Below are 57233 nucleotides of genomic sequence, written 5' to 3' on the forward strand. Positions count from 1 at the left end.
GTGCTCTTGAAGGTGATGTTCGGGAACTTGGCGGCGTCGAAGAAATCCGCGCTCTTGAGGTGCTCGTCGAAGTCCGGCACGTGCGAATCCAGGCCGTCGAGCGGAATGGTCACCTGCACCGAGGACGCGGCCGGCTTGGCCTGATCGTAGGTGATGCTGCCGTCGACCTTGCCGAAATGCGCGATCGGGTTGGAGAAGCCGAAGTGGCTCCAGCTGGCGACCACGTCGGTGTGGTTCGGGTCGATCTTGTAGGTCACCGGAGCGGCGACGGCGGCGCCGGCGAAAGCCAGGCCCAGGGCGGCGGCGAGCAGGATGCGCTTCATTGGAAAACTCCTCGAAAGTGTCGTCGGGTGGACGCTGGTCATTGTCGTGGGTCGTACGGTATTGCCTGAAAAACCAACACTAGGGCGCGGCCCGCGCCGGACGCCAACGCGCCGGCGCGGAACCGTGCCGGCGCGCACGCATCACTCGATGCGCGCGGCCTCGTCGAAGGGCAGGCGCGGCGAACGCGGGAACAGCTTGTCGTGATCGCCGTAGCCCAGGTTGATGAGGAAGTTGGACTTGATCCGGGTGCCGGCGAAGAAGGCTTCGTCGACCTTGGCGTTGTCGAAGCCCGACATCGCGCCGGTGTCCAGGCCCAGCGAGCGCGCGGCCAGGATCAGGTACGCGCCCTGCAGGCTGCCGTTGCGGAACGCGGTGGTGTTGATCGCCGCGTCGTTGCCGGCGAACCAACTGCGCGCGTCGTCGTGCGGGAACAGGTAGGGCAGCTTTTCGTAGAACTCCAGATCGTGGGCGACGATGACGGTGACCGGCGCGGCCAGGGTCTTGGCCAGATTGCCGGCCGACAGCGCCGGGCGCAGTTTTTCCTTGGCCTCGGGCGACTTCACGAACACGAAGCGCGCCGGCGAGCCGTTGGCGCTGGTCGGGCCCCACTTGGTCAGGTCGTAGAGCTGGCGCAGGGTCTGATCGCTGATTTCGCCGCCCAGCACGTTGTGGGTGCGGGCGCTGCGGAACAGCTGATCGAGGGCGTCGTCGCTGAGGACCTTGGACATCTTCTTCTCCATGGGGCTGCCAAGCTGGGCAGGTGATCGGGAGACGGAAGTGTAGAGTCTCGACCCGGCCGCTAAATCGACACCCTCGGAACGGATTACCCGCATCTGTGCAACGAAACCGCATTTCGGCGAAGAATGACGCCACCGCTGCAACCTGGCTGCTGACCGACGGCCTCGCCGGCAATCAGCGTCAGGCCTCGGCCCTGGCGCTGGCCCTGGGGCGGACGGCCACGAACTGGACCCTGCGCCCGCAGGCGCCGTGGCGTTGGGCCGCGCCGCGCCTGCTGCCCGGCGCTCAGCGCGCGTTCGGCCCCGAGTTCGAGCGCGCCTTGCAGGCACCGCCGCATCTGGCCATCGGCTGCGGCCGGCAGGCCGCGCTCGCCACCCGCTTGATGCGCGAGGCCGGCAGCCTCGCCGTGCAGATCCTCGACCCGCGCATCGCCACCGACCCCTGGGATCTGGTGATCGCGCCCGAACACGACGGCCTGCGCGGCGACAACGTCATCACCCTGCTCGGCAGCCTCAACCCGGTCGACGACCTGTGGCTGGCCGGCGCGCGCAAGACCTTCGCCGCCTTCGGCCAGTTGCCCGGCCCGCGCACCGCGCTGCTGCTGGGCGGCTCCAGCGCGCACGCGCGCTTCGACCGCGCCGCCTTCGACGCGCTGGCCTCGCGCCTGCAGGCCCAGCTCGAACGCGAGGGCGGCAGCCTGCTGGCGACCACCTCGCGGCGCACGCCCGCGGAAATCCGCGCGCGCCTGCGCGAACGCCTCGCTTCGCTGCCGCAGGTGTCATGGTACGAACCCGGCGAAGGCGCCAACCCCTACCCCGGCCTGCTCGGCTGGGCCGACCGCATCGTCTGCACCGCCGACTCGGTCAACATGCTGTCCGAGGCCGCGGCGACGCGCGCGCCGCTGTTCGTGTTCGGCATCGACCGGGTCGAAGGGCGGCCGCGCCGCTTCGTCGACAGCCTGCTCGGGCTGCGCCGGGCGCATGCCTTCGATCCGCATCTGCGGCCGTATCCGGTGGAGCCGCTGCGCGAGACGGCGCGGGTCGCCGACGAGGTCCGGCGCCGGCTGAACCTGCGCGCCTGACGACGCGCGCCGCGCCTCAGCGCGCGCGGCGCGGCCGGGAATTGTCGAAGTTGCCGATGAAGCGCAACTCGTTGTACAGCCGTCCCGGCTGTTCTTCGATGAAGGCGCAGCGGTCGTAGTAATACAGCGCGTTGCCGTCGGCGATGCCGAACTCATGGCAGCGGGCGACGATCGCGCGATCGGTCTCGACCGAGTACGTACCGACTTCGGTCACCAGTTCCTCGACCGGCGCCACCCGCGCGCCGGCGGTGACGTAGGCGACGAAGAAATCCGAATCGATGAAACCGCAGCCGAAGTCGCGCTGCGCCGGGCAATCCGAATCCAGCGATTCCATGCCCTCGGTATAGCGGCTGAACACCTCCAGGCTCTGGGTGGTGGTGCCCATCCACACCGAAATCATGTCGCGGGCGTCGTGGTCGATCATGGCGCCGCCCTCAACCCGTGCGCCGCCATCGCCGCGCCGATCGCGCGTCGCGCCACCGCGATCGCGTCGGTCTCGGCCACCCGCCGCGGGCGCCGGTCCAGCGTGCATTCCAGCCCCGCCGCCAACAACACCGCATGCGCTTGCAGCAAGCCGTCGGCCTGCTCCGGCGACAAACCGCCGGCCGCGCGCGCGGCCGCGATCAGCCCGGGCGTATCGCGCGGCGTCAGCAACCCCGGCGCGCGCGCGGCATCGCGCAACACCAGGTACTGCAGCAAGAACTCCAGATCGACCAGCCCGCCTTCGCCTTGCTTGAGGTCGAAGAACGCCGCGTCGCTGCGGTCGAGCTCGGCGCGCATGCGCGCGCGCATCGCGGCGACGTCGCCGCGCAGCTTGTCGCCGTCGCGCGCGCGGGTCAGCGTGCGCGCGCGGACCGCGTCGAAATCCCCGTGCAGGCCGGCGTCGCCGGCGACGAAGCGCGCGCGCACCAGCGCCTGGTGTTCCCAGGTCCAGGCGCGTTCGTCCTGGTACTCGGCGAAGCTCGCCAGCGACGACACCAACAGGCCTTTCGCGCCGTCCGGCCGCAAGCGCACATCGACGTCGAACAAGCGCCCCGCCGCGGTCACCGCGCCGAGCAAGGCGACGATCTTCTGCGCCAGCCGCGCGAACCAGCGCGGCGCGTCGAGCGGACGCGCGCCGTCGGAGGCCGCGCCGCCCTCGACGTCCGGCGCCTGATACAAAAACACCAGATCCAGATCCGAGCCGAAGCCCAACTCTTCGCCGCCGAGGCTGCCGTAGCCGAGCACCGCGAAGCGCGCGCCCGGCACCCGGCCGTGCGCGGCGGCGACTTCGGCCTGCGCCATCGCCAGCACCCGCACCACCACCGCGTCGGCCAGCCACGCCAGCTGGCGCGCGCTGTCCTCGGCCGACTGGCGGCCGTCGCGCAACGCCATCGCGATGCGGAAGCTCAGCGCCTGCCGGGTTTCGTTGATCGCCTGCAAGGCGTCCTCGACATCGAGATCGGCGTCGCCGTCCGTGCCTGCGCAGGCGGCGAGCAGTTCCTCGCGATCCGGCAACGGGCCGGCCACGCGCGCGTCGAGCAATTCGTCGAGCAGCAACGGATGCGAGGCCAAGCGCTCGGCCAGCAGCGCGCTGCGCGAGACCACTTCGACCAAGCGCGACAGCGCCGCGGGCTGTTCGTCGAGCAAGGCCAGATACGCGCTGCGGCGCAGGACGTTGTGCAACAGCGCCAGCAGGCGCTTGAGCGCGAGCATCGGCTGGGTCGAAGCGGCCGCAGCTTGCAGCAGCGCCGGCAGCACCCGGTCCAGGCGCGCGCGCGCCGCGTCCGACAGGCCGCGCACGCCGGGGCTGCGGGCGAAATCGCGCAGCGCCGCGTCGGCGTCGCCGGCGCCGTCGAAACCGGCGTCGGCCAGCGTTTGCGCGTCGCCGGCGTCCGGCAGCGCGCGCCAGTACGCGGTCAGCGCGTCGGGCGCGGCGCGGCGGCGGCGCGGCGCCAGCAGCGCGTCGAACTCGGCGGTGATGCGTTCGCGGCGGCGTTCCAGCTCGGCGCGCAGCGCGTCCCAGTCGGCGTAGTCCAAACCTTGCGCGATGCGCTCGCGTTCGGGCTCGCCGGTCGGCAGCGCGTGGGTCTGCGCGTCGCGCAGCATTTGCAGGCGGTTTTCCAGGCGGCGCAGGAAGCGGTAATCGTCGGCCAGCGCGGCGCCGGCGTCCTCGCCGATCTGGCGCTGCGCGACCAAAGCCTCCAGCGCCGGCAGCAGTCGGCGGCCGCGCAACTCGGCCTCGCGTCCGCCGCGGATCAGCTGCAGCGCCTGCACCAGGAATTCGATCTCGCGGATGCCGCCCGGCCCGCGCTTGATGTCGTCGGCCAGTTCCTTGCGCGCGACCTCGGCGCTGATCGCTGCCTTCATCGCGCGCAAGCCGTCGAGCGCGCCGAAGTCGAGATAACGGCGATACACGAACGGCCGCAGCGCTTCGACGAAACGCTCGCCGGCGTCCAGATCGCCGGCCACCGGCCGCGCTTTCTGCCAGGCGTAGCGTTCCCAGTCGCGGCCTTCGCGCTGGAAATACTGCTCCATCGCCGCGAACGACCACGCTACCCGGCCGGCATTGCCGTACGGGCGCAGGCGCAGATCGACGCGATGGCTGAAGCCTTCGGCGGTGAGTTCGTCGAGCAAGCGCGCCAGCTGCTGGCCGAGCTTGGCGAAGTAGGTTTCCGCATCGAGCGCGCGCGCCGGATCGCGGCCGTCGAACTGGGTGCCGCCGTCGTGTTCGTAGGCGTAGACCAGATCGACGTCGGAACTGAAATTGAGTTCGCCGCCGCCGAGCTTGCCCAGGCCGAACACGACCAACCGCACGCGTTCGCCGTCGGCGGTGCGCACAGCGCCGTAGCGGCGCTCGAATTCGTCTTCGAGCGCGTCGTGGGCGAGGCGCAGGCAGACTTCGGCCAGTTCGGTGCTGCCGCGCAAGGTGGCTTCGACCGAATCCAGGCCGAGCGCGTCGCGCCAGATCAGGCGGGTGGAACCGGCCGCGCGGTAGCGGCGCAGGCGCGTGGGCCAATCGGCGCGGCCTTCCGCGTCGAGCAGCGGCGGCGGCAACGGCGCGGCGCCGTCGTCGGCGGCCAGCGCGATCAGCAGCGCGGGCTGACGCACCAAGGTGTCGATGGCGAAGTCGCTGACCGCGGCGACGCGGGCGACGCGCTGCGCGAGCGCGGGCTCCGCGAGCGCGGCGCGCGCGTCGTCGGAGGCGTTGCGCAGGCGGGTCAGCGCGCGCTCGGTCAGCGCGGCGAAGGAAGACGGGGAGACGGCGGGGGAGAAAACGGACATGCGCAGGATGATCGCATGGCGGCCGCGGCGCTCCGGCGTTGCGACCCCGCACCGCGGCGCGCGGCGAACCGGGGGGCGATGCGCGCGGCGCATTCGCGCCGTTGCGCGCGGCGCGGCGCGTGGGCGAAGCTCGGCGCTAAAAACCTTGGGCAATAAAAAAGCCCGCTTCCGGATGAACCGGTTGCGGGCTTGCTCCCTCCCCCACGTCGGGATGCGGGCTGATCGTGAAGGAAGCGTTATCGGCTTTGCACGCTGCACTGCAAAACAGAACTTGCCGGTTCATTTGAAACGCTCTCGCGTGGATCGGCCTCTCAACGCGAAAACCTTGCGGCGCAAGGCTTGTTACCGATGCCAGGGCGGATGCGGCGAATGGCTGGTCCGCGGCGAGGAACGATCGCGGCTCCAACCTGAATAGGCGAAGCCCACCAGATTTGCGCCAAACCGCATTCCGCTCGTGTCGCCGGTCGCAGGCCGGGCGTGCCGTCGCACGGCGCCGATTCCTTATCCGCCGCCGGACCGGACGAGAGCGGCGCGTCATCGCCGCAGCGCGAGGGGCGCGAACGCCGGCCGCCCTCGGCCGTCGTCGGCCGACCGGCGCTCGCGGCCTCTCGAATCGCGGCGTTGTTCGATCCGAACGAACCGATGTCGGTTTCGCCGCGCAGTCCGACGTCATCGACTCCGCCTTCGCTCGCCTCGCCGCAAGCCCGCATCGCACCCGCGCCGCGCCCGACCGCTTAGAACGCGACCGCGGCATCGGCGCTCGTCGCGAACGCGGTCGCTCGCCGCACCCACCGAACCCACGCGCAACCCGCCGCGCTTCGACGCAACGCGCGCGAAGCCCGGACCGCGCACCCGACTCGCTCGACGCCTGCGCGCACTGTCCTGCCGCACCGGCTTTCGCCGTTCATCAAGCGAGCGCGAACGGCCGGGCGACCGCGACGGCCCGCACTCGACGCCGCGGCGGCGCGCGCGGTGCGACACGGTTCGCATTCGACGACGAACCGCGCGCACAGCCGCCCGCTCCGACGCCGAAACGGCCTTCGCCCGCGAGCGAACGGCCGCGCGCTCCGTCCGCGCCGCAAGCAACGCGGCGCGCGACGCCGCAAGGGGACCGCACGCAACCGACTCATCCGCCGCCGACCGGCGCCGCGCGCGTTCGCGCGGCGCGCGCATCGGCACCACCGTGCCGCGACGGCACGCTTCATGCCAACAGGGGTTCCGCATGAACACTTCCGCTTTCCGTCCTTCCGGCCCGCGCCCGACGCGCGCCGCGCTCGCGCTGTGTCTGGCGCTGGCCTTGCCCGGCGCCGCGCTCGCGCAAGACGCCGCGCCCGCGCCCGCCGCCAGCGCGCTGCGCGTGGCCGCGCCGCCGGTGCTCGCGCGCATGCTGCGCTCCACCGACGCACCGGAGACCGCGCAGAAGCTGCTCACCTCCACCGGCGCGCGGCCGCTGGACACGCGCGAGGCCAAACTCGATCTGGTGATCGGCCTGACCACCTCGAAGATCTGGAACCCGGCCACGCAGCGCTTCGACACGGTCGAGCTGCGTTCCTACAAGAGCCCCGGCACCGATCCGGCGATTCCCTTCGTCGCCCCGACCGTGGTCACCGCGCCCGGCGAAACCGTGCGCATCGCGCTGAAGAACGACCTCAAGCCCGAACCCGATTGCGCTCAGCCGAGCATCAACACGCCGCACTGCTTCAACTCCACCAACCTGCATTCGCACGGCCTGTGGGTGAGCCCGACCGGCAACAGCGACAACGTGCTGCTGACCCTGCGCCCGGGCGTGTCGTTCGAGTACGAATACAACCTGCCGGCCGATCATCCCTCCGGTACGTTCTGGTACCACCCGCATCTGCACGGCTCGACCGCGCTGCAAGTCTCCAGCGGCATGGCCGGCGCGCTGCTGGTGCGCGGCGAACGCCTGCCCTCGGCGACGCGCAACGGCGATCTGGACACGCTGCTGCGCGAGAGCGACGGCAAGCCGATGGCCGAACGCCTGCTGATGTTCCAGCAGGTCGCCTACGCCTGCCGCGATGGCAAAAACAACATCAAGACCGCTAGCGACGGGCGCTGGGTCTGCGATCCGGGCGATGTCGGTCGGATCGAAAGCTACGATCAGTTCGGCCGCAACGTGTGGAAGACCTCGGGCCGCTACACCAGCGTCAACGGCGTGGTGCTGCCGACCCTGTCCGGCCTCGTCGCCGGCCGCGTCGAGCGCTGGCGCTTGCTGCACGCCGGCGTGCGCGACACCGTCAACCTGCAACTGCGCGAACTGCGCCCCGGCGTTTCGCTGCCGCAGAACCTGGCGGGCAAAGCGCTCGACAACTGGGTCGGCAAGAACTGCACCGGGCCGGTGCTGAGCCAGTTCGAAGTCGCCTCCGACGGCCTCACCCACGGCCGCGCCATCGAGAAGCGCGAGAACGTGCTGCAGCCGGGCTACCGCAGCGACGTGCTGATGGTGTTCCCCAACGCCGGCCGCTATTGCGTGATCGACATGGCCGCGCCGGCCATCGCCAGCGTCACCCAGGAGCCCGAAGACCGGCAGTTGCTCGGCATCGCCGAAGTCGGCGGCGACGCGCGCGTGGCCGATCCGCGCGCAGCGATCCTCGAACGCCTGACCGCCTCGGCCGAACGCAACATGCCCACCGACGTGCGCGCGCGCGTGCTGGCCGAACTGCACGATGGGTTCGGCCTGAGCGCGTTCGCGCCGCACCGCGATATTCCCGAGAGCGAGGTCAACGGCCACCAGAAGCTGGTCTTCGACATCTCGGGCGATACGTACATGGTCGACGGGAAGCCCTACTCGCCGACCCAATCGCGCGATCTGGTGTTGGGCCGCACCGAGGAGTGGGATTTGTCCTCCGACACCGGCAGCCATCCCTTCCATATTCACGTCAATCCGTTCCAGATCGTCGCGATCTACGACCGCAAAGGCAAGGACGTGAGCGAGAAAGGCGAGCCGGACGATCCTCAGTACGCCAACTTGAAGGGCACCTGGAAGGACACCTTGTTCGTCAAGGAGAAGTACCACCTGATCGTACGCACCCGCTACGAGCGCTACATCGGCGAATACGTCCTGCACTGCCACATCCTCGATCACGAGGACCACGGCATGATGCAGAACGTGCGCATGCTGGTGCCGGACGGCAAGGGCGGCGGGATCGTGCCGGGCCACCATCACTAAGCGGAAACCTCGCGGCGGCCGCGATGCGGACGCATCGGGCCGCCGCAGCCCGCGGCGGGCGCTTCAGCGCTTGCCGCGGCTCTCGTAGGTGTCCATGTCCTCGTGCAGGATCCGCCGCAACTCGGCGATGGCCTGCGGCGTTTCCTGCACGCTGTGGCCCGAGGTCACCACTTTCTCCGACACCGCGCCGTCCATGTGCGCGCTCTGGTACGGCACCACGCCGTCGCTGGACTGCGCCAGCGGAAGCTTCGGATCGCGCTGGCCGACGATCACGTGGTACGGCAGCCCGGGCTCGATGCTCAAATCGCGGGTGGCGTGCATGAAACGCGATTTCGGGCTCAGATCGTCCGGCCCGGTCGGCGGCTTGCCCTTGTTCAAGCCCAGCCGCTCCAGGTCGGATTCGCTGACGTCGTAGCGCTGGATCAGCTCGGCGGTCTGCTGCAGCACGTCCAGCGGCAGCCGGATCAGCTTTCGCACCATGCGCAACGGCCAGCCGTCGGTGACCACCGCGCCGCGCTGCGGCGAGGCCATGAACACCGCGCGGCCGAACTGCGGCATCGGCTTGAACACGCTCATCCGGTGCAGGACCGGGTCGGCGCGCACGCGCGCGATCAGTTTCGGATCGAGCCCGTCGAGAATGTCGTCGATCACCCGGTCGCCGCTGTCGCTGAGCAGCAAGCGCCCGATCACCCCGCCCATGCTGTGGCCGACCAGCACGGCGTCGTGGCTGGCGACATCGTCGCCCTGCGGGTCGTAATGCGAGAACGTCTGCTGCAAGGCGTCGGCGATGGCGGCGCGGTTGGACAGCATGTCGATGTTGGTCGGATAGAACACCTGCCACAGCTGATAACGCCGGCGCAGGCTCTCGTCGCCGAGGATTTCGTTGGCCAGATTCACCCACGCTTCCGGACTGCTGGCCAGACCGTGGATCAGCACGATCACGCGCTTGTTCGGATCGTAAGGCTGGTTGAGGTAGACGCGCGGATTGAACGCGCGCTCCTGCTTGGAGCGCAGCAGGCTGGTCAAGCTCAGCCGCGCCAGTTCCGAGCGCGCCAGCCACACGCCGTACGCCGCGGAGAAGTTCGCCGCCAGCGGCACCTTGCGGCCTTCGATGGTTTCGCTGTCGATGCGGTACGGGTTGTAGACGTCGAGCTGCGCGCGCTGGCTGGCGAGCATGCCGTCGAGGTCTTGGCCGTCGAAACGCAGCGTCGCCGTCACCGGCAAATAGCGGGTATCGCGGTAAGGCACGTCGTCGCGCGCGGCGGTCTTGGCGTAAGCCGGCGCCGGCGCGTTCGGGCGCTTCGCATCGGCGCCTTCGGCCGGCGCGATCTTGCTCGCCATCGCGCCGCCCGGCGCCGGCGCGCCGATGCCGCGGCGCGGAAACACCGCGACCAAGGCCGTGCCGAAGCCGTCGCGCCGGTACACCGCGCGCAGGTTGGCGAAGCCGAGCGTGTCGGAGGCCAGCAACGCGGTCGGATCCTGCTGGATGTCGGACGCGTCGTAACCGTGCAGCACCGCGCTCACCGCGAGTCCGCCGACATCGACCGCGGCCTGATCGGCATGGCCGGAGCTGGCGGTGAACGCGGCCTGCGCGATCGCCTCGACCGCGCGGTTGTAGTACTGCAGCACCTGCTGCTGGCGTGCTTCGAACACGCGCTGCTCGGGCGTGCGCTTAGTCGCGAACAGATAGGCGTAGGCGTAACGCGCGGTGGCGACCGCGGCGCGGGTGCGCGGGTCTTGCGCGGCGGTGTCCGGCGCGAGTTGGGCCAAGTCGGCGGCGGCGCGGCTGGAGCGCTTGAACGCGCCGGATTCGGCGGCCTTGCCCACGGTCGCCGGCAACGCGTTCATGCGCAGCAACTGCAGTTCGGCCGCGGTCGCCAGCCATTCTTCCGCCGAAGTCAGCGGACGCAGTTGGCCGATGCAGGGATCGGGATCGCGCGCGCACGCGGACGGATCGAGCCCGACCGTGGTCAGCGCGGTCGACGCGGCCGCGCTGAGCCGGCCGCCGCTGAGCGCATCGACGTTGCGCTCGGCGGCGAAGTCGCCGAAGCCGCGTTCCTTGACCTTGACCACGGCGCAGCCGCTGCCGCCCAGCAGCGCCAGCCCCGCCAACAATCCGATCCACGCGCGCATGTCCGATCCGCCACAGGAAAACCGTTGGCATTGTCGATGCGCGCCCAGGCCGCCGTAAATAGCGCCGGCCCGGCCCGCCTTCACGCCGCTCCCCGCACGGCGTTCTCCGCATCGACTCCGCATTTTCCTTCCCGCGCGCACGAGGCGTCCGCCATGCAGACCTCCGGCAATCCCGCAGAGTCCGTCGAACCCGAGTTGTTCGTCCAGCACCTGTCGCTCATCAACAACGGCGGTTTCATCGCGCGCTTCGTCGTCCAGCGCCTGGTCGGCGGCCGGCTGATCAGCCAGACCAACGCCTTCGGCAACATCCAGCTGGGCCAGACCCGCACCGTCGATCTGTCCGCGCTGCGCTTCCACAACCAGGCCTTGGACGTGGGCGACCGGGTGCGCTTGCGCGTCGGCGCGGCCGGCGGCACCCGCCGCAACGGGCCCGAGGTGAGCTACGCGCCCAACGGCCAGACCGCCGCGTTCAACGTGCGCGGCACCACCTTGGTGTTTTCGATCAATCCGCTCTGAGGCCGCATCGATGACCGCGTCCCATACGCTCGACGGCGAGGCCGTCGATTGGCTGCACGCCGGCGAGCGCCTGTCCGTGCGCTTCGGCCTCAACCTCGACGACGCCGACGCGCGCGTGCGCAACCAGGGCGCGCAGGTGCGCATGTTCGCCAACGCGAGCTTGCCGCAGGTCGCGCCGGACCGCCTGTTTCCCAACGTGGTCGCCGCGACCCGCCGCGCGGCCTTGTCGGTCCAGATCCGCGCGCGATCGAAGTCCGCGCTCGGATTCGGCTTCCGTCTGCGCACCGAAGCCGAGCCGGTGGTGGAGCGCTTGTACGCGGTCGGCCGCCCCGACGCGGACGGCTTTCGCAGCGTCACCGTGCGCCGGTTCCAGCACGAGGCCAGTCTGATCGTCGTCGATCTGATGCGCGCGCGGCTCGGCCGCACGCACAACCTCGCCGCGCTGCAGCAGCTGTGGGTCTGCGACATCGTCGCCTGGGACGTGCATCAGTTTCTCGATCCGGTCACCGCGCGGGTCTATACCGAAGACAACCCGCGCTTCCCGCGCACGCGGCGCGAAGCGCCGAGCGACGTCTTGCGCGGCACGTTGCGCGCGGCCGGCGGCGACGCGCCGCGGGTCAACGCCGGCGTGATCTGGGCCGACGACGACGCCGAACAAACCTTCGAGCGCGTCCAGGTGCAGCGCGAAGACGACCCGGACGAAAAACCCATCGGCTCGTTGCGCGTGCATTTCTTCGTCGTCGATTCCGACTGAGCGGCGGCGCGCCGCGCCCGCCGCATCGCCTACCCGAGGGTTGCGCATGCTCGTCACCATCGTATTCGCCGGCGAACCCGACCGCGACCTGGTCGTGCCCCTGCAACCGGACTCGTCCCTGAGCCAAATTCGCGAGCAGCTCGCGGCCCTGGACGCGATGACGCCCGGCGATCGCTTTCGTTACAACGATCGCCCGGTGGCCCCGCCGGGCGAGGCCAACATCAGGCTCAAGGATGTGATCGCGCAAGACGGCGTGCTCGGCGTGCAGCCGGCGCCGCGCGCGCCGGAGCCGGAGCCCGAACCGGAGCCCGAGCCCGAACCAGAACCCGAGCCCGAACCGGAGCCGGAGCCGGAGCGCCCGCCGCCGCGCGGCGCCGCGCCGGTGGAAGCGCCGCGAGCGGAACCCGGCGAAGCGATCTGGGGATTGGGCCCGCGTGCCGAAACGCCGGATTTGCTCGCGCAATTCCAAAACCAACTGACCGGCGTCGCCGTGGGCACGATCGACGAGTTCACCGCGTTGCCGCTGGCCACGGTGCGCGCACTGTTCGGCCGGCAACGGCTCGACCGCGGCCTGCGCTTCGGCATCGAGCCGAACGAAACCTTCGGCGCGCGCTCGCCGCGCTCGCCGGTGGTGTACCGGCATCCGCACCGGCCGCCGCATTCGGGCGGGGTGGCCTTCAATCAGCACTGGACGACCAGCGCCACCGCCAGCCGGATGCTGCACGAACTGCAAACGCGCAGCATCCACAACGCGCACGCCACCGGCGGCGTCAACGGCTTCGGCCTGGCCGCCGATTTCCGCCGCGACCTGGAACGCTTGCGGCGCCACGAAATCACCACGATCCATCTGAGCAGCGAGGTCTTGGTGCCCAGGGTCGTGCTGATGCTGGATCCGAACACCGACCTGGACGTCGCGCCCGAGTTGGTCGAAGCGGCCGACCGCGCGTTGGCGGCGCCCCACCGCGCCGTGCAGTACGAAGCGCTGCACGAGCAGGTGTTCGCGGCCTTCGGCTACTTCTTCCCGTGCGAGTCGCTGCTCGGCGGCAGCCGCATCCGCACGTTCAGTTCGATGAGCGAGGACCTGCAGGAGCAAGAGCAGCTCTTGTCGGGCTTCGGTTTCGGCGCCGCCGCCAAGGACGTGCCGACGAGCTTCGGTCCCGCCAGCGGCGACATCGGCTTCGCCAACGCCGAACAGCAGCTTTCCGGGCATCGCCAGATTTCCCAGTTGCAACAGCAGAACATCCGCTCCCGAGGCGGCTATCCCGCGCTGGCCCTGCGGGACGAGGATCTGCCGAAGTGGATCGCCAGCCTGGATGCGGTGGATACGTGGGAGACCGTCGGTCATCGCCGGCTGGTGCCGATCCTGCGCTTCCTGCCCACGCGGCAACGCCATCAGTGCGTCAGCCTGATCGAAGAGTTCGCCGGCTCGCCCGCCACCGCGGAGCACACCGCGCTGGACATGACCGCTTACGTGCGGCCGCTCAATCGCGATTTTCTCGGCAAGATCCTGTAGGCGCCGCGCGACGGCGGCGCGAGTGCCGCGCGCCGAAGCGCGGCGCGGTTGTCGGCGCGAGTCGGCGCAAAAAAAAACCCCGCCTCGCGGCGGGGTTTTTCGTTTCGCGCGAACGCGAACGGCTGGATCAGAAGTCCATGCCGCCCATGCCGCCCATGCCGCCGGCGCCCGGCATCGCCGGCTCGTCCTTCTTCGGCAGCTCGGCGACCATGGCTTCGGTCGTGATCATCAGACCGGCGATGGAGGCCGCGTTCTGCAGCGCGGTGCGGGTGACCTTGGTCGGATCCAGGATGCCGGCTTCGATCATGTCGACGTACTCGCCGGTGGCGGCGTTGTAGCCGTAGGCGCCCTTGCCTTCGATGACCTTGTTGAGGATGACCGACGGCTCTTCGCCGGCATTGGTCACGATCTCGCGCAGCGGCGCTTCCATCGCGCGCAGGGCGATGGCGATGCCGTGGTTCTGGTCTTCGTTGATGCCCTTCAGACCGGCGATCGCGGCCTTGGCGCGGATCAGCGCGACGCCGCCGCCCGGGACGATGCCTTCTTCCACGGCCGCGCGGGTGGCGTGCAGCGCGTCTTCGACGCGAGCCTTCTTTTCCTTCATCTCGACTTCGGTGGCGGCGCCGACCTTGATCACCGCAACGCCGCCGGCCAGCTTGGCCACGCGCTCTTGCAGCTTCTCGCGGTCGTAGTCCGACGAGGTCTCTTCGATCTGCGCCTTGATCTGCTTGATGCGCGCTTCGATGCCCGAGCTGTCGCCGGCGCCGTCGATGATCGTGGTGTTTTCCTTCGAGACCTGGATCTTCTTGGCGCGGCCGAGATCCTTGATCGTGGCCTTTTCGAGCTGCAGGCCGACTTCCTCGGAGATCACGGTGCCGCCGGTGAGGACGGCCATGTCTTCCAGCATCGCCTTGCGACGGTCGCCGAAGCCCGGCGCCTTGACGGCGCAGACCTTGACGATGCCGCGGATGGTGTTGACCACCAGGGTCGCCAGCGCTTCGCCTTCGACTTCCTCGGCGACGATCAGCAGCGGCTTACCGGCCTTGGCGACGCCTTCCAGCACCGGCAGCAGGTCGCGCACGTTGGAGATCTTCTTGTCGTGCAGCAGGATGAACGGGTCGTCCAGTTCGGCCTGCATCGACTGCTGGTTGTTGATGAAGTACGGCGACAGGTAGCCGCGGTCGAACTGCATGCCCTCGACGACGTCGAGTTCGTTTTCCAGGCCCGAGCCGTCTTCGACGGTGATCACGCCTTCCTTGCCGACCTTGTCCATCGCCTGAGCGATCAGGTCGCCGATGTTGTGGTCCGAGTTGGCCGAGATCGCGCCGACCTGGGCGATTTCCTTCGAGGTCGAGGACGGCTTGGACAGCTTCTTCAGCTCGACCACGGCCTCGGTCACGGCCTTGTCGATGCCGCGCTTGAGGTCCATCGGGTTCATGCCGGCGGCGACCGCCTTCATGCCTTCGCGGATCAGCGCCTGGGCCAGCACGGTCGCGGTGGTGGTGCCGTCGCCGGCGTTATCGGAGGTCTTGGACGCGACTTCCTTCACCATCTGCGCGCCCATGTTCTCGAACTTGTCGGCCAGTTCGATTTCCTTGGCGACGGACACGCCGTCCTTGGTGATGGTCGGCGCGCCGAAGCTCTTCTCGAGCACGACGTTGCGGCCCTTCGGACCGAGGGTGGCCTTGACGGCATTGGCGAGCACGTTGACGCCGCGCACCATCTTGGCGCGAGCGTCTTCACCGAAACGAATTTCTTTGGCAGCCATTGTTGCGAACTCCAGGAATAGGGAAAGAGGGGATAGAGGGAGCTAAAAGGAATGGAGAGGACGAAGCGGGCGGGAGGGGATCGGGGCGGTCAGCGCATGCGCTAACGACATTCCCTGTTCCCTTCGTTCCCTGTTCCCGCTTCGGCTCCCACTCAGCCCACGATCGCCAGAACGTCGTCTTCGCGCAGGACCTTGTACTCGACGCCGTCCTGCTTGTAGCTGCTGCCCGCGTACTGGCCGTAGATGACCTTGTCGCCGACCTTCAGCTGCGGCGCGCGCACGCTGCCGTTGTCCAGCGCCTTGCCCGGACCGACGGCGACGATTTCGCCCTTGGTCGACTTTTCCTTGGCGGCGTCGGGGATGATGATCCCGCCGGCGGAGACTTCGTCGGCTTCGATCGGCTTGACGACAACGCGGTCGTAGAGCGGCTTGAGATTCATGGCGACCTCTGTAAGTAGTTGAATTGGTGGAGAAAGGGCGGAAATTTTAGCAGTCGTTCGCGGCGAGTGCCAATGCCGGGGACAAAAGCGCCCGGATCGACCGGGACTCGACGGGAGATAAGGCGCCTCGGACGGGTTTCAAGGGGGGCGCGACGAATCCTGCGCCGGGTCGGTGACAGCCGTCGGACTGCGGGGGCTTCGGCGGGCGGGAAGGCGGTTGCGCCGGAGGCGTTCGACCGGCGTCCGTGGCCGGCGAATCCCCGGGCCGGCGGAGGCTGGCGAGCCCAGGCTCGGCGCGCTCTTATCGGGATCGGCCCGGGTTCCAGACTTCAAAGGCCCGAGCGCCGCGGCCGCAGCCCGACGCATCCGCGCCCCGCGGCGCGGCGCCGGCTCACCCGCCCTGCAGATCGCGCAGGTACTGGCTCGGCGACGCCCCCAAATGGCGCCGGAACATCGCCGCGAACGCGCTGACGCTGTCGTAGCCCAGTTCCAGCGCCACCGCCGTCACCGCCTCGCCCGCCGCCAGCCGCTCCAGCGCCCGCAGCAGCCGCGCGCGCTGGCGCCATTGCAGCAGGCTGTAGCCGGTCTGGGCGGCGAAGCGGCGGGTCAGGCTGCGCTCGGACAGGTGCGCGACCTCGGCCCAGGCGGCCAGGCCGCGCGGGTCGGCCGGCCGGTCGGCCAGGGCGCGGGCGACCCGCAGCAGGCGCGGATCCTCCGGCATCGGCAGGCCGAGCCGGTCGGGGCCGGCGCCGGCCGCGGCCAGGGCGATCTCGTCGAGCAGCACCCGCGCCAGCCGGTCCTGGGCCGGTTCCAGCCTCACCTGGACCGGCCACTGCGCCGCCCGTTCGACCGTCGCGCGCAACAACGGCGACACGGCCAGCGCACAGGGTTCAGCCGGCAACGCGGCGCACGCCGCTTCGGCCACGTACACGCTCCAGCCGTCGAAGGCCGGCCCGTGCGAACGCAGCGAGTGCGGCTGCCGCGGCGGCACCCACACCGCGTCGCTGGCCGGCACCAGCCACACCCCGCGCGCGGTGCCCACGCTGAGCAAGCCGCGATGGGCGCCGAACAACTGGCCGCGCGCGTGCGCGTGCTCGGGCGTCTCGCGCACGCCTTGCGCGCTCAGGCGCAGCGCGAGCAGGAACGGTGCGTCGACGGCGTCGAGACGTTCGCGCGCGAGCAAAGGATCGGACATTGGCCGGAACGCGATGGCGGATGGCCGGGGCAACGTAGCAGAGCCGGCGCGCGCGGCCCAGCATGGGCGTCGCCCCCCCAACGCAGGAACCGCGGCATGCGCGCTCAAGACATTCTTCCCGAACTGCAGAACGAAGTGCGCGTCGGCGGCCTCGTCGCGCGCAAAGGCTCGGTCGCCGCGTTTCTGGCCAACGCGCGCGTGCTGGCCGATCCGGCCGCGCCGGCCGAAGCGCGCGCGCAGGCCGAGCGCGATACGCGGGAGCTGTTGCCCGCGCTGCGCGCGCTGGGTTTGTTCGAGGTGATGGACGTGCGCGATCCGCGGGTGCGCGCGTGGGTGGACGCGCAGCCGTAACCGCATCTCGCGCAGGCGGCCGCCCCCCCTGTAGGAGCGGCGCGAGCCGCGACCGCGACACCGCATACGCCGGCGCCACTCGACCCGCGCGTGCAGGTTTCCGGACTCCATGCCGGTCGCGCCGGAGCGTGCGGTGTCGCAGTCGCGGCTCGCGCCGCTCCTACAAGGGGCAACCGCGGCTACATCGCGCGCATTCATCCGATCACCGCATCGGCATGACGCCTCCGCATGACGACTCCGTGGTATCTACTGCGCTGCATCTCCCAGCCCATCGCCAGGAATCCCCATGTCCGCCACCTCCCCCGCCCGCATCGCCGCCTCGCTCGCCGAACTGTGGTCGCCGCGCGTCGTCGCCGAAGTCGACGACGCCTACGTCAAGGTCGCGCGCGTGCACGGCACGCTCGCCTGGCACGCGCACGCCGACGAGGACGAAATGTTCTACGTGCTCAAGGGCCGGCTGCGCATCGAGATGGAAGAGCGCACGGTCGAACTCGGCGAAGGCGAGTTGTTCGTCGTGCCCAAGGGCGTGCGCCACAACCCGGTCGCCGACGAGGAATGCCATCTGCTGCTGATCGAGCGCAAGAGCACGCTGCACACCGGCGATGTGGCGACCGAGAAGACGCGCTCGATCGACGAGCAGTTGCGGCCGGTGGAGTGAGGCGTCGCTCCGAACCGGAGCGACAACATTCTCGCGGCCGAGCATTCGCGCGGCCGCCAACGATTCGTTGCGAGGCCGGCAGTTCGGCGGCGATGAGCGCGGCTCGCGCGCTGCGTCCCGAACACCGACGGAACGCTGACCCGAACGCGTCCGTGGAACGCTCTCGGGTCCGACGCCTTCCGCTCCGCGGCGGCATCCGCACCAACGAGCGGTGGCCCCCCCCCGCCAACGAAACGAACCCGCAAAAGAAAAGAGCGCGTCCCGTGGAACGCGCTCTTTGGTGCGGAGACGGCAGTCCTACGCATGGCGCTCTCCCGCGCCCTTTCCCCCGAACCGACGTCGTGTCGTGAGCCGACGTCCGTATCAGCGTGCGGCCATCTTCCGAAGTCCTTCCTACACTTGCCACTCACATTTACGCGCCGGAACGCTACTTCCGTTAGCTCGAACGCTTGTTCGAGCCGGCAAGCTCTTGTAATCATTGCCTCGCCACCGCGGCGACGACAGCGAAAGCGCACAGGCTCCGGCGTCTATCGCTCACCCTGCGACTATCGGTAGCAAGCCGCTGAAAACCCCTGAAATTCTGCGCAGGAGGTCACATGACGCCACAGCAGCGCATCCGTCTGGCCCGCCGCCACGCCGGCCTTTCCCAGGCCGCGCTCGGCGCCGCCGTCGGGGTCCAGCGCAGCGCGGTCGGGCATTGGGAATCGGCCCAGGGCAAGTTTCCCAGCGTCACCCACCTGCGCGAAGTCGCGCTCGCCACCAGCGTGCAGTTCGAATGGCTGGCGACCGGGCGCGGGCGCATGAACCTGTCGGCCGACACGGCGATGGATTCGGTCGCCGCCGCCGACGCGCTGTTGATCGACGACGCACTGGAACTGCGCCTGATCGCCGCGTTCCGCGAAGCGCCGGCGCGCGCGCGGGTGCCGCTGGTGGAAATCGCCGAGCAATTGGCGCAATCGCGCACCGGCCGCAGCCGCGCCTTGGGCAAGGCGCGCGGCGGCGCGTGACCGGCGGCAAGCGCGGGCAGTGCCCGCGGTCGCAATCGGATTCGTCATTGCGCGACCCGGGTCGCGCTTTTCCTGTCCGCCGATGGCCGCGCGTCGCGGGCGATGTCACAAAGGCTGGATAGACTCGAACGCGCGTCCTGGGGAGGGCGCGTCGTCACCCCGTCGATCGCCGCCTCCTGCACGCGGCCGCGCGACGCCAATCACAAGGAGCCGTTTGATGCGCAAGTCAGTTTCTGGCTGTTCTCTCGTTTCGCGTGTGCGCCGCGCCAGCGCGCTGTCCCTCGCCGTCGCCGCGCTGCTGCCGTCGATGGCCTCGGCCGCGGTGTTCGTCAACGAATTCCATTACGACGACGCCACGTCTTCCGGCGACGTCGGCGAGCGCATCGAAGTGGTGGCCACGGCCGGCGAAACCCTCAGCGACTACCGCATCGTGCTCTACAACGGCTCCACCCCGTCTGCGGCGACCCAGTACGACAGCGACCTGCTGCCGGCCGGCAATCTGGTGACCTGCGGCGGCACCGTGCGCATTTCCACCCTGAGCTACCCCACCAACGGTTTGCAGAACGGCCCCAACGACGGCTTCGCCCTGGTCGACGGCGCCGGCAACGTGGTCCAGTTTCTCAGCTACGAAGGCCAGATCACCGCCAGCGGCGGCGCGGCCTCGGGCAAGACCAGCGTCAACCTGCCGGTGTCCGAATCCGGCTCCACCGCGGCCGGCACCTCGCTGCAGCTGTCGGGCAACGGCAGCCAGTATTCGAACTTCGCCTGGCAGAACTCGGCCACCCAGACCTTCGGCGCCTGCAACAACGGCCAGACCTTCACCGGCGCGCCGGCCAACACGCCGCCGAGCGTGGTCTCGACCGTGCCCAGCGCCGGCGCGACCAACTTCCCGGCCGCCGGCGACCTGTCGGTCAACTTCAGCGAAGCGGTGAGCCTGGCCGCCGGCGCGCTGACTCTGCAGTGCGCGACCTCCGGCGCGGTGACCCTGACCTACCCGGCCAGCGGCACCGCCATCACCGCGTCCACCGGCACCGCGCTGCACGCCGGCGAGGCCTGCACCTTCACCGTGGTGGCGAGCAAGGTCGCCGACAGCGGCGGCGCCGCGCCGGCCGCCAACACCGTGGTCAACTTCAACGTCGCCAGCGGCGGCGGCACGCCGACCGGCTACTACAGCCACGTCAACACCTCCAGCGCCAGCCAGCTGCGCTGCTCGCTGCACGAGACGATCAAGGGCCACACGGTCTATCCGTACAGCGGCGGCACCACCAACACCTGGAGCATCCTGGAGATCGCCGACGAGGATCCGAACAACTCCGGCCGCATCCTCGACGCCTACCGCAACCGCAGCTACGTCAAGGTCAGCGACCGCGCCGGCAGCGGCAGCGGCCTGAAGTACAACCGCGAGCACAGCTGGCCGAACTCGCTGGGCTTCGGCACCACCACCGGCGACAAGGGCTTGCCGAACGCGCCGTACACCGACACCCACATGCTGTATCTGACCGACTCGGCCTACAACGCCGACCGCGGCAACAAGCCCTACGCCAACTGCTCGCTGAGCAGCGGCTGCGGCGAGCGCGTCACCGAGGTCAACAACGGCAGCGGCGGCGGCAGCGGTTCCTATCCGGGCAACTCGAACTGGTTCAAGACGCCCGACGGCAACGGCGGTTCGTTCGAGGTGTGGGGCAAGCGCAAGGGCGACATGGCGCGCGCGGTGATGTACATGGCGATCCGCTACGAAGGCGGCGCCGACGCCAACACCGGGCAGAGCGAGCCGGACCTGGAGCTGACCGACGACCGCAGCAAGATCGTCATCACCTCGTCCTCGCCGGCCTACATGGGCTTGCTGAGCACGCTGCTGCAGTGGCATCAGGCCGACCCGCCGGACGCCGCGGAAAAGGCCCGCAACGAAGTGGTCTTCAGCTTCCAGGGCAACCGCAATCCGTTCATCGACCACCCGGAATGGGCGACTTCGGCGTTGTTCACTTCGGCGAAGCCGGCGAGCTGCCAGTTGATTCCGTGATCGTTCGCTGATCGACGGTAACGACGAACGCCCGCATTCGCGGGCGTTCGTTTTTTTGTGGTCGCCGCGGCAGTTGCGGCGGCTACCGCGGTTGCGATGGTTGCGATGGTTGCGATGCCGAGTTTGAATCCAGGCGCGAAGCGAGCATCCGCAATCGCGTTGCATCGCATCGCCTCCCGCGCTAGCGCAGCGCGCTCCGCCCCTCAACACCGCCCGGCAAACACCGATTGCCAGCGCCCCACCCGCCGTCATCCCCGCGAACGCGGGGATCCAGGGCTTCATCCAGGCATAAGCCGCGAAACCTCACGCAACGCCAGCGCCCAAAAAGAAACGCCGCCGCGAGCCGCGACGGCGCATCAGGAAACCACGCAACGCCCCGCCTCAGCTCTGCACGCCGTCCTCGATCGCGATGTGGTGCGCGCGCAGCCAATCCTGGATCGCGTTCAGATCGCGCTTGGCCTCGCCCTTGAGCAGGCGTTCGTCGCCCATGTACAGATAGCGCTGGAACGTCGCGCCCGCGCGGTCGCGCGCATGCGGGTCGGCGCCGGCTTTCAGGAACGCCAGCACCGACGCGGTGTCGTTGATCTGCGCCGCCAGCAGCAGCGCGGTGCCGCCCTGGCGGTCGGCCGCGCCGAGGTCGGCGCCGGCGCGCAGCAGCCGTTCGATGTTGTCCTGGCGCCGCGCCTTCAGCGCCGAAAACAGCGGCGGCGCGCGGTTCACCGCGTTCGGCGTGTTGGCGTCGGCGCCGTCGGCGAGCAAGCGTTCGAGGAAGTATTCGCTGGAGGATTCGGCCGCGGTGTGCAGCGCGCTGGCGCCGGCTTCGTCGTGGCGGCGGTAATCCGCGCCGGCCTTCAACAGCGCGTCGAAGCCGGAGCGGCTGCCGCTGCGGATCGCCCATTGCAGCAGCGTGGTGCCGTGTTCGCCCTGGGCGTTGGGATTGCCGCCGGCGGCGATGAGTTCGCGCAGCAGTTGGGTGTCGCCCTCGCGCACCGCCTCGGCCAACTGGGCGTTGCCGCTGGCGGCGAAGATCTTCTGGGTCATCGGATCGGGTCCTTGTCGTGCGCAGGCGGCGCAAGCGGCCAGCATCAACGCGCCGAGCAACGCGGCGCGCGGCGCCGACAGCGGCCGGCGCGCGACGCGGGGTTCGGCGGGAAGTCGGCGGGAAGTCGGCATGGGCTCAGCATAGGTCAGCGTTCGCGACGGCCGCAACGCGGCGGCCGTGCGCGTTCGCGCGATGCGCGCGCCCGGGGCGGCGCGGATGCGCGGCGGGCTCGGGCTCGGGATCTGGATCTGGATCGAGATCGGAACCGGCGCACGCGCCGGTTCAGAACCAGCTCTTGACCCAGTTCACGCCGGACTCGACGCCGTCGCTGATGCCCTGGCCCACGTCGCCGGCCAGATCGACCACGCCCTCGCTGACCGTGCCCAGGCCGTCGGCCACCCACTCCACCGTGTCGCCGCCGAATTCGGCGACCGTGTCGACCACCTCGCCGGTGCCCTCGACCACGCTGGCCAGACCGTTGAACGGCGTCTCCAGTCCGGTGAACTCGCCCAGGTCGCGCAGTACGCCGCCGCCGAAGTTGGTCACGTCGGTGGACAGGTCGCCGATCAGATTGAGCGTGCCCTTGCCCATGTCGCCGACGGCGTTGAAGCCGCCTTCGATCACGTCGCCGGCGATGTCGAAGCTGCCTTCGACGTAATCGCCCTGGGCGAACTTGGTGTCGATGGTGGTGTTGATGTCGTCGACCTTGTTGGAGACGTCGTCGATCACGTCGCTGACCATTCCCGAGCCGTTCTCCAGGATGCTGCCGACGCCGTTGAAGACGAATTCGGCGCCGCGTTCCAGGGTCTTGTCTTCGAGCTTGTCGCCGTTGAAGAACAGGCCGTCGGGGCGGTACGGGGTTTCGCTGCGCAGCGCCTCGACATACGACGCGCCGTCGCCGCCGCCGCCGTGGGTGGCGGCCGGATCGAACGGCGAGATGCCGTCGGGGATGTCGACGCGGAACTCGCGGCCGACCGCATTCGGCGCCATGTTGAGGATCGGCACGTCCTGCTGGACGGTGTTGAGCGGTTCGTAGTTCACCACGTAGCGGCGGATCTGGCCGCTGTCGGAGACCTCGCCGCGCACCGCGTTGGGGTTGAAGCCCATGTCCTCGAGCGTGTCGTTGCTCAGGCCGGAGGAATTGAAGGTGACGCCGGCCGAATCGGTGGCCAAGGTCGCCGCCGAAGCGAGGCCGCCGCCGAGCGACTGCCCGGCGAAGGCGACGTTGCCGTCGCCGAACACCGCCTCGGCGCGGCGGCCCAGCGCCATCGCCTGGCTGTATTCCTGGGTCTGGAAGCCGGCGCCCTGGCCGAGGTTGTCGTCGGAGTCGCCGCCCTCGCCCACGCCCCAGTCGTTGGTGCCGGCGAAGGCGACCACGTACTGGCCCTTGTCGTTCTGGTAGATCGCCGCGCGGAAGCCGCTTTGCGGGTCTTCCAGTTCGGACGGGTCGATCGGAATCTCGCGGCCCTGGTTGTCGACCAGATGATCGCCCTGCGGTTGCAGGCGGTCCCAGCCGGCGGCTTCGAGCTCGGCGCCGGACTTGGTGCCGGTGGCGGCGGCGTTGCCGGTCGCGTCGGCGGGAATCTGGGTGTAGACGTCGTTGGCCATCTGCGCGAACTGCAGATCGGTGCCCTGCTTCGGGTCCTTGCCGGCGATCTGCCCGGCGAAGCTGCCGTCGCCGTGCGGCAACGGATCGGGCTTCGGCGGCGGCGGCGGCGGCGGGGGAGGCGGCGGCGGCGGGTTGTAGCGGACCGCGAAGTCGCCGAACCGATCGTAGATCATGGTCTTGTCCCCTGCTCGATAGCGTATGGCTACCATGCGCCCGCGCATCGGGGGACGGAAAGCTGGGACGGACCCTAGGCAAAACCGCGCCGGACGGGCGTTTCGCCCCTCCGGCACGCGCGGCCTAGGGTTGGCCGCAGGTCGTCGCCTGTTCAGGATTCAGTCGAACAGCACCACCGGCTTGCCCGGCGTGCGCGCGCCGGCCACCGAGGCGATGGCGCGGGCGCCGTCGTCGAAGCCGAAGCGCTCGCCGACCACCGGCGCGATCCGGCGCGCGGCGAGTTCGTCCAGGTACGCGCGCAAGTCGGCGAGGCTGCCGACGCTGACGCCGTGCAGGTTGAGCTGGTGGGCCATGATCGGGCCGATCAGATTGCCGGCCACGTCCATGCTGTCGAGGAAGCCGATCAACGCGATATGCGCGTTGTCGGCGGCGGCGCCGAGCAGCGACAGCAGTTGCTGGCCGCCGACGACATCGACGATGCCGTCGACGCCGCGGCCGCCGGTCAGCGCGCGCACCGCGGCGGGCAGGTCGGGCGTGGCGCGGTAATCGATCGTCGCGCGCGCACCGAGCGAACGCAGCAGCTCGGCCTTGGCCGGATCGCCGGTGGTGGCGATCACGTCGTGCCCGCGCGCCGCCGCCAATTGCAGCGCCATCAGCGAGACGCTGCCGCTGCCCTGCACCAGCACGCTGGCGCCGGGCGCGAGTTCGAGCTTGCGCAGCGCGCTCCAGGCGGTGAGGCCGGAGACCGGCAAGGTCGAGGCGGCCGCGTCGTCCAGATAATCCGGCACCCGCGCGACCGCGTTCGCCGGCAGCACGATCCAGCGCGCCAGCCAGCCGTCGAGCGGGCCGCCGAGCTTGCTGAGGTGGTTTTCGGATTTGAACGGGCCGTCCAACCAGGCCGTGGTGTAGTGGCCGATCACCCGCTCGCCCAGGGCGAAACCGCTCACGCCCGCGCCGAGCGCGTCGATCCGGCCGACGCCGTCGGACAGCGGCACGAACGGGCGCGGCAGCTCGGGCTGGTAGCGGCCGATGGCCAGCGCGTAATCGCGGTAATTGACCGAGGCGGCGGCGACGCGGATGCGCACCTCGCCCGGGCCGGGCTGGGGTTCGGGCAGATCGACGCGGCGCAGGGAATCGAGGGTGATGCCTTGCAGCTGGAAAGCGTCCATGACGGGCTCCGGGACGGGCTGGGGTCGGGACGCACAGACTATTGTTGAGCATCGAACCGATATAGGATCGCGCCAACAACTCATCATTGAGCGACTCTCAATAATGATCGGCGGCCTGTATTCCGAGCTCGAAGCCTTCGAGGCGATCCTGCGCCACGGCAGCTTCACCGCCGCCGCGCGCCAGCTCGAAGTCACCCCCGGCGCGATCACCCGCCGGCTCAGCGCGCTGGAGGCGCGCCTGGGCGCCAAGCTGCTCAACCGCTCGACCCGGCGCCTGAGCCTCACCGAGGAAGGCCGCGACTACTACGCCGAGGTGGCGCCGGCGCTGGCGCAGATCCTCGCCGCCGGCGAACGCGCGCGCGACCGCGCCGCGCAGCCGCGCGGCGAGCTGCGGGTGTCGCTGCCGATGAACTTCGGCCGCATGTACGTGATGCCGCGCCTGGGCGAGTTCCTCGACCGCCATCCCGGCATCGCCCTGGACGTGCAGTTCGACGACCGCTACGTCGACCTGATCGGCGAAGGCTTCGACTGCGCGATCCGGATCGGCGCGCTCGCCGATTCGCGTCTGGTCGCGCGGCGCATCGCCCAGACCCGGCGCATCCTGGTCGCCGCGCCGGCGTATCTGGCCCGGCGCGGCGCGCCGGCCGCGCCGGAGCAGCTCGCCGAGCACGACTGCCTGCACTACACCTTGTTCCGCGATCACCCGACCTGGGAATTCCACGGCCGCGGCGATCCGCTGCGGATTCCGGTGCGCGGCCGGCTGCGCGCCAACTACGGCGTGCCGTTGGTCGATGCCGCGCTGCGCGGCGACGGCATCCTGCAGACCGCCACGTTCGCCGTCGCCGAGGAACTCGCCGCCGGCCGGCTGGTCGAGGTGCTGCCGGATTGGTGCTTGCTGCCGATCGGCATCCACGCGGTGTATCCCGGACGCGAGTACCGGCCGCGCAAGGTCGAGGCGTTCGTGGCCTTCGTCGAGGAAATCATCGGCGCGCCGGCGGTCTGGGACCGCATCCTCGCCGGCTGAGCGCGCGTCGTTCCGACACCGCTCGAAGGCGCCCTCGCCGATAATCCGCCGCCGGCGATTCCTCGACCGGTTACTCACCGATACGAACCATCCGCCCGCCCATCATTCCGTTTTAGCGCGGTTTGCTGAAAGCTTTCTCCACCTTCGCCGCCCCCGCCGCATGAGCTCCCAACCCGCCGCCCCCGCGCCCGCCGCCGCAACCGCCGCCGCTTCCAACTGGCGCCGCGCCCTGTCGATGCTCGCCAGTCTGGCGATCCTGGCCTTGGCGCTGCACGCGCTGGCGGGGGAGTTCACCGAGCACGGGTATCGCTCGATCAAAGAGGCGTTCCGGCAGATCGACTCGCTTCGCATCGCCCTGGCGTTTGCGCTCGGCCTCGCCAGCTACGGCTGTTTGGTTGGATTCGACGCCATCGGCCTGCGCCGCAACTCGGCCAAGGTCAAACCGGTGCGGCTGATCCTCACCGCGTTTCTCGCCAACGCGGTCGGCCACACCCTCGGCTTCGCCGCGCTCACCGGCGGCGCGGTGCGCCTGCGCGGCTACGGCGCAGCCGGGCTGTCGCTGGCCGACATCGGCCAAGTGGTGTTGATGAGCACGCTCGGCTTCGTGTTCGGCGCCTGGGTGCTGCTGGCCTGCGCGCTGGTGTTCGAGCCCGCGCCGGCGGCGCTGTTGCTGCCGCTGAGCGAAGACGCGATCCGCGTCGCCGGCGGCGCGGTCGCCATCGCCTTTCTCGCCTTGTTGATGCTGGTCGGCCGCGACGGCCGCACCCTGCGTTTCCGCGAACACGCGCTGTGGCTGCCCGACCGCCGCACCGTGCTCAGCGTGACCGCGCTGAGCGTGGTGGAACTGGCCTTGGCCGGCGGCGCGCTGTACGTGTTGCTGGCGCCGTCGATTCCGGCCGCGTCGGGGACGAGTTTCGTCGGCTTCGTCGGTTTGTATTTGGTGGCGGTGTTGGCGGGCTTGGTGTCGAGCGTGCCGGCCGGCATCGGCGTGTTCGAGTGGAGCCTGCTCAAGCTGTTGCCGAACGTCGCACCGGCCAGTTTGCTGGCCGCGGCGCTGGCCTACCGCATCACCTACTACGCCGCGCCGCTGGTGCTGGCGACCGTGCTCGGCCTGTTCGCCTCCGCGCGCGGGCCGGTCGCGCAGAGCGCCAGCGCGCTGCGCACCGGCTGGCTGGCGGTGCGGCCGTGGCTGCCGCACGTGATCGCGCTGGCCGCGTTCGTGCTCGGCGCGGCGCTGATCCTCGACGGCACCTTGCCCAAGCCGCAGCATCGTTTGAGCCACGCGCCGCTGCCGCTGATCGAAACCTCGCAGTTGCTCGCCAGCCTCGGCGGCGTCGGCCTGCTGCTGATCGGCCAGGGCTTGCAGCGGCGCAGCCACGCCGCCTGGGCGCTGGCGCTGGGCGTGTGCATCCTGCTGCCGCTGCCGTCGTGGCTGCGCGGCGGCCACTGGCTGCTGGCGCTGGCGCCGCCGCTGGTGGCGCTGGCGCTGTGGGCGGCGCGGCGCGAGTTCTACCGCCAGGGCGCGCTGCTCGACGAGGCGTGGTCGTGGCGCTGGCTGCGCAACCTCGGGCTGGTGCTGATCGCCGCGATCTGGCTGCTGTTCTTCGCCTACAGCCACGTCGAATACCGCAACGAGCTGTGGTGGGAATTCCTGGTCTCCGGCAACGCGCCGCGCGCGCTGCGGGCGATGCTGCTGGTCAGCGTGGCGGTGATCGCGTTCGGTCTGGCGCGGCTGCTGCACGCCGCGCGCACCGCGCTGCCGGCGGCCACCGAGGCCCAGCTCGAGGACATTCGCCCGATCCTGGCCCAGGCCGAGGACAGCCAGGCGCACCTCGCGCTGACCGGCGACAAGGCGCTGCTGCTGGATCCGCAGCAGCGCGGCCTGATGATGATGCAGCGCTACGGCGGCTCGCTGATCGCGATGGGCGACCCGATCGGCCCGCCGGAGGTCGCGCGCGAGCTGATCTGGCGCTTCCGCGAAGAAGCCGACCGCATGGGCGTGCGCCCGGTGTTCTACCAAGTCGGCGAGCAGCATTGGCAGACCTATCTCGATCTCGGCCTGACCCTGGTCAAGCTCGGCGAAGAAGCGCTGGTGCCGCTGACCGACTTCAATCTGCAGGGCGCCAACCGCGCCGACCTGCGCCAAGCCTGGAACCGCGGCAAGCGCTCGGGCCTGAGTTTCCGCATCGTGCCCGCGGACCAAGTCGGCGCGCTGCTGCCGGTGCTGGAAGAGATTTCCGATCAATGGCTGGAGCTGAAGTCCGGCGAAGAAAAAGGCTTCTCGCTCGGCAGCTTCGACAACGCGTATCTGGAACGCCTGCCGGTGGCGCTGATCGAACACGAGGGCCGCGTCGTCGCCTTCGCCAACGTGTGGAACGCGACCAACGGCCGCGAACTGTCGATCGACCTGATGCGCCACGCTGCCGAAGCGCCGAAGGGCACTATGGATTTCATGTTCGCCGAGTTGCTGCTGTGGGGCCGCGAACACGGCTTCGAACGCTTCTCGCTCGGCATGGCGCCGCTGTCGGGCCTGGCCCAGCACCGTCTGGCTGGGCGCTGGAACCGCTTCGCCAATCTGATCGCGCGCCACGGCGAGCGGTTCTACGGCTTCGTCGGGCTGCGCCGGTTCAAGGCCAAGTTCGATCCGGTCTGGCGCACCCGCTATCTCGCCGCGCCGGGCGGCATGCATCTGCCGGCGGCGCTGCTCGATGTCACCCGCTTGATCTCGCTCGACCCGCGCCGCCACGACGACGGCGAGCGTTTGGTCGCCCGTTTCCCGCGCAGCGCGCCGGAAACTCAGGGCGAGGCCGGCGCGGCCCCCGCGGCGATGCCCGCCGCCGACAGCACCCGCGCGGCGACGCCGTCGTAATCGCCGTCGACGTGGTGATCGCCGTGCATCTTCTCGATCCGCACGCCGCCCGCGGGCAAGCGCGGGCATAGCGCGTCGGCGTCCTCGCTGCCGTAGATGCACAGCACGCGCGGCGCCGGCATCTGCGCCACTTGCGGCGCGATCGGCAGGCCCTTGCCGCTGCTGCCGATCCAGTTGCTGAGGTGGAATTCGTATTCGGCGTTCTGCCCCGGCGACATCAGCGCGGTCAGCCGCACCGAATCGCGGGTGGCTTCGGGCAACTGGTTGTAGGCGCCCGGCAGCACGTCGGCGCCTTGCGAGAAACCGATCAGGATCACCCGTTCGCGTTTCCACTGCGCGCGGTAGTAACGCACGATGCGGTCGAGATCGACGCCGAAGCTCTGCGGCGTGCGCGGGGTCCAGAAGTAACGCAGCGAATCGATGCCGACCACCGGCACGCCGGCTTCGGTCAAACGCTTGCTGATGCTCTTGTCGACGTCCGCCCAACCGCCGTCGCCGGAGACGAACACGGCGAAGGTGTCGGTGTTGCCGCCGGAGCGCGCCGGCAGTTCGTTGACCGGCAACCCGGCCAGATCCGCCGGCGGCGGCGGCAGGCTGGCGTGGCGCTGCGCGCCGAGCGAGGCCAGCGCCGCGCGCAGGCCCGGCAGCGCGTCGCCGCGCGCGGTGCGCTTGAACGTGCGCGCCTGCGGGATCGCCTGCACGAAGGCATCGACCTGCGCCGCAGGACACGCCGCCGCGGCGCCCGCCTGCGCCGACGACAGCCACGGCACTTGCAGCGGGCGCGGCTGCAACTGCGCGTGCGCGCCCTGCGTTTGCAGCTTCAGCGAGCCGGTCGGGCACAGCGCCTGCGGCAGGCGCAGGCTCGGGCAGAACCCCAGCGACACCGCGCCGGCGAACAGGCCCGCATTGCCCTGCGCGGCGATGGCGTAGGCGAACGCGGCGCCTTCGCCGTCGCCGATCAGCAGCGGCAAGTGATAGGTCGGCAAGCGGTAATAGGCCTGCACGTAGCGCGAGAAATTCTCCACGTCGCCGGACGAGAAATTGCACTTGCCGCCGTCCTTGCGCAGCACCGCTTCCAGCGCGGCCATCTCGACGGTGACCACCATCGCCCCGTCGGCGGCCAGCGCATCGACCCGGGTCTTGCGCGCGGCCGCGTCGAGGCCGTCGGCGAACCACATCACGAAGCGCTTGACCTCGCCCTGCGGCAGACGCACCGGCGTGCGCACGAACCGGCCATGAGTGATTTCGCCGGCGGACGGCGTCGCGGGCGCGGCCGTCGCGGGCGCCGACGACGCGGCCATCGCCGGAACGAAGCAAAGCGCGCACAAGGCGGCGGCGAGAACGGTCGGGAAGCGAAGCGGCGCGCGCATGGGGATCTCCTGGGTGCGCCACCTTATACCGGCGAAGGTGTCGAGAGAATGCGCCGGCGCGGCGTTTCGCCGCCGCCTCGGCCGCTCGCGCGACGCGGCCGGCGCTTATGATCGGCGGGCCCGCCCCGGGCGCGACGCCACGCAAGGAGCCCGTCCCATGCCACGCACGGCCATCACCGCCTTCGCCGCCACGCTGCTGCTCGCCGGCGCCGCCTTGTCGGCGCACGCCGCCGCGCTCGCGCCGCCGGCCGGCGAAACCGCCTGCAAGTTCGGCGCCTTCGTCAGCGAGACCGATCCGGCCGGGCTCAACGTCCGCGCCGGCCCCGGCACCGAGCACAAGGTGCTGGGCACCTTGCCGCCGATGCGGCCCAGCAGCGAGATCGAATCGTTGCAGGTGCGGGTCGAAGTCGAGGTCGTCGCCGGCCGCGGCGGCTGGTTCAAGATCCGCGGCGCGCGCGACAACGACGCGCTGTTCGACGGCCCGCAGCGGCCGATGTTCAAGGGCGAGGGCTGGGTCAGCGGACGCAAGCTCACGGTGAAGTCGCAGGCCGGCGTCGGCCGTGCGCGGCCGGAGGCGAAGGCGCCGGCGGTGCTGGTCGGCCACGACGGCATCGTGTTCGACAGCGACGCCTTCGTCGCCTCGGGCCAGTTGGCGGGCTGCTCCGGGCGCTGGGCGCTGGTCGAGTACGGCCCGCTCGATTTCGAGGGCGACACCGAACTGGAGGTCAAGCCCGCGGCCAAGACCGGCGTCGAAGGCGGCCGGTTCCGCGCCTGGGTCGACCGGATTTGCGGCTTGCAGGAAACCAGCTGCGACGGCGTGTGACGCGCGAAGGCCCGCGGAGCCGATGCTCCGCGCGGTGAGCGCGAAGCATCGGGCCTGCAGGCCTTCCTACGATCCGACCGCGCCGGCGCGACGCTGAGCCTCGCGCCGGCGCCGCGCTCATCCGCGCAGCGGCGGCGTCACTTCGCCGAACATCACTCCGCGCACCATCGGCGACTTCAGGAAATCGTGCGGGAAGCCGAGCTCGATCCGGCTCGCTTCGTCCAATCGCGCGCGTTGTTCTTCGCTGAAACGGACCTCCAAGGCGCCGAGGTTGTCCTCCAACTGCGCCAGCGTGCGCACGCCGACGATGGGCGAGGCGACCGCGGGATCGAGCAAGGTCCACGCCAGCGCGACCTGCGCCGGCGTCTTGCCCAGTTCCGAGGCGACCTGCTTGACCGCGTCGGCGATATCCAGCGCGCGCGGCGTCAACGCGCCATGGCTGGCGGCGACGTTCTTGCGCGTGCCCACCGCTTCGGGCACGCCGGCGCCGAGGTCCAGATCGGCGCGGCTGTACTTGCCGGTCAGCACGCCCATGCCCAGCGGCGACCACGGCACCACGCCCAGGCCCAGTTCGCGCGCCATCGGCATCAGATCGCGCTCGACCGTGCGTTCGATCAGGCTGTACTGGATCTGCAGCGCGATCAGCGGCGACCAGCCGCGCAGGTCGGCGATGGCCTGCATGCGCGCGACCTGCCACGCCGGCGTGTCGGAGATGCCGACGTAGACCAGCTTGCCGGCGCGGACCAGATCGTCCATCGCGCGCAGCACTTCCTCGACCGGCGTGGTCTCGTCCCAGGCGTGCAGGTACAGCAGGTCGATGTAGTCGGTGTCGAGCTTGCGCAGGCTGTCCTCGACCGAACGCACCATGCTCTTGCGCTGGTTGCCGCCGGCGTTGGGGTCTTTCGGCCGCGCGGTCAGGGTGTACTTGGTGGCGATCACCAACTCGTCGCGGCGGCCCTGGGCGAACTGGCCGACCAAACGCTCGGAGGTGCCGCCGGTGTACTGGTTGGCGGTGTCGATGAAATTGCCGCCGCGCTCGACGTAGGCGTCGAAGATGCGGCGCGCCTCGGCTTCGTCCGCGCCCCAGCCCCAGTCGGTGCCGAAGGTCATCGCGCCCAGCGACAGCGGCGAGACGCGCAGGCCGGAGCGGCCGAGCAGGCGGTAATCGGTGAGCGAGGACGGCAGGGCGGCGGCGGTGCGGGCAGTGCTCATGGAGGCGTCTCCGGTGGGAATGGGCGCATCCTGCGCCGCGCGCACTACTGCGTTAATCCGGCATTGTTCGCATGGGCCATTTAGAAAACCGTGCATAATCGGCCTGGGTCGCGGCTTGGAGCGAGGAACGAGTGAAAAGAAACGAGGAACGAGTGCGAGCGGGCGCCGCGGCCGCGGATAGCCGCTCGCCCGGCCCACCGCGCCGCACGCCCACCTCCGCGGCTTTTCCTCTAGTTCCTCGTTCCTCTTCGCTGGTTCCTGGTTCCTAGCCATGCGCGGCAGCGACTACGCCGAACTGCGCGCCTTCGCCGCCATCGCCGAGCACGGCAGCTTCGTGCGCGCGGCCGCGCACCTGGGGTTGTCGCCGTCGGCGTTGAGCCAGACGATCCGCACTTTGGAAGAACGCCTCGGCGTGCGCTTGCTCAACCGCACCACCCGCTCGGTCGCGCCGAGCGAGGCCGGCGCGCGCTTGTTGGCGAAGCTGCGGCCGGCGCTGTCCGATCTCGACGCGGCGGTGGCCGAAGTGCGCGACGATCGCGATACGCCCGCCGGCCTGCTGCGCCTCAACGCCTCGCGCATCGCCGCCGTGCAGCACATCGCGCCGCTGCTGGGCGAGTTCCATGCGCGCTATCCGGACATCGTCGTCGACCTGGTCACCGACGACCGCCTCGTCGATATCGTCGCCGGCCGCTTCGACGCCGGCGTGCGCCTGGGCGAGATGGTCGAGCAGGACATGGTCACCGTGCGCCTGGGCGGCGAGGCGGAAATGATGGTGGTCGGCGCGCCGGCGTACCTGCAGCGCCACGGCGTCCCGCGCGACCCGCGCGAGCTGCGCCGGCACCGCTGCATCAACTTCCGCTGGCCCACCGACGGCAGCCTCTACCACTGGGAATTCGAGCGCGGCGGCGAAAAGCTCGAAGCCGCGGTCGAAGGCCCGTTGATCGTCACCGAGCCCGACGTGGCCCAGCGCGCCGCGCTCGACGGCGTCGGTCTGGCGTATCTGTTCGACTTCCACGTGCGCGAGCACCTCGACGCCGGCCGCCTGCAGCGCGTGTTGGACGAGTGGACGCCGGCCTTCCCGGGTTTCTTCCTCTATTACCCGAGCCGGCGGCAGATGCCGGCGCCGCTGCGCGCGTTCGTCGATTTCGTGCTCGAACGGCAGGCGCCGGCGCCGCGCCGCCAAAGCCCGGGAACGGCAAAGCCGGCGCGCCCGCGCCGGCCGGGGGCGCCGCCGGGGCGGCGCTGAGGGCGCGCGGATCGCCGGCGTCATCGCCTTCCGATGACGCCGATCGCCGCACCCGGCCCCATCCGCGCCGCGCCGGCCGCTTACACTGGGGCCATGCGCGTCGACACCCAGCCCTTGCTGCTGCTCACCACCTGCCCCGATCAGGCCAGCGCCGATGCGGTCGCCCAGGCCCTGGTCGAAGAAGGCCTCGCGGCCTGCGTCACCCAGCTGCCCGGAGCGACCTCGGTCTACCGCTGGCAGGGCAAGATCGAGCGCGCCGCCGAAATCCAGCTGCTGATCAAGACCCGCGTCACGGTTTACGGCGCGGCGATGCAACGATTGGCGCAACTGCATCCGTATGAACTGCCGGAGATGATCGTGGTCGAACCGCGCGACGTCTCCGAGCCGTATGCGCGATGGGTAAACGAACAGACTCCCGACCGATGACCTTCTTCTCCGCTTTCCGCGGCCGGCGCCCGCTGCGCGCCGGCGCCGCCCTCGCCTTGGCCGTCCTCGGCCTGTCCGCCGCCGCGCCCGCGCTGGCCGTGGACGAAAACGACCTGCTGCCAGTCGACGAAGCCTTCGCCGTCAGCGCGCAGTCGCCGGCGCCCGACCGCATCGCGATTTCGTGGAAGGTGGCCAAGGGCTACTACCTCTATCGCCACCGCATCTCGGTCAAGAGCGATGCCGGCTTCGCCGCGCAGGCGCTGCAATTGCCCAAGGGCAAGGCTTATCGCGACCAGTTCTTCGGCGATGTGGAGACCTACCACCAGGACGTGGCGGCGACCCTGCCCGGCCAGGCCAAGGCCGCCAGCGCCAAGCTGACGATCAAGTACCAAGGCTGCGCCGACGCCGGCGTGTGCTATCCGCCGCAGACCCGCACGATCGAGGTCGCGCTGGCCGCGCCGCCGGCCGCCAACGCCGCGCCGGTCGCTTCCACTGGAGCGATCGACCCGGCGCCCACGGCCGCGCCGCTGGCGACGTTCGGCGCGCGCGGCGGCGCTTCCAACCCGCTGCTCGGCGGCGCTTCGCCGCTGAGCGTGCCGTCCGCCGGCGCGGGCGCCGGCGCCGGCACCGACGCGCTGCCGCTGCCGCCGGAGCAGGCCTTCGGCTTCGAAGCCATCGCCAAAGACGGCGACACCTTGCTGCTGCGCTTCACCCCGGCGCGCGGCTATTACCTGTATCGCGACAAGACCTCGCTGAAGACCGACCGCGCCGACATCGCCGCCGGCCAACCGCAGTGGCCGCGCGGCACCGCGCACCGCGACGAGCATTTCGGCAACGTCACTGTGTTCTTCGATCAGATCGACGTGCCGCTGCCGCTGCTGCGCAAGACCGCCGAGGCCGGCAAGATCGTGCTGACCGCGGGGTTCCAGGGCTGCCAGACCGACGGCATCTGCTATCCGCCGATGACGCGCAAGATCAGCGTGGATTTGCCGCGCGGGACGGTGACGGCGGTCGCCGCGGCCGCTGCGGCGCCGGCCGCCGCGACCACCGCGGTCGCAACGGGCGCGGCAACGAACGCCGCGGCCACGCCGGCCGCCGCCGACCCCAACGCCGCCACGGCCGCCACGAACGACGCCGCTGACGCCAACGCCGGCGATGCCACCGTCGCCGCCGGCAACGCCAACGCCGCCACTGCCGCCAACACCGCCGCCGGCGCCATCGGCGCGCCGGTCGCGGCCCCGGCCGCGGCCACCGACGCCGCGCCGCAGGCCGAAGACAGCCTGCTCGCCGCCTCGCTCGCCGGCCCCAACCGCTACTTCGCCCTGCTGACCTTCTTCGGCTTCGGCCTGCTGCTCGCGTTCACCCCGTGCGTGCTGCCGATGATCCCGATCCTGTCGGGCCTGATCGTCGGCCGCGGCCCGGGCCTGGGCGCGCGCCGCGCGTTCGCGCTGTCGCTGGTGTACGTGCTGGCGAGCGCGGTGGTGTTCACCATCGCCGGCGTCGTCGCCGGCTTGGTCGGCGCCAATTTGCAGATCGCGTTCCAGACGCCGTGGGTGATCGTGCTGTTCGCGCTGCTGTTCGTGGCGCTGGCGCTGTCGAGCTTCGGCCTGTTCGAGCTGCAGTTGCCGCACAAGCTGCGCAGTTTGGTCGGCGAAGTCAGCGACCGTCAGCGCAGCGGCTCGTGGACCGGCGTGGCGATCATGGGCGCGCTGTCGGCGCTGATCGTCGGCCCTTGCGTGGCGCCGCCGCTGGCCGCCGCGGTGCTCTACATCGGCCAGACCCGCGACCCGCTGTTCGGCGGCGCGGCGCTGTTCTTCCTGGCGATGGGCATGGGCGCGCCGCTGCTCGCGTTCGGCGTCGCCGCCGGCAAGGGCCTGCCGACCAGCGGGCCGTGGATGGTCGGCGTGCAGCGCGTGTTCGGTCTGGTGTTCCTGGGCATGGCGGCGTGGATGCTCTCGCGCATCCTGCCGGGCCCGGCGACGCTGGCGCTGTACGGCGCGGTGCTGCTCGGCGCGGCGGTGCTGGCCGCGCTCGGCGGCGGCGGCGCGGAGCGGCCGTTCGGGCTGCGCGCGCTGGCCTGGGTCGCGGCGACGCTGCTCGGCGTGGCCGGCGCGGCGCAGCTGTTCGGCGCGATGTCCGGCGGGCACGATCCGCTGCAGCCGCTGGCCAACCTGCGCGGTGGCGGCGCCGCCACGCAGAGCGCCGAGCTGCCGTTCCGCAAGATCAAATCCAACCAAGACCTCGACCGCGAAATCGCCGCCGCCCAAGCCGCCGGCCAGCCGTTGATGCTCGACTTCTACGCCGACTGGTGCGTGTCGTGCAAAGAGATGGAGAAGTACACCTTCCCCGAACCGGCCGTGCATCGGGCGCTGGACGGTTTCGTCCTGCTCAAGGCCGACGTCACCGCCAACGACGAGGTCGATCAGGCGCTGATGAAGCGGCTGGGCGTGATCGGCCCGCCGATGACGATCTATTACGCCCACGGCGCCGAACGCCGCGACCTGCGCTTGGTCGGCTTCGAGAAAGCCGACGCGTTCGCCGCCCGCGCGGAACGCGCGCGCGCCGCGGCGGCGGCGGGGCCGTAAGCGATGGCGATCCCGTCGGCGGTCAAGGTGATCGCGGTGGCGGTGGCCGCCGGCGCGGTTGGTTTGCTCGCCGGGCAGATGGTCGGCGGCGGCGGCTGGTTCGCCCGCACCGAGCTCGGCCAGCGCATGCTGCAGGCGGAACTCAAGATGCAGGCGCCCAAGCCGCCGGCCGACCTCGCGGTGGCCGAGCGCGGGCAGCCGATCCCGGCGCTGCGCCTGCCCGACCTCGCCGGCCAGCCGGTCGAGCTACCCAAGGCCTACGCGGGCCGGCCGTTGCTGATCAACGTCTGGGCCAGCTGGTGCGGCCCCTGCATCAAGGAAATGCCGGAACTGGACCGCTACGCGCGCAGCCAGGGCGCGACCGGCACCCAGGTGATCGGCATCGCGCTCGACAACGCCGAGGACGTGTCCGCCTTCCTCCAGCGCGTGCCGGTGCACTACCCGATCCTGCTCGACGCCCCGGGCCCGCGCGATGCCGGCGTGCAGCTCGGCAATCCCAAGGGCGTGCTGCCCTACAGCGTGCTGATCGGCGCCGACGGGCGCCTGCTCAAACAGCGGGTCGGGCCGTTCGTGGACGGCGAGATCGACGGCTGGGCCCGGTAACTCCGCGATCCGTGCGCCCCGGCTTCGCCGCGTTCTTGCCGCTAACCCGCCGGGAACGCCCGCCGCGCAAGGCTTCTCATCGCAGCCGGAATCTCAGCCCGCGCCGACATCCCCGAGCTGCGACCGCGGCCGCGCAATCCCCGTGCCGGCCGCCCTCCCGCGCCGGCCGGGCGTGTGCTCGAATAGGCCGCAGCGCCCCCGCGAACGCGACTGCGTGCACAGTCCTTGCCGCCAACGCCGCCGATCCGGCCGCGAACATTCGCTTCCCGCCGCGAACGTGCCGGCATTTAGAGCCGCCACTCAAACAACCGCTTAAAGCGCGATAACTTCGCCGATTTGGCGGGCAACTCCTGGACAACCCGCCGGCCTTCACGCAAACTGCCGCCCTTTGAAGGCAACCGTCCCGGTCCCGATGGCCAAGCTCCTGGTCCTGCACGGCCCCAACCTCAACCTGCTCGGCACGCGCGAGCCCGAGGTGTACGGCCGCACCACCCTGGCCGAGATCGACGCCGGCCTCGCCGCGCGCGCGGCCGAAGCCGGGCACGCGCTGGAGAGCCTGCAGTCCAACGCCGAGCACGTCCTGGTCGACCGCGTGCAAGCCGCGCGCACCGACGGCACCGCGCTGATCCTGATCAACCCGGCGGCGTTCACCCACACCAGCGTGGCGATCCGCGACGCCCTGGCCGCGGTCGCGATCCCCTTCCTTGAGATCCACCTGTCCAACCCGCACACCCGCGAGCCCTTCCGCCACCACAGCTACTTCAGCGATCTGGCGGTCGGCGTGGTCTGCGGCTTCGGCGCCGACAGCTACCGCTACGCGCTCGAAGCCGCAATCAAACGGCTGGCATCCTGACCCCCTTTCGCCCGGACCGCGCCCGCGCGGCCCGCACCCAAGATCCAACACCCCAGAGGCCCGCTTCATGGACCTGCGCAAAATCAAGAAACTGATCGACCTGCTCGAGGAATCCAACCTCGCCGAGATCGAGATCAAGGAAGGCGAAGAGTCGGTCCGCCTGGCCCGCGCGCCCAAGGGCGGCTACGCCATCGCCGCGCCGGCGCCGGTCTACGCCGCGCCGGAACCGCGCGCCGCGCAGCCGATGCCGATGCAGTCGCCGACCGAAGCGGCCACCGGCGGCAGCGCCAAGCCCGGCAACGACCTGCCCGACGGCCACGTCGTGCGCGCGCCGATGGTCGGCACCTTCTACACCTCGCCGGCGCCGGACAAGCCCGCGTTCGTCAGCGTCGGCCAGACCGTCAAGGCCGGCGACACCCTGGCGATCATCGAAGCGATGAAGATGTTCAACCCGATCGAAGCCGACGTCTCCGGCACCGTGCTCAAGATCCTGGCCGAGAGCGGCCAGCCGATCGAGTTCGATCAGCCGCTGTTCGTCATTGGGTAAGGGGCGGAGAAGGGCAAGGGAAAGAAGGGAAAAGGGAATGAGGGGAATGGCGGCGACGCCGCTTCCCCGCCCCGCACCCCTCCATTCCCCCTAGTCCCTTTTCCCCTCTTTTCCCTGTTCCCGCTCGCCGAGAACCTCTCATGCTCGATAAAGTCGTCATCGCCAACCGCGGCGAAATCGCGCTGCGCATCCTGCGCGCGTGCCACGCCCTGGGCATCCGAACGGTCGCGGTGCACTCCACCGTCGACCGCAACCTCAAGCACGTCGCCATGGCCGACGAGTCGGTCTGCATCGGTCCGGCGCCGTCGTCGGAGAGCTACCTCAACATGGCCTCGATCATCGCCGCGGCCGAGGTCACCGACGCCCAGGCGATCCACCCCGGCTACGGCTTCCTCAGCGAGAACGCCGACTTCGCCGAACGCGTCGAGCAATCCGGTTTCGTCTTCATCGGCCCGCGCGCCGAGACCATCCGCCTGATGGGCGACAAGGTCGAAGCGATCCGCGCGATGAAGGACGCCGGCGTGCCCTGCGTGCCCGGCAGCGGCGGCCCGCTCGGCGACGACAACGCCGCCAACATCAAGATCGCGCGCGAGATCGGCTACCCGATCATCGTCAAGGCCGCCGGCGGCGGCGGCGGCCGCGGCATGCGCGTGGTCCACACCGAAGCGCATCTCAACGCCGCGATCCAGACCACCAAGTCCGAAGCCAAGGCCGCGTTCGGCAACGACATGGTGTACATGGAGAAATTCCTGGAGAACCCGCGCCACGTGGAGATCCAGGTGCTGGCCGACGGCCAGGGCAACGCGATCCACCTGGGCGAACGCGATTGTTCGATGCAGCGCCGCCACCAGAAGGTGGTCGAGGAAGCGCCGGCGCCGGGCATCACCCCGGAGCAGCGCGCGGAAATCGGCAAGGTCTGCGTGGAAGCCTGCATCCGCATCGGCTACCGCGGCGCCGGCACGTTCGAGTTCCTGTACGAGAACGGCCGCTTCTACTTCATCGAAATGAACACCCGCATCCAGGTGGAGCATCCGGTGACCGAACTGGTGACCGGCATCGACCTGGTGCGCGAGCAGCTGATGATCGCCGCCGGCCGCAAGCTGTCGATCAAGCAAGAGGACGTGGTGCTGGAAGGCCACGCGATCGAGTGCCGCATCAACGCCGAGGACCCGGAAACCTTCATGCCCTGCCCGGGCCTGATCAACCACTTCCATGCGCCGGGCGGCCCCGGCGTGCGCGTGGACAGCCACATCTACGAAGGCTACCGCGTGCCGCCGAACTACGACTCGATGATCGGCAAGCTCATCGTCCACGGCCCCGACCGCGAGACCGCGATCGCGCGCATGCGGGTGGCGTTGAGCGAGATGGTGGTGGACGGGATCAAGACCAACATTCCGCTGCAGCAGCGCATTCTGTCGGATGCGGGGTTCCAGCAGGGCGGGATGAACATCCATTACCTCGAGAAGCGGCTCAAGGAGCAGAAGGAAAAGACGATCGCGATCGTTTGATCCTTTCGCCGGCTGCGTTTGAACGACGAAACCCCTTCCGCGAGGAAGGGGTTTTTGTTTGGGGGCGTTGTTCAGTTCGTTTTGCGGGAGTGGTGGGCGCGATGGCGGACGTTCGGGCGCGTCGTTGCGGTCGTCGTAGTTGGGTTGCCGCGACGAATCCCACCTGCCGTCATTCCGGCGAAAGCCGGAATCCATTTTGCTGTTGCCGTTGCTGGTGCCTTTCGCTTGGACGTAACCCTACCCGAGGCCCACGCCCCAAAGCCCCGGAGGGCGCGCGCATGGATGCGCGCGTGCGCCGTAGGGGCATGGATGCCCCTTACGGCGCAGCCCCGCGCCCGGTGCTGGACCTAGTGGCTCTTGATTCGAAAACAGGGAAAGCGCCTTTCTTTGGTTACTTTCTTTGGCAAGACAAAGAAAGTAACTCGGCCGCTTGCGGACGAAAGCCTTAAGCGTTTGATCTTCGCTTGTCGTCGTACGTTCTTGCCAGAGAAAGCGGAAGCAAAGTCAAAATGGATTCCGGCTTTCGCCGGAATGACGGAGTGTGAGTTGCGTTTCTCGCACATAGCGGAACACCCCACCCGCCATCATTCCGGCGAAAGCCGGAATCCATTTTGACTTTGCTGTCGGCTTTGCTCTTTCCGAAGCAACGCGTGACGACAAGCCACAATCCAGAGCGTTCCGTCCGCAAGCGGCCGGGTCACTTTCTTTGTCTTGCCAAAGAAAGTAACCAAAGAAAGGCGCTTTCCTTGTTTTCGAATCAAGAGCCACTAGGGCTCATAGCGGCGCGGGGCCGCGCCATAAGGGTCATCCTGACCCATGGCGCGCGTGCGCATCCATGCGCACGCCCTTCGGGGCTGCGGAGCGTGGGCTTCGGTCGGAGATGCGTCAAGGCGAACAGCAACAGCAACAGCAACAGCAACAACGATGTTTGCTGTGTTTGTGTGATCGGTGGGGATCGTCGTCGCTGCGTTTTCGCGGTCGCAGCTCGCGCAGCTCCTACAGTCGGATACGAACCGGCCGAAGCCCCTGTAGGAGCTGCGCAAGCTGCGACCGCGGCAACTCAACTACGACGAACCCAACGACGCGCCCGGACGTCCGCGGTCGCGGCTTACGCCGCTCCTACAAAAACGCCCAAGATTTCGGCAATCGATTCGGAAAACCGGCGGCCGCGATTCGTCGGCGGCCCGATCCGTCCAACCTCCGCGCCGGCCCACGGCCAACGCTCCCGCGCGCGAAGCCTACGCTCGCGCCGCGCCCACACCCTCGCCGCGCGCGCCTTGCGCGCACGCGGCCCGCGTCGTCGCCGTCGCGGCGATCAACGCACCGCCGCGTCCATCCACGCGGCCATTTCCTGCACGTCGGCTTCGCTCAGCTCGGTGGCGCCGGGCACGTTGCGCGGTTGGTCGTCGTCGGCCTTGGCGCTCTTCTTGCCCTTCGCCGGCACCTGCGTGCCCGGGATCGGCTGCACGCCGGCGCTGGACGAGGGGCTGACCACCATGACGTACTCGCTGGAGCCGTCGGGCCAGACCACCTTGAAGGTGCTGCCGGGCGGCAACGACGAGAACGGCGCGCCGCTCTGCGCGCGGTAGACCGCCGCGATCTGCGCCGCGCTCAGCGAGCGCCGCTCGGACTTGGAGCTCACCGAGGTCACCGCGACCTGTCCCAGCTCGCGGTAGTCCGCGCCGAACACGTCGATCATCACGCCGGCCGCGCCGACCGAGTAGGCGCTGAGCAGCAACGCCCAGAACCCGATCTTGGCCGTGCGCTTGAAGTGCTCGCGTTTCATTTCATCCTCTCTTCGCCAGTCAGCGAATAGACCATCTCTTCCACCACTTCCGCCCCCTGACGCGGGATCGCCGCGTCGTACACGAAGCTCGCGAAATCCTGCTGCGGGTCTTGCGAACAAATGCCGCCGTTGGCGCAGTAGGACGTCATCAACGACCCCTGCGCGCTGCAGTCCTGACCCAAGCGGCACGCCGCCAGCTGCCACGCCAGTTCGGCGAACTGGGTGCCGGACACGCGCTGATAGGCGAAGCCCGCGCTGCGGCCGTTGGCCGCGATGCCCATGCCGCCGGACAGCGCCGAGAACGCTTCGGGATCCTTGGAACGCGCGACCCGATCGACCAGGTTGCGGCGGTAGTCCTCGGTCTTTTCCAGCGGCTTGCCCGCGCTCAGCAACGACGCCTCGGCGGGCAGGCTGCCGGCCTGCGCGGCCTCGACCCGCTTGACCAGGATCATCGAATAGCTCAACCCGTCCTCCGGCGCGAAGCGCGCGCAGCGCTCGCTGATCCGGTTGCGCGCGGCCGACATCGAGGTCGCGCCGCGCAGCTTCATCGCGTCCAGCGCGCGGGTGTCGTTGCGGTAATCCACCGGCGCGTTGGCGTAGCCGGCGCAGTAGTCGTAGACCCGGGTCAGCAGCCAGATCGCCTCCGGCTCGCCGGCGTCGGCGCGCAGGCGCAGCGATTGGGCGAAGGAGTACAGGTCCGGGGTCTGCTCGAACTGTTGCCGCAGCGGCGACGGCGGCTGCAGCGGCGCGCGCGCCGGACGGCGCGGCGCGGGCGTGCGGATGTTCGGATCCAGGGCGCGGTCGGCGCGCGCATCGGCGCGCGGCAGGTCGGCGGCCACGGGCGCTTGGGCGACGTCGGCGATGCTCGCCGGCACCGTTTCGGCCTGACGCCGATGCGCGTAGACCAAGGCCCCGCCAAGCAGGACCACGGTCGCCGCGCCCGCCAGCAGCCGCAGGCTCATGCGCGCGCCCGCGCGCTGAGACAGGCGCGGGTCTTGCGGATAGGCAGACGGGCAGGCATCGGACATCAAAAGGCGCGACTCGCGGCCGGACGGCGAACGGTACGGGGAAGCGCGCCGGCCCCGACCGGGGCGACGCAGCGAGACGCCGATGATATGTCAAGTGTCCGGTCGATGCCCGCCCCGGCACCGGAAGTGCGCGAAATCACAGTTCTCAGATGTAGGCGATCCGACAGAACCCGCGCCGGGATGCGCTCGTAGGGCTGTCCGCGTTGCAGCTGCGCTATCCGGAACCGCGCGCTCCGGCCCAGGCTGGCGAAGCCGCGCCTGTTGGGCCGCCGCCTGCCGGGTTCGCGCTTTACGGCGTCTCGCTTTAAGCGGGCCGATCCCGACGATCTGATCCGAGCAAAGCTCGGCAAATCGGCGGCCGGATCGCAGCCGCCGCCCTACGCGCTCTTCCCACGCCTCGCCCTTGCCCTCGCCCGCTCTTACGGGCCCCCACCCTGACCCGTCCCTTCCGCAGCCGCCCCGGCGCACTCGACGCCAGCGTGGCGCGCATGCGGCCAATACGCCTCGTCGCCGGGCTTATCCCCCTGCGACCACTCGCCGGCGGTGACCAGGGTCAGCCGGTCGCCGGCCTCGTTGCGATACGCGAAGCTGCAAAAGCCCTGGCCGGTGCCCGCGCAGTCCTCGACCTCGGGATAACCGGCGTGGATCAGACCGCTCACGAAGCCCGGCTCCTCGCGCTCGGGCGGCGCCGCGCGCCAGCCGTGCGCGAGCAGGCGTTCGCGCGCTTGCGGCAGGGCCACGCCCTCCACCCGCGGCACCGCGGCGCGGCCGCCGCAGTATTTGTCCAGCGCCGGCAACGCGATCAGGCGCAGCGCGCCGTCCTCGGCCCGCACCCGCGCGCGCTGCACCGCCCAATCGAACACGGTCAGCGTTTCATCGTCGCCGCGCGGGCGCGACTCCTCGCCCTTGTCGAACCCCTGCACGCCGCTGTCGCCCTCCGCCGCGCGCGCGCCGGGCTCGAACACCTGCGCCACCGGCTCGCCGCCGCGGAAGAACAGCAGCCGCCCGCCCCCGGAGGTGCAGCCCATCCCGGCCAGCACGCCCGGCGCGGCGGCGACGCCGACCACGCGGTAGCCCCGCCATTCGCGCTCGCCGAACACCTTCCAGCCGTTGGCCACGGCGGCGCGGGCCTCGGCGGACTCGGGTTCGACCGAACAGTCGCCGGCGACGTCGGCGCTGTCTTCCTTCGGCGGCGCGGGCAGCGCGCTCAGCGGTTCCAGGCGCAGGCCGGCGAGGTCGGCGGCGAGCGCGCCCGGGGCGGCGGACGCCGGCTGCGCCTTGGCCGGCGCCTTCGCCGGCGCGGCGGGCGCGGCCGGCGCCGCGGCCGGCGCGGGATCGCGCGCGCAGCCCGCGCCCAGGCTCAGGGCGATGCCGAGCGCGAGCGCGCCGGCGGCGGAAACGGGGGAAAACGGCATGCGTGCGTGGGCGTCCATGTTCGTCGCGACTCCGCGTCCTGGGGTCCGGAAAGCGCCGCACGCTATCTGATCGCGCCGAAACGGGTCAATAATGGCCGCCGTTTTCGCCGATCCGCGCCCGCCCATGCCCTTCCTGGAACTCACCCTGCGCTGCAGCGAGGCCGAACAGCCGCGCTTCGAGGCCGCGCTGGACGACGTCGGCGCGCTCGCCGTGACCATGCTCGACGCCGACGCCGACAGCAGCAACGAACGCGCGATCCTCGAACCCGGCGTCGGCGAGACCCCGCTGTGGCAGTCGATCGTGCTCAGCGCGCTGTTCCCGCACGACGCCGACGCGCTGGTGATCCTGGCCGCGCTGGAATCCTTCGACCCGGACCTGGACTGGAGCCGGGTCGGCTTCGCCAACGTCGAGGACCAGGACTGGGAACGCGCCTGGATGGACCAATACGCGCCGCTGCAGTTCGGCCGCCGCACTTGGATCGTGCCGTGGAATCAGGAACTGCCGGCCGACGCCGACCGCGCCGACGCCGCCGTGGTGCGGCTGGACCCGGGCCTGGCGTTCGGCTCGGGCACGCACCCGACCACCGCGCTGTGCCTGGGCTGGCTCGACACGCTCGCCGACGCGGGCGAACTCGCCGACCGGCGCGTGCTCGATTTCGGCTGCGGCTCGGGCATCCTCGCCCTGGCCGCGCTCAAGCTCGGCGCCGCGCACGCCATCGGCGTCGACAACGACCCGCAGGCGCTGATCGCCACCGCCGACAACGCCGAACGCAACGGCGTCGCCGCGCGCATGCAGGTGTATCTGCCGCAGGACGAGCCGGTCGAGGCGTATCCGGTGGTGGTCGCCAACATCCTCGCCTCGGCGCTGATCGCGCTGGCCGACACCCTGGCCGCGCGGGTCGCGCCGGGCGGACGCATCGCCTTGTCGGGCATCCTCGCCGGGCAGGAGGACGAAGTGGTCGCGCGCTACGCGGACGGTTTCGACGCGCTCCAGGTCGAGCGCCTCGAAGACTGGATTCGCGTCACAGGCGTGCGTCGTCGCTGAGCGCGGCGGCATGGTTGAATAAGCGCGCATGTTCGTCGCCTGCCCTCACTGCGGTTATCTGGTCGCGCTGATCGTCGCCAAGGACGGTCCGGCGCGCGCGTGCCCGCGCTGCGGCGGGTCGTTGCAGGGCGAGGCGCCGGCGCAGCAAGCGGGCGCCGCGGACGAAGGCGCTACGGCTAAGATCGGCGCCGCGGCCGTCGCCGATACGGCGGCGAAGACCGCGCCGGCCGCCGGCGCGCCTGCGCAAGCGGCGACGAATTCGGCCGCGAAGCCCGACGCCGATTCGACCGCGAACGACGAAACCGCATCGCCGGCGAAAGCCGCGCCCGCGGGCGACGACATCAGCCGCAGCCTGCGCCGCGCGCCCGTCGCGGCCTCCAAACCCGACGAATCCGTGCGCAGCGAAGCGGACGCCGACGCGTCGCCGCCGCAAGCCGCGACGGAGGCGGCCAGCGACGATGCCGACGCGCCGGACGCCGACGAGCCCGCGGCATCGTCGTCGTCCACCGAAGCGCTCGCCGCCGAAACCGCCCCCGACGCCGCCGCGCTGCCGCCGCTCACCGCCGCCGCCGCCGTCGGCGCCGCGCCCGCCGCGCGCGGCCGCCGTCAGCGCAAATCCGAAACCACCGTGACCTCGGCGCGGCGCGCGCCGAGCTTCGCCCGCCAGCAAGCGCGCGCGCAGGCGCCCAAGCCGCGCCTGCATTGGAGCGCCGCGGTCGCGATCGCCGCGCTCGCCTTGGCGCTGGCGCTGCAGTTGCTGCTCGCGCAACGCGCCGAACTCGCCGCCGACGCGCGCTGGCGCCCGCTGGTGAGCGGCCTGTGCGGCGCGCTGGGCTGCGCGGTGCCGCCGTGGCACGAACCCGCCGCGCTGACCATGCTCAACCGTAATGTGCTGCCGGTGCCGGAACGCGCCGGCGCGCTGCGCGTCTCGGCCGGCTTCCGCAACGACGCGCGCTGGCCGCAGCCCTGGCCGGTGCTGGTGTTGAGCCTGGAAGACGTGGATGGCCGCCGGGTCGGCCAACGCGCGTTCGCTCCACAGGAATACCGCCGCGGCCACCGTCCCGACGACCTCATCGCCCCGGGGCAAAGCGCCGCGGTCCAGTTCGAGGTGATCGAACCGGCCCCGCGCGTGGTCGCGTTCACCTTCGACTTCCGCTGATTTCGTCGGCGTCGCGTTGTCTATAGCGACTCCGGCGCGCTAGACTCGCCCTCCCGTCGGTGCCACGCCCTGTGCGTCCCTGCACGTTCCGACGGACGAACGCCTGCTACGGGGAAGCACTTGAACGCACTCAACGACCGCAACGATGGCGCACGCTCCGGACCCCGCGTCCCGCTGCGCGACCACGTCGCGACTTCGATCCGTCGTTATCTCGGCGACCTGAACGGCAGCGGCACCGAAAATCTCTACGAGATCGCCCTGCGCGAGCTCGAAATCCCGCTGTTCGCCGAAGTGCTGCAGCACTGCGACGGCAACCAGAGCCGCGCCGCGGCGATGCTGGGCATCCATCGCGCCACCTTGCGCAAGAAGCTGCGCGAATACGGGCTGGAGTAAGCCCGCGCGCGAGCTGTCGCCGTGCTGTCGTCGCGGGATGGCTGAAATCGGAACGGATCGCGCCCGGCCTCGGGCTTCGCTGGGGCCGGGCGTTTTCGCGTGTGCGCGCCGCCATAACCTCCTGCGGCCATCACTTGCCGCGCCCTCACACCCCGTCATTCCGGCGCAAGCCGAAATGACGGTGGGTGGGGTGTTCCGCCACGTGCGAGAAGAGCGGCTCACACTCCGTCATTCCGGCGAAAGCCGGAATCCATTTTGATGTTGCTTCCGCTTTCTCTCGCAAGAGCGCGCGACGACAATCAAAGATCAAACGCTAAGAGCTTTCGTCCGCAAGCGGCCGAGTTACTTTCTTTTGTCAGCGCGACAAAAGAAAGTAACCAAAGAAAACCGCTTGTTTGAAGTCAAAAGCCACTAGGTCCAGCACCCGGCGCGGGGCTGCGCCGTAAGGGGCATCCATGCCCCTACGGCGCACGCGCGCATCCATGCGCGCGCCCTCCGGGGCTTTGGGGCGTGGGCCTCGGGTGGGGATGCGTCCAAGCGAAAGGCGCCAGCAACGGCAACGGCAACGGCAACGGCAAAATGGATTCTGGCTTTCGCCAAAATGACGGGGTGGATGGATTCCGGCGTTCGTCGGAATGACGGGGCAGAGGGACTTCGGCTTTCGTCGCTCCCAGCGCCGCAACGCCCCTGCCCTCACACCCACCAATACCGAATCAGGTGGAAAAACACCGGTGCGGCGAAACACACCGAATCCAGGCGGTCGAGCACGCCGCCGTGGCCCTCGATCATGTGCCCCCAGTCCTTGATCCCGCGGTCGCGCTTGATCGCCGACATCACCAGCCCGCCGTAGAACCCCATCAGGTTGATGACCAGCGCCAGCGCCGCCGCCTGCCACGGCGTGAACGGCGTGATCCACCACAGCGCCGCGCCCAGCGCGGTGGCCGAGGCGACGCCGCCGACGAACCCCTCCACGGTCTTCGACGGCGACAGCCGCGGCGCGATCAGGCGCTTGCCGCACAGCTTGCCCCACACGTACTGCAGCACGTCCGAGGACTGCACCACGATCACCAGGAACGCCACCAGCAGCAGGTTGCGGCCTTCGTAGCCGGGAATCTTGAGGTTGATCAGCGCCGGCACGTGCGAGATGCAGAACACGCAGATCATCAAGCCCCACTGCACCTTGGCCGCGCGCTCCAGATAGCGCGTGGTGTCCTCGCCGATGGCCGACAGGATCGGCAGCAGCAAGAACGCGTACACCGGAATCAACAAGGTGTAGAGCCCGTACCAGTCGATGTAGACCAGCCAGTACTGCAGCGGCAGCGCCAGATAGAACGCGGCCAGCAGCGCGTAGTAATCGCTGCGCCGGGTCGGGGTCAGGGTGATGAACTCGCGCAGCGCGAACAACGACACCAGCGCGAACAGCACGATCATGCCGACCCGGCCGATGGCGAAGGCCACGCCGATCAGCAGCACCATCACCCACCACGCGCGGATGCGCGCGACTAAGTTGGCGACGACCGCGCTGGGCTTGTCGCGCGTGCGCCAGCGCAGCCACTCGGAAATCGCCGTGGCCAGCAACAACACCGCGGCCACGCCGCCGAACAACAACACCGCATGCGGCTGCGCGCGCACGAACTCGAACATACGATCCATCAACCCTGGCCTCCCTTGCCTTCGCTACCCGTCGCTTGCGGCGAGGGCACCTGTCCCGACAGCGCCAGCAGCGCCTCGCGCGCGCGCCGCAGGAACGCGTCCTTGTCTTCGTCCGCGCCCAGGCGCAGGGTGTCGCCGAAGGTCGCCGTGCACAGCAGCGGCAGCGGCAGGATCTTGCCCTTGGGCATGACCCGGGCGAGGTTGTCGATCCACACCGGCACGAACTCCAGCTCCGGCCGGCGCCGCGCCAGATGGTACAGCCCGCTCTTGAACGGCAGCAGCGGCTCCTCGCTCTGGTTGCGCGTGCCCTCGGGGAACAGGATCAGCGACTGGCCGCCGTCCACCGCCTCGCACAGCACTTCGATCGGATCGTACTTGCGCGACAGCGGCTCGCGCTCGATCAGCACGCCGTTGAACACCTCGCGGATCAGATAGCGGCGCAGCGCGTCGCGTTGCCAGTAATCGGCGCCGGCCACCGGCCGCACCTCGCGCCGCAGCGCGGGCGGCAGCGCCGACCAGATCATGACGAAATCGCCGTGGCTGACGTGGTTGCCGTAGTACACGCGGTGGTCGGACGACGGCGAGCAGCGCCACAGCGCGCGCGCGCCGGTCAGCAAGCGGATCGCCGAACTGAAGCCGGCGGCGAGCAAGTGGGAAATCATCGGGACTCCAGTTCGCGCACGATCGCGCGTAGGCGCAAGGCGATGGTCAGCGCCGCGCCGACGATCACCACGGCCAGCGCCGCCGACAACAGCCACGCGACCGCGGCTGCGTAGCCCAAGGCCAAACCGAGCGCGGCCAACAACGCCGCCAGCGCCATCGCCTGCATGCGCGTGCGTCGCGGCATCGGCCCTTCGCCGTGCTCGCGCAAGCCGCAGGCCAAGCCGAGCACGCGCACGTAGGCCGTGCCCACCGCCAGCAGCGACGCGGCCCAGCCCAGGTCCGAAGCCCACGGCAGCCACGGCGTCAGCCCGTAGCCCACGCCGAGAAACACCAGCGCATCGGCGAGCCGGTCGGGCGCGTCGCTGTAGACCTCGCCGGCCTTGCCGACCATGCCGCCGCGGCGCGCCATCACGCCGTCGAGACGATTGCAGGCGATGCGCCCGGCCAGACACAAGGCCGCGAACAGCAGCAAGGCCGCGCCGTAATGCGGCGGATCGCGCAGGGCGAAGAAGAACGCCGCGCCGGCCAGCGCCGACAGACCGACCGCGAACAACGACAAACCGTTCGGCGTGGCGCCGCGCGCGCGCAGCCAGCCGGCCAGCGCCACGCGGCGCGCGGCGCCGGCGGCGGCGCGCGGGGAAGCAGGGGAATCGCTCATCGTCGTGCTCCGTTCAACGCCGTACTCCGTTCAACCGCCACCGCAGCCGCCGCAACCGCCGCCGCCACAGCCGCCACCCCCACCGCCGCTGCAACTACCGCCGCCGCTGCCGCCGTCGCTGCCGCCGCCCGCCGTCGGCGGCACCCGCAGCGCGTGGTATTCGGCGAACCCGCTGCCGTACAGCCCGACCGTTCCGCCCAGCGCGACATGGGACGCCACGTCCGCCTGCGTCGCGCGCCGGTTGGCATCGTGCAGCGCCCACTCGCCCGCGCGCGTGAGCCGCCGCTCGCGCAGCAGGCGCGCCAGGGCGATGATCGCGGTCAGCCCCGCCAGCACCACCAGAAATCCGACCGGGCGGCCGCGGCTCACGCCGACGACGATCTTGCTCAGCCCCAACCCCAGCAGCGCCAGCAGCGGCAAGCTGCCGAGCCAGCGCTGGCGCAGGTCCTCGGCGCGCGTCAGCCACCAGCCCTTATCGCGCAGTTGCGCGGTCAAAGGTTCGTACGCGCGCTGCAGCCCCGCCAGCGTCCGCGCGAGGTTCTGTTCGCGGCGGGCGACATCGACCGCGGTGCGCAACGATGCCGGCAATTGCGCCGCTTGCGCCTGCAAGCGCGCGCCGTCGATGCGCAACCAGATCCGGTCCTGGGATTTCGCCGCCTCGGCCGGTTTGCCGGCGTAATCCAGAGTCAGGATGTCGCGCCGCATCAGCTCGACCAGGGCCGTGTCGGCGGCGCGCTCGCCGGCGCCGGCGAGGAAGCCCAGTTCCACCGCATCCTCGACCTCGGCCCCGTTGCGCCGATTCGCCCCGCGCAGCGCGCGCTTGATCGCGGTGCCGACGGCATAGGCCCACGGCAGCGCCGCGATGTACAGCGCGAGGAAGCCGCCGCCGCGGAAATTCAGCGGATTGGCCGTGCCCTGCGAGACCCAGCACAAGAAATAGACCAGGGCCAGGCCGCCGCTGGCCAGGGTCAGCGCCAACAGGCCGTCGGCCGGCTCCGATTCCCACGGCAAGCGCAGAACCACGGGCGCCGGACGCGGCGCGGGCGTCGGCTCCGGCGCCAACGGCGGCCACCAACGCGGCGGCGGCTCGGCGAAGAAGCACTGGTAATCGGCGAGGGTCTGCCGGTACTGCTCGCGATGGCGCGCGTCCTCGGCCTGCCCGCCCAAGGAGGGCGTGTGGTGCAGATCGCGGCGCAACACCTGCGGGCAGAAGCGTTGCCAGTAATCGCGGGTGTCGGTGAGGTGGGCGTGCCAGACCTTGTCGATGCGCACGCTCGGCGTCGCCGGGCGATCGCCGGCGACCGCCAGAAAGCAGAAGCGCCGGTACTCCTCCAAGGCCGCCTCGGCGTCGTCGCGATCGCTGCCCAGCGCATGGGCGACGCGGTCGAGGAAGGCCTCGGCCTCGTCGCCGCCGAAGCGATAGTCGCGCAGGCGCTGCCACAGCGCGCGCCGCTCCGGGGTCCAGTCGGCCTGGTGCCACGCCGCTTCCGTTTCGTTCATGGCCAAGTCCTTCAGGCGAGCCCCAGAATCAAGCGATCCCCAGCGCCGCCAGCAGCGCCGCGCTCTGCAGGATCGTCAAACCGGCCTGTTTGAGCAACAGCCCGCGCGCGCCGCGCCAGCGCGAGGGCCAGTCGCGCGGCGCCGTCGCCGGCTTGCGCAAGCCCAGCGCGGCCAACGCCGCGTCGAGCCGGGCGGCGCCGCCGTCGGCATCGTCGTGCGCGGCCAATGCTTGCAGCAGGCGCGCGTCGAAGTCCACGCGCACGGCGTAATAGAGCTGGAGCAGGCCGGCCGCGGCGGCGAGCCACAACGCCGGGCGCCAGCCAGACACGCCGGCGGCCTCGAACAACCCCAGCAGCGCCAACGCCGACAACAGCAACGACGCCGCGCACAGCGTGCGGCCCTGCGCGAGCAGCGCCGCCATCGCGCGCAGCTCGAACGCGCCGAACGGCGCGGGCGCGCGCTCGCGGCCCGGATCGCTCATGCGTTTTGCGCTCCCCACCCGGCTGGCATCGGCGCCGCGCCGAGCGCGCGCAACGCGTGCAGGTGCGCCTCGCGCAACACGATGGCCGGACGCGCGCGGCGCAGGATCGCCACCGCCGCGTCCACGTCCCGCGCCCGTCCGCTGCGCAGCAGCCACGCCGCCACCGCGGCGGCGCTGCGCGAATAGCCCAAGGCGCAGCACACCCACACCTCGCCGCGCTCCTGCCGCAGCGCGATGGCCGCGGCCGCTTCGCTCAACTGCGCCGGCGTCGGCGCGACCAGATCCAGCATCGGCCGCACCGCATCGCCTTCGCGCGCGTCGGCCAGCGACAGTTCGGCGCAGACGTCGACCACCGCCGCGAATCGCGCGCGCTCGCCGCGGCCGGGAATGCGGCCCAGCCAAACGCCGTCCATCACCGCGACCGGCTCCGGCGCGCGCCGCGTCCACAGCCGCGAATTGATCCAGGCGCCGAGCAGATACGGCGCGAACAACCAACGCGCGGCGACGCTCAAGCGCCCGTCCTCGCGCTTCTGGAAGCCCAGCGGCCCCAGCAGCGCATAGTTCAGCGCCACCAGCGCCAGCGACACCGCCGGCCACCACAGCCACAGCGCCCAGCCGCCGACCGCCGTCGCGATCCAAGCGCACACGCCCGCGCCGGCCAGATACGCCGCCGCCAACTCCCAGCGCTTGGGATCGCGCGCCAGCGCCGCCTCGCGCCACGGCGCGCGGATGCGCTCGGGCCACAGCCACACGCACAGCCAACCCGCGAGCAAGCCGGTCGGAATGTCGATGAAGTGATGCTGGAACGTCGTCAGCACCGACACGCCGATCAGCGCGAACCACCCGTGCAGCAGCCACCGCCACGCGCCGCGCAGATGATGGGCGAAGCGCACCCACAGCACGATCAGCAGCACGATGTGCAGCGACGGCGCTTGGTTATAGGGCTTGTCGAAGCCCAGCAGCACGTCGAACATCCAGCCGAACGCGCCGTCGGTGTCCGGCCGCGCGAAGCTGTAGCGCAGCGGCCACAGCAGGAAGCAGCTCACCGCGATGGCCTGCGCGCTCAGCAGCCGCAAGGCCTGCGTGTCGAGCTCGCGGCGGTCGCGGCAGACGAACAGCGAAATACCGTAGAACAGGTCGATCGACCAGTACGGCACGATGGTCCAGGCCCAGAACGGAATCGCGCGTTCCCAGCCGAACGCGAGGCTCGCCACGTCCGCGCGCGCGGCCGCGACCGAGTTGGCGTAGCCGTAAGTGGCGAAGAACAGCGGCCCCAGCACCAGCAGCCACAGCGCCGCGCGGCCCCAGGGACGGCGCGGCGCGGCGGTGGCGACGGTCATTGCGCGACCCGCTGCGCCATCGACACGGTGAAGATGCCCCAGCGGTCGATGCGCTGATCGACCTTGACGAAACCGGCCGCGCGCACCAGATCGTCCATCTCCTGCTGGCTGCGCCGGCGCATCACCCAGGCCGCGCCGCCGCGGTGGCTGGTCAGCGCGCGGGCGATGAACTCCAGCTGCGGATGCCACGGCTGTCCGGTGTAGACCAGGAACCCGCCCGGCGGCACCGCCGCGGCCAGCCCGTCGAGCGAGCGCCGCACCAGATCGTTGTCGGGAAACAGTTCGTACAGCCCCGACACCACCGCCAGCGTCGGCTTGGGATCCAGCGCCGCCAGCGCGTTGCGGTCGAACGCGTCGCCCTGATCGAAGCGGGCGATGGCGCCGGCCTGCAATTCCTCGATCAGCGCGCGGCCCTTATCGACGTTGAGCGGGCTGTAGTCGCGCAAGCGCACGCTGTCGGCGTGCGCGCCCGCGCCGGCCAAGGCTTCCAGCGCATAACGCCCGTGGCCGGCGGCGATATCGACCGCGTGCACCGGCAGACCGGCCGCGCGCAGCCGGCCCATCGCCTCGCGCAGCAGTTCGTGCAGATGGGTGCGGCGCACGCGGATGCCGCGCCAGCCGATCGCGTCGAGGTAATTGCGGTCGACCATGCGCCCCAGCGGCCCGCCGCCGCGCGCTACGTCGCGGTACACGTAATCCAGGCTGCTGCCCGAATCGAAACCCGTATCGAGCCCCATGCGGATGCCTTCGGACAGCTTGCCGCCGAAGCGCAGCCCCGCGCGCACGAAGCGCCAGCGCAGGTCCGCCAGCGACCAGCGCTCGGGCGGCCACGACAGCTTTTCCGATTCCTCGAAGCTCGGCCCGCGCTTGTGCCCGTCGCTGAGGTCGGCGCGGCTCAGCGGCTCGGCGAAACGCGCCTGGACGAAGGCGCGGATGCGGTTGACCGCGGCCGCGCGGCCCTTCTCGCCGAGGGTGTCGTGGAAGAAATCCGGCAGCAAATGACGTTCCTTGATCGCGCTGCCCAGGCGTTCGTAGAAGCGGTCTTGCGGGCCGCGATGGACGACGAAGTCCGCGCCCGAAACCAAGAGCTGAGTCGGAACCGTAATCGCTTGAGCATCGGCGACGATCCGGTCGGCCGCCTCGTACAGCCCCAGCAGCACCCGCACCGAGATCGGCCGGGTAATGAGCTTGTCGGTGCGGTAGCTCTGCACGCGCTCTTCGTCGTGGGTCAGCCACTGCGGCTTGACGTAGCTGTTGACGAAGAAATTGCCGCGCAGCTTCTGCATCAGCGCCAGGCCCGGGCGCGCCAGCGGCACGTACAGCTTGACCTTGAACGCCGGCGAAGCCAGCACCAGCGCGCGCAAGCGCGGCGCGTAGTCGTGGACCCAGGTCGAGGCGACCACGGCGCCGACGCTCTGCGCGATCAGCGCGAGGTTTTCCACCTCCACGCCGTGCTGGTCGCGGATGTGCGCGACGAAGCGGTCGAGGTCGCGCACCAGCGCCTCGAAGCCCGGCGCGTCGCCGCGCTCGCCCGGCGAGCGGCCGTTGCCGCGCGCGTCCCAGGCGAAGAAATCGCAGTCTTCCAGCCCCAGCTCCGGCACCAGATGCTCGACCCGGCCCGAATGCTCGTGGCCGCGATGCAGCAGCACCACCGCCTTGCGCGGCCCGCCGCCCGACTGGCTCGCCGGCCAGTGCCGATAGAACAGCTCGGCGCCGTCGAAGCTGGCGAACCAGCGCTCCTCGGCCGCGCGCGCGCCGCCGGACTTGACCACGACTTCGTTCATTCCCGCTCTCCTTGTCGAACTTCGACCACTCCCGGCGCGGCATCATGCCGCAAACCGGCGCGCACGCGGCGGACCACGGTCCACGCGCACAGCACCGCCGCCAGCGCCAACACGATCTCCAGCGCCCGCGCCGGCAGCCAACCCAGCGCCAGCAACAGTCCCAGCGCGCCGATCACGAAGGCGCGGTCGCTCTTGCCCATCGGCCCGTCGTAGCGCCGCGGCGCGCCGACCATCAGGCCCAGCACGCCGGCGTATTCGGTCAGCGCCGCCAGCAGCACGAACGCCAGCAACGACGCCGGATGCGGCCCAGCCACCGCCAGCAGCGACAGATACAGCGCGCTGTCGGAGACCACATCGCACAATTCGTTGAGGTACGCGCCCAGCCGCGACTGCTGGCCGAACTCGCGCGCCAGCATGCCGTCGATGGCGTTCATCGCCATGCGCGCGAACATCCACAGCGGCAGCAGCGCGAACAGCCACGGGCGCAGCGGCGCGCCCCAATACACCAGCGCGGCGACGGCCAGCGACACCAGCGCGGCGGCCACGGTGACCTGGTTGGCGCTGACGCCCCACGCGTACAGCCGCCGCACCAGCGGCCGCAGCAGATCCTGGAAGCGTCCCTTCAAAGCGTAGATCGAGGCCATCGTTACCTGCGTTCCCCGCGCTCCACAGCGAGCGCCGCCGACAGCTTAGCCGCTGCGCGCGCGGATGCGCGCCGGGCGCGATGCGGGCGCGGCGGTTTCGGCCGGGTATAGCGACGGTGGCCCCGCTGGCGCGCGCGGCGGCACCGGCGCGGCGCGACTTTGCCCGCATGGGCGGCAAATCCCGCGTCCGGACGCCGCCCCGAGGCGCTGAACGGGCGGCCCGGCCGGCCCGCGCGGCTATAATTCCCGCGCCCTTCCGCTGCCCTCCTCCCCGCATGACCTCCGAGCTTTCCGCCGGTAATCCGGTACGCATCCGTCGCGCCTTGCTGTCCGTGTCCGACAAGACCGGCCTGATCGAACTCGCCCGCGCCCTCGCCGCGCACGGCGTCGAACTGCTGTCCACCGGCGGCACCGCCAAGGCCATCCGCGACGCCGGCCTGCCGGTGCGCGACGTGGCCGAGGTCACCGGCTTCCCGGAAATGATGGACGGCCGGGTCAAGACCCTGCATCCGGTCGTGCACGGCGGCCTGCTCGGCCGCGCCGGCCTCGACGACGCGGTGATGGCGCAGCACGGCATCGGCGCGATCGACCTGCTGGTGCTCAATCTGTATCCGTTCGAGAAAGTCTCGGCCGACCCGAACAGCTCGTTCGAGGACGTGATCGAGAACATCGACATCGGCGGCCCGGCCATGCTGCGTTCGGCGGCGAAGAACTTCGCCCGCGTCGCCGTCGCCACCGACCCGGCCCAGTACGCCGCGCTGCTCGCCGAACTCGACGCCCACGCCGGCGCGCTCTCGGCCAAGACCCGCTTCGCCCTGTCGGTGGCCGCGTTCAACCGCGTCGCCCAGTACGACGCGGCGATCAGCAACCACCTCTCGGCCATCGCCGAGGACGGCGCCAAGCTCGAATTCCCGGCCCAGCACAACGCCAGCTTCGTCAAGGTCATGGACCTGCGCTACGGCGAGAACCCGCACCAGAGCGGCGCGTTCTACCGCGAAGCGCAGCCGCTGCCGGGCACCCTGGCCAGCTTCGTCCAGCTGCAGGGCAAGGAACTGAGCTACAACAACCTCGCCGACGCCGACGCCGCGTGGGAATGCGTGCGCCAGTTCGAGCGCCCGGCCTGCGTGATCGTCAAGCACGCCAACCCCTGCGGCGTGGCCGAAGGCGTGGCCTGCGGCGACGCTTACGAACTGGCCTACGCCACCGACCCGACCTCGGCCTTCGGCGGCATCATCGCCTTCAACACCAAGCTCGACGCCGCCACGGCCAAGGCCATCCTCGACCGCCAGTTCGTCGAAGTGCTGATCGCGCCGGAGTACGAAGACGCCGCGGTCGAGTACGCCAAGAAGAAGGCCAACGTGCGCGTGCTGCGCATCCCCAATGGCGACGGCCGCAACGCGCTGGACTTCAAGCGCATCGGCTCGGGCCTGTTGGTGCAGAGCGCGGACCTGCGCGAAGTCGGCCGCGACGAGTTGAAGGTGGTCAGCAAACTGGCGCCGACGCAGGCGCAGCTGGCCGATCTGCTGTTCGCCTGGCGCATCGCCAAGTTCGTCAAATCCAACGCGATCGTCTACGCCCGCGACCACCGCAGCATCGGCATCGGCGCCGGGCAAATGAGCCGCGTGGTCAGCGCCAAGATCGCCGCGCTCAAGGCCGAAGAGGCCGGGCTGGCGGT

46 protein-coding genes and 1 pseudogene (2 of these 47 cut by a window edge) are annotated in these 57233 nt (G+C 70.4%); 23 read left to right on the top strand and 24 right to left on the bottom strand.

Annotation, left to right across the window (positions count from 1 at the left end; all coding sequences use genetic code 11):
• Both J5226_RS00225 and J5226_RS00230 read right to left on the bottom strand, forming a co-directional pair.
• Positions 1 to 323: the 5' portion of a YceI family protein gene (locus J5226_RS00225; RefSeq protein ID WP_215837861.1), read on the bottom strand. Its footprint begins 256 nt before the window's first position; the window shows 323 of its 579 coding nt (coding positions 1-323); it begins with the start codon at positions 321 to 323; its stop codon lies off the left edge, out of view.
• Positions 324 to 464: 141 nt separating this feature from the next.
• Positions 465 to 1052 (bottom strand): malonic semialdehyde reductase, encoded by a 588-nt coding sequence (locus J5226_RS00230; RefSeq protein WP_215837862.1) that lies wholly within the window; start codon positions 1050 to 1052, stop codon positions 465 to 467.
• Positions 1053 to 1159: 107 nt separating this feature from the next.
• Between J5226_RS00230 and J5226_RS00235 the strand changes: the two genes are divergently transcribed.
• On the top strand, positions 1160 to 2143 hold the full coding sequence (locus J5226_RS00235) for a mitochondrial fission ELM1 family protein (RefSeq protein WP_255322944.1): 984 nt from the start codon (positions 1160 to 1162) through the stop codon (positions 2141 to 2143).
• Between the two features lie 16 nt (positions 2144 to 2159).
• On the opposite strand, the gene J5226_RS00240 is transcribed toward J5226_RS00235, so the two are convergent.
• Together J5226_RS00240 and glnE are read right to left on the bottom strand one after the other, a co-directional pair.
• Positions 2160 to 2567: an immunity 22 family protein gene (locus J5226_RS00240; RefSeq protein WP_215837863.1), complete on the bottom strand. Its 408-nt coding sequence runs from the start codon at positions 2565 to 2567 to the stop codon at positions 2160 to 2162.
• Positions 2564 to 5407 (bottom strand): bifunctional [glutamate--ammonia ligase]-adenylyl-L-tyrosine phosphorylase/[glutamate--ammonia-ligase] adenylyltransferase, encoded by a 2844-nt coding sequence (glnE, locus tag J5226_RS00245; RefSeq protein ID WP_215837864.1) that lies wholly within the window; start codon positions 5405 to 5407, stop codon positions 2564 to 2566. Before glnE ends, J5226_RS00240 begins: the two co-directional genes overlap by 4 nt.
• Positions 5408 to 6629: 1222 nt before the next feature.
• On the opposite strand from glnE, the gene J5226_RS00250 reads away from it, so the two are divergent.
• The gene (locus J5226_RS00250; RefSeq protein ID WP_215837865.1) at positions 6630 to 8594 is read left to right on the top strand and encodes a multicopper oxidase domain-containing protein; all 1965 of its coding nucleotides are present in this window, start codon (positions 6630 to 6632) and stop codon (positions 8592 to 8594) included.
• Between the two features lie 63 nt (positions 8595 to 8657).
• Here J5226_RS00250 and J5226_RS00255 read toward each other — a convergent pair whose 3' ends face one another.
• Complete coding sequence (locus tag J5226_RS00255) at positions 8658 to 10727, bottom strand: alpha/beta hydrolase (protein WP_215837866.1); 2070 nt, start codon at positions 10725 to 10727, stop codon at positions 8658 to 8660.
• Positions 10728 to 10880: 153 nt separating this feature from the next.
• Here J5226_RS00255 and J5226_RS00260 point away from each other — a divergent pair, with 153 nt between their 5' ends.
• Genes J5226_RS00260 through J5226_RS00270 form a run of 3 tightly spaced genes read left to right on the top strand, consistent with a single transcriptional unit; the run spans position 10881 to position 13510 of the window.
• Positions 10881 to 11243 (top strand): hypothetical protein, encoded by a 363-nt coding sequence (locus J5226_RS00260; protein WP_215837867.1) that lies wholly within the window; start codon positions 10881 to 10883, stop codon positions 11241 to 11243.
• Between the two features lie 10 nt (positions 11244 to 11253).
• The gene (locus tag J5226_RS00265; RefSeq protein ID WP_215837868.1) at positions 11254 to 11997 is read left to right on the top strand and encodes a hypothetical protein; all 744 of its coding nucleotides are present in this window, start codon (positions 11254 to 11256) and stop codon (positions 11995 to 11997) included.
• A gap of 46 nt (positions 11998 to 12043) precedes the next feature.
• The gene (locus tag J5226_RS00270) at positions 12044 to 13510 is read left to right on the top strand and encodes a hypothetical protein (protein WP_215837869.1); all 1467 of its coding nucleotides are present in this window, start codon (positions 12044 to 12046) and stop codon (positions 13508 to 13510) included.
• Between the two features lie 127 nt (positions 13511 to 13637).
• On the opposite strand, the gene groL is transcribed toward J5226_RS00270, so the two are convergent.
• From groL to J5226_RS00285, 3 genes are all read right to left on the bottom strand, one after another.
• Entirely contained in the window at positions 13638 to 15278 is a 1641-nt protein-coding gene (groL, locus tag J5226_RS00275; protein WP_215837870.1) for a chaperonin GroEL, read from the bottom strand.
• Between the two features lie 152 nt (positions 15279 to 15430).
• Positions 15431 to 15718: a co-chaperone GroES gene (locus tag J5226_RS00280; RefSeq protein ID WP_215837871.1), complete on the bottom strand. Its 288-nt coding sequence runs from the start codon at positions 15716 to 15718 to the stop codon at positions 15431 to 15433.
• Between the two features lie 391 nt (positions 15719 to 16109).
• Positions 16110 to 16913: a helix-turn-helix transcriptional regulator gene (locus tag J5226_RS00285; protein ID WP_215837872.1), complete on the bottom strand. Its 804-nt coding sequence runs from the start codon at positions 16911 to 16913 to the stop codon at positions 16110 to 16112.
• 96 nt (positions 16914 to 17009) lie between these two features.
• Here J5226_RS00285 and J5226_RS00290 point away from each other — a divergent pair, with 96 nt between their 5' ends.
• The 4 genes from J5226_RS00290 (at position 17010) to J5226_RS00305 (ending at position 20949) form a co-directional block, all read left to right on the top strand.
• Positions 17010 to 17264: a hypothetical protein gene (locus tag J5226_RS00290; protein WP_215837873.1), complete on the top strand. Its 255-nt coding sequence runs from the start codon at positions 17010 to 17012 to the stop codon at positions 17262 to 17264.
• A gap of 286 nt (positions 17265 to 17550) precedes the next feature.
• Positions 17551 to 17922, top strand: a complete 372-nt coding sequence (locus tag J5226_RS00295) for a cupin domain-containing protein (RefSeq protein WP_215837874.1) — start codon at positions 17551 to 17553, stop codon at positions 17920 to 17922.
• Between the two features lie 596 nt (positions 17923 to 18518).
• Positions 18519 to 18929 (top strand): helix-turn-helix transcriptional regulator, encoded by a 411-nt coding sequence (locus J5226_RS00300; RefSeq protein WP_215837875.1) that lies wholly within the window; start codon positions 18519 to 18521, stop codon positions 18927 to 18929.
• Positions 18930 to 19146: 217 nt separating this feature from the next.
• On the top strand, positions 19147 to 20949 hold the full coding sequence (locus J5226_RS00305) for an endonuclease (RefSeq protein ID WP_215837876.1): 1803 nt from the start codon (positions 19147 to 19149) through the stop codon (positions 20947 to 20949).
• Between the two features lie 381 nt (positions 20950 to 21330).
• Here the strand turns inward: J5226_RS00305 and J5226_RS00310 are convergent, their stop codons facing one another.
• The 3 genes from J5226_RS00310 to J5226_RS00320 all read right to left on the bottom strand — a co-directional run bounded on the left by J5226_RS00310 (position 21331) and on the right by J5226_RS00320 (position 24943).
• Positions 21331 to 21990 carry an ankyrin repeat domain-containing protein gene (locus J5226_RS00310; RefSeq protein WP_215837877.1) on the bottom strand — a complete coding sequence of 220 codons (660 nt, stop codon included), beginning with the start codon at positions 21988 to 21990 and terminating at the stop codon, positions 21331 to 21333.
• A gap of 283 nt (positions 21991 to 22273) precedes the next feature.
• Positions 22274 to 23773 carry a hypothetical protein gene (locus tag J5226_RS00315; protein ID WP_215837878.1) on the bottom strand — a complete coding sequence of 500 codons (1500 nt, stop codon included), beginning with the start codon at positions 23771 to 23773 and terminating at the stop codon, positions 22274 to 22276.
• 159 nt (positions 23774 to 23932) lie between these two features.
• Complete coding sequence (locus J5226_RS00320) at positions 23933 to 24943, bottom strand: NAD(P)-dependent alcohol dehydrogenase (protein ID WP_215837879.1); 1011 nt, start codon at positions 24941 to 24943, stop codon at positions 23933 to 23935.
• Between the two features lie 103 nt (positions 24944 to 25046).
• Between J5226_RS00320 and J5226_RS00325 the strand changes: the two genes are divergently transcribed.
• Positions 25047 to 25967: a LysR family transcriptional regulator gene (locus tag J5226_RS00325; protein ID WP_215837880.1), complete on the top strand. Its 921-nt coding sequence runs from the start codon at positions 25047 to 25049 to the stop codon at positions 25965 to 25967.
• Positions 25968 to 26127: 160 nt separating this feature from the next.
• A pseudogene (gene mprF, locus J5226_RS00330) lies at positions 26128 to 28713 on the top strand (bifunctional lysylphosphatidylglycerol flippase/synthetase MprF); the annotation flags it as partial.
• 50 nt (positions 28714 to 28763) lie between these two features.
• Here the strand turns inward: mprF and J5226_RS00335 are convergent.
• Positions 28764 to 30206, bottom strand: coding sequence for an AcvB/VirJ family lysyl-phosphatidylglycerol hydrolase (locus tag J5226_RS00335; RefSeq protein WP_215837882.1), 1443 nt, complete (start codon positions 30204 to 30206; stop codon positions 28764 to 28766).
• A 157-nt stretch (positions 30207 to 30363) separates the two neighbouring features.
• Here J5226_RS00335 and J5226_RS00340 point away from each other — a divergent pair, with 157 nt between their 5' ends.
• The gene (locus J5226_RS00340) at positions 30364 to 31029 is read left to right on the top strand and encodes an SH3 domain-containing protein (RefSeq protein WP_215837883.1); all 666 of its coding nucleotides are present in this window, start codon (positions 30364 to 30366) and stop codon (positions 31027 to 31029) included.
• A 117-nt stretch (positions 31030 to 31146) separates the two neighbouring features.
• Here J5226_RS00340 and J5226_RS00345 read toward each other — a convergent pair whose 3' ends face one another.
• Positions 31147 to 32241: an aldo/keto reductase gene (locus tag J5226_RS00345; RefSeq protein ID WP_215837884.1), complete on the bottom strand. Its 1095-nt coding sequence runs from the start codon at positions 32239 to 32241 to the stop codon at positions 31147 to 31149.
• Positions 32242 to 32512: 271 nt separating this feature from the next.
• On the opposite strand from J5226_RS00345, the gene J5226_RS00350 reads away from it, so the two are divergent.
• The 7 genes from J5226_RS00350 to accC all read left to right on the top strand — a co-directional run bounded on the left by J5226_RS00350 (position 32513) and on the right by accC (position 40009).
• Complete coding sequence (locus J5226_RS00350) at positions 32513 to 33487, top strand: LysR family transcriptional regulator (RefSeq protein ID WP_215837885.1); 975 nt, start codon at positions 32513 to 32515, stop codon at positions 33485 to 33487.
• A gap of 93 nt (positions 33488 to 33580) precedes the next feature.
• Positions 33581 to 33913, top strand: a complete 333-nt coding sequence (cutA, locus tag J5226_RS00355; protein WP_215837886.1) for a divalent-cation tolerance protein CutA — start codon at positions 33581 to 33583, stop codon at positions 33911 to 33913.
• A complete protein-coding gene (gene dsbD / locus J5226_RS00360; RefSeq protein WP_215837887.1) occupies positions 33910 to 36498 on the top strand; it encodes a protein-disulfide reductase DsbD in 2589 nt (862 codons plus the stop codon). Before cutA ends, dsbD begins: the two co-directional genes overlap by 4 nt.
• A 3-nt stretch (positions 36499 to 36501) precedes the next feature.
• Positions 36502 to 37101, top strand: coding sequence for a TlpA disulfide reductase family protein (locus tag J5226_RS00365; protein ID WP_215837888.1), 600 nt, complete (start codon positions 36502 to 36504; stop codon positions 37099 to 37101).
• Between the two features lie 412 nt (positions 37102 to 37513).
• Positions 37514 to 37954: a type II 3-dehydroquinate dehydratase gene (gene aroQ, locus J5226_RS00370; RefSeq protein WP_215837889.1), complete on the top strand. Its 441-nt coding sequence runs from the start codon at positions 37514 to 37516 to the stop codon at positions 37952 to 37954.
• Between the two features lie 67 nt (positions 37955 to 38021).
• Positions 38022 to 38501, top strand: coding sequence for an acetyl-CoA carboxylase biotin carboxyl carrier protein (gene accB, locus J5226_RS00375; protein ID WP_215837890.1), 480 nt, complete (start codon positions 38022 to 38024; stop codon positions 38499 to 38501).
• 140 nt (positions 38502 to 38641) lie between these two features.
• A complete protein-coding gene (accC, locus tag J5226_RS00380; RefSeq protein WP_215837891.1) occupies positions 38642 to 40009 on the top strand; it encodes an acetyl-CoA carboxylase biotin carboxylase subunit in 1368 nt (455 codons plus the stop codon).
• A gap of 1315 nt (positions 40010 to 41324) precedes the next feature.
• On the opposite strand, the gene J5226_RS00385 is transcribed toward accC, so the two are convergent.
• The 3 genes from J5226_RS00385 to J5226_RS00395 all read right to left on the bottom strand — a co-directional run bounded on the left by J5226_RS00385 (position 41325) and on the right by J5226_RS00395 (position 44256).
• Positions 41325 to 41795, bottom strand: coding sequence for a hypothetical protein (locus J5226_RS00385; RefSeq protein ID WP_345778190.1), 471 nt, complete (start codon positions 41793 to 41795; stop codon positions 41325 to 41327).
• On the bottom strand, positions 41792 to 42823 hold the full coding sequence (locus tag J5226_RS00390) for a hypothetical protein (RefSeq protein WP_255322945.1): 1032 nt from the start codon (positions 42821 to 42823) through the stop codon (positions 41792 to 41794). The genes J5226_RS00385 and J5226_RS00390 overlap by 4 nt, the downstream gene beginning before the upstream one ends.
• Positions 42824 to 43242: 419 nt before the next feature.
• Positions 43243 to 44256: a hypothetical protein gene (locus J5226_RS00395; RefSeq protein ID WP_215837892.1), complete on the bottom strand. Its 1014-nt coding sequence runs from the start codon at positions 44254 to 44256 to the stop codon at positions 43243 to 43245.
• Between the two features lie 106 nt (positions 44257 to 44362).
• Here J5226_RS00395 and prmA point away from each other — a divergent pair, with 106 nt between their 5' ends.
• The 3 genes from prmA to fis all read left to right on the top strand — a co-directional run bounded on the left by prmA (position 44363) and on the right by fis (position 46835).
• Positions 44363 to 45283, top strand: coding sequence for a 50S ribosomal protein L11 methyltransferase (gene prmA, locus J5226_RS00400; protein ID WP_215840272.1), 921 nt, complete (start codon positions 44363 to 44365; stop codon positions 45281 to 45283).
• Positions 45284 to 45311: 28 nt separating this feature from the next.
• Complete coding sequence (locus J5226_RS00405; RefSeq protein WP_215837893.1) at positions 45312 to 46442, top strand: DUF3426 domain-containing protein; 1131 nt, start codon at positions 45312 to 45314, stop codon at positions 46440 to 46442.
• 120 nt (positions 46443 to 46562) lie between these two features.
• Positions 46563 to 46835, top strand: a complete 273-nt coding sequence (fis, locus tag J5226_RS00410; RefSeq protein WP_057946280.1) for a DNA-binding transcriptional regulator Fis — start codon at positions 46563 to 46565, stop codon at positions 46833 to 46835.
• 693 nt (positions 46836 to 47528) lie between these two features.
• Here the strand turns inward: fis and J5226_RS00415 are convergent.
• Genes J5226_RS00415 through J5226_RS00450 form a run of 8 tightly spaced genes read right to left on the bottom strand, consistent with a single transcriptional unit; the run spans position 47529 to position 55558 of the window.
• Positions 47529 to 48488: a phosphatidate cytidylyltransferase gene (locus tag J5226_RS00415; RefSeq protein WP_215837894.1), complete on the bottom strand. Its 960-nt coding sequence runs from the start codon at positions 48486 to 48488 to the stop codon at positions 47529 to 47531.
• Positions 48488 to 49150, bottom strand: a complete 663-nt coding sequence (locus tag J5226_RS00420) for a lysophospholipid acyltransferase family protein (RefSeq protein WP_215837895.1) — start codon at positions 49148 to 49150, stop codon at positions 48488 to 48490. The genes J5226_RS00415 and J5226_RS00420 overlap by 1 nt, the downstream gene beginning before the upstream one ends.
• Complete coding sequence (locus J5226_RS00425; RefSeq protein ID WP_215837896.1) at positions 49147 to 49809, bottom strand: CDP-alcohol phosphatidyltransferase family protein; 663 nt, start codon at positions 49807 to 49809, stop codon at positions 49147 to 49149. The genes J5226_RS00420 and J5226_RS00425 overlap by 4 nt, the downstream gene beginning before the upstream one ends.
• Before the next feature lie 30 nt (positions 49810 to 49839).
• Positions 49840 to 51309, bottom strand: a complete 1470-nt coding sequence (locus J5226_RS00430) for a TIGR04222 domain-containing membrane protein (protein ID WP_215837897.1) — start codon at positions 51307 to 51309, stop codon at positions 49840 to 49842.
• A gap of 28 nt (positions 51310 to 51337) precedes the next feature.
• The gene (locus J5226_RS00435; protein WP_255322946.1) at positions 51338 to 51790 is read right to left on the bottom strand and encodes a hypothetical protein; all 453 of its coding nucleotides are present in this window, start codon (positions 51788 to 51790) and stop codon (positions 51338 to 51340) included.
• On the bottom strand, positions 51787 to 53130 hold the full coding sequence (locus tag J5226_RS00440) for a phosphatase PAP2/dual specificity phosphatase family protein (protein ID WP_215837898.1): 1344 nt from the start codon (positions 53128 to 53130) through the stop codon (positions 51787 to 51789). Before J5226_RS00440 ends, J5226_RS00435 begins: the two co-directional genes overlap by 4 nt.
• Positions 53127 to 54914, bottom strand: a complete 1788-nt coding sequence (locus tag J5226_RS00445) for a bifunctional alpha/beta hydrolase/class I SAM-dependent methyltransferase (RefSeq protein WP_215837899.1) — start codon at positions 54912 to 54914, stop codon at positions 53127 to 53129. The genes J5226_RS00440 and J5226_RS00445 overlap by 4 nt, the downstream gene beginning before the upstream one ends.
• The gene (locus J5226_RS00450) at positions 54911 to 55558 is read right to left on the bottom strand and encodes a CDP-alcohol phosphatidyltransferase family protein (RefSeq protein WP_215837900.1); all 648 of its coding nucleotides are present in this window, start codon (positions 55556 to 55558) and stop codon (positions 54911 to 54913) included. The genes J5226_RS00445 and J5226_RS00450 overlap by 4 nt, the downstream gene beginning before the upstream one ends.
• A gap of 275 nt (positions 55559 to 55833) precedes the next feature.
• On the opposite strand from J5226_RS00450, the gene purH reads away from it, so the two are divergent.
• A protein-coding gene (gene purH, locus J5226_RS00455) for a bifunctional phosphoribosylaminoimidazolecarboxamide formyltransferase/IMP cyclohydrolase (protein WP_215837901.1) crosses the window boundary here: on the top strand, positions 55834 to 57233 show its 5' portion. Its footprint extends 187 nt past the window's final position; only the first 1400 of its 1587 coding nucleotides appear in the window; the start codon lies at positions 55834 to 55836; the stop codon falls past the right edge of the window.

The sequence above is a fragment of the Lysobacter sp. K5869 genome (genome assembly GCF_018847975.1).
Lineage (GTDB): Bacteria > Pseudomonadota > Gammaproteobacteria > Xanthomonadales > Xanthomonadaceae > Lysobacter.

Coding starts and splice junctions, on each gene's coding strand:
- J5226_RS00395 (WP_215837892.1), bottom strand. CDS start 44,256: ATGGACGCCCACGCACGCATGCCGTTTTCCCCCGTTTCCGCCGCCGGC.
- aroQ (WP_215837889.1), top strand. CDS start 37,514: ATGGCCAAGCTCCTGGTCCTGCACGGCCCCAACCTCAACCTGCTCGGC.
- cutA (WP_215837886.1), top strand. CDS start 33,581: ATGCGCGTCGACACCCAGCCCTTGCTGCTGCTCACCACCTGCCCCGAT.
- J5226_RS00320 (WP_215837879.1), bottom strand. CDS start 24,943: ATGGACGCTTTCCAGCTGCAAGGCATCACCCTCGATTCCCTGCGCCGC.
- J5226_RS00385 (WP_345778190.1), bottom strand. CDS start 41,795: ATGAAACGCGAGCACTTCAAGCGCACGGCCAAGATCGGGTTCTGGGCG.
- J5226_RS00365 (WP_215837888.1), top strand. CDS start 36,502: ATGGCGATCCCGTCGGCGGTCAAGGTGATCGCGGTGGCGGTGGCCGCC.
- J5226_RS00435 (WP_255322946.1), bottom strand. CDS start 51,790: ATGAGCGATCCGGGCCGCGAGCGCGCGCCCGCGCCGTTCGGCGCGTTC.
- prmA (WP_215840272.1), top strand. CDS start 44,363: ATGCCCTTCCTGGAACTCACCCTGCGCTGCAGCGAGGCCGAACAGCCG.
- J5226_RS00290 (WP_215837873.1), top strand. CDS start 17,010: ATGCGCGCTCAAGACATTCTTCCCGAACTGCAGAACGAAGTGCGCGTC.
- J5226_RS00325 (WP_215837880.1), top strand. CDS start 25,047: ATGATCGGCGGCCTGTATTCCGAGCTCGAAGCCTTCGAGGCGATCCTG.
- accC (WP_215837891.1), top strand. CDS start 38,642: ATGCTCGATAAAGTCGTCATCGCCAACCGCGGCGAAATCGCGCTGCGC.
- J5226_RS00260 (WP_215837867.1), top strand. CDS start 10,881: ATGCAGACCTCCGGCAATCCCGCAGAGTCCGTCGAACCCGAGTTGTTC.
- accB (WP_215837890.1), top strand. CDS start 38,022: ATGGACCTGCGCAAAATCAAGAAACTGATCGACCTGCTCGAGGAATCC.
- J5226_RS00405 (WP_215837893.1), top strand. CDS start 45,312: ATGTTCGTCGCCTGCCCTCACTGCGGTTATCTGGTCGCGCTGATCGTC.
- J5226_RS00450 (WP_215837900.1), bottom strand. CDS start 55,558: ATGGCCTCGATCTACGCTTTGAAGGGACGCTTCCAGGATCTGCTGCGG.
- J5226_RS00335 (WP_215837882.1), bottom strand. CDS start 30,206: ATGCGCGCGCCGCTTCGCTTCCCGACCGTTCTCGCCGCCGCCTTGTGC.
- J5226_RS00340 (WP_215837883.1), top strand. CDS start 30,364: ATGCCACGCACGGCCATCACCGCCTTCGCCGCCACGCTGCTGCTCGCC.
- J5226_RS00310 (WP_215837877.1), bottom strand. CDS start 21,990: ATGACCCAGAAGATCTTCGCCGCCAGCGGCAACGCCCAGTTGGCCGAG.
- J5226_RS00315 (WP_215837878.1), bottom strand. CDS start 23,773: ATGATCTACGATCGGTTCGGCGACTTCGCGGTCCGCTACAACCCGCCG.
- J5226_RS00440 (WP_215837898.1), bottom strand. CDS start 53,130: ATGACCGTCGCCACCGCCGCGCCGCGCCGTCCCTGGGGCCGCGCGGCG.
- J5226_RS00270 (WP_215837869.1), top strand. CDS start 12,044: ATGCTCGTCACCATCGTATTCGCCGGCGAACCCGACCGCGACCTGGTC.
- J5226_RS00445 (WP_215837899.1), bottom strand. CDS start 54,914: ATGAACGAAGTCGTGGTCAAGTCCGGCGGCGCGCGCGCGGCCGAGGAG.
- glnE (WP_215837864.1), bottom strand. CDS start 5,407: ATGTCCGTTTTCTCCCCCGCCGTCTCCCCGTCTTCCTTCGCCGCGCTG.
- J5226_RS00305 (WP_215837876.1), top strand. CDS start 19,147: ATGCGCAAGTCAGTTTCTGGCTGTTCTCTCGTTTCGCGTGTGCGCCGC.
- J5226_RS00350 (WP_215837885.1), top strand. CDS start 32,513: ATGCGCGGCAGCGACTACGCCGAACTGCGCGCCTTCGCCGCCATCGCC.
- J5226_RS00345 (WP_215837884.1), bottom strand. CDS start 32,241: ATGAGCACTGCCCGCACCGCCGCCGCCCTGCCGTCCTCGCTCACCGAT.
- J5226_RS00250 (WP_215837865.1), top strand. CDS start 6,630: ATGAACACTTCCGCTTTCCGTCCTTCCGGCCCGCGCCCGACGCGCGCC.
- J5226_RS00255 (WP_215837866.1), bottom strand. CDS start 10,727: ATGCGCGCGTGGATCGGATTGTTGGCGGGGCTGGCGCTGCTGGGCGGC.
- J5226_RS00230 (WP_215837862.1), bottom strand. CDS start 1,052: ATGTCCAAGGTCCTCAGCGACGACGCCCTCGATCAGCTGTTCCGCAGC.
- J5226_RS00300 (WP_215837875.1), top strand. CDS start 18,519: ATGACGCCACAGCAGCGCATCCGTCTGGCCCGCCGCCACGCCGGCCTT.
- J5226_RS00295 (WP_215837874.1), top strand. CDS start 17,551: ATGTCCGCCACCTCCCCCGCCCGCATCGCCGCCTCGCTCGCCGAACTG.
- J5226_RS00265 (WP_215837868.1), top strand. CDS start 11,254: ATGACCGCGTCCCATACGCTCGACGGCGAGGCCGTCGATTGGCTGCAC.
- J5226_RS00425 (WP_215837896.1), bottom strand. CDS start 49,809: ATGAGCGATTCCCCTGCTTCCCCGCGCGCCGCCGCCGGCGCCGCGCGC.
- J5226_RS00415 (WP_215837894.1), bottom strand. CDS start 48,488: ATGGATCGTATGTTCGAGTTCGTGCGCGCGCAGCCGCATGCGGTGTTG.
- J5226_RS00240 (WP_215837863.1), bottom strand. CDS start 2,567: ATGATCGACCACGACGCCCGCGACATGATTTCGGTGTGGATGGGCACC.
- groL (WP_215837870.1), bottom strand. CDS start 15,278: ATGGCTGCCAAAGAAATTCGTTTCGGTGAAGACGCTCGCGCCAAGATG.
- J5226_RS00285 (WP_215837872.1), bottom strand. CDS start 16,913: ATGTCCGATCCTTTGCTCGCGCGCGAACGTCTCGACGCCGTCGACGCA.
- J5226_RS00390 (WP_255322945.1), bottom strand. CDS start 42,823: ATGTCCGATGCCTGCCCGTCTGCCTATCCGCAAGACCCGCGCCTGTCT.
- dsbD (WP_215837887.1), top strand. CDS start 33,910: ATGACCTTCTTCTCCGCTTTCCGCGGCCGGCGCCCGCTGCGCGCCGGC.
- J5226_RS00280 (WP_215837871.1), bottom strand. CDS start 15,718: ATGAATCTCAAGCCGCTCTACGACCGCGTTGTCGTCAAGCCGATCGAA.
- J5226_RS00420 (WP_215837895.1), bottom strand. CDS start 49,150: ATGATTTCCCACTTGCTCGCCGCCGGCTTCAGTTCGGCGATCCGCTTG.
- J5226_RS00430 (WP_215837897.1), bottom strand. CDS start 51,309: ATGAACGAAACGGAAGCGGCGTGGCACCAGGCCGACTGGACCCCGGAG.